This is a genomic window from Pseudoduganella danionis, assembly GCF_009720775.1.
Classification (GTDB): domain Bacteria; phylum Pseudomonadota; class Gammaproteobacteria; order Burkholderiales; family Burkholderiaceae_D; genus Rugamonas; species Rugamonas danionis.
Genome location: NZ_WNKW01000001.1, coordinates 1,837,618 through 1,883,393, shown reverse-complemented (window position 1 = coordinate 1,883,393; position 45,776 = coordinate 1,837,618). Strand labels below are relative to the sequence as shown.

The 45,776-nt window shown below is 61.8% G+C and carries 39 protein-coding genes (1 of these 39 running past the window's edge); 24 read left to right on the top strand and 15 right to left on the bottom strand.

All coding sequences use genetic code 11. The annotated features are described in order from the left end of the window. A partial coding sequence (locus GM655_RS08220) for an IS3 family transposase (protein ID WP_155432611.1) occupies window positions 1-91 on the top strand: 91 nt, incomplete at its 5' end. 102 nt (window positions 92-193) lie between these two features. Here GM655_RS08220 and GM655_RS08215 read toward each other — a convergent pair. Then, entirely contained in the window at window positions 194-652 is a 459-nt protein-coding gene (locus GM655_RS08215) for a CBS domain-containing protein (protein ID WP_155434029.1), read from the bottom strand. A 189-nt stretch (window positions 653-841) separates the two neighbouring features. On the opposite strand from GM655_RS08215, the gene GM655_RS08210 reads away from it, so the two are divergent. Together GM655_RS08210 and GM655_RS08205 are read left to right on the top strand one after the other, a co-directional pair. Then, complete coding sequence (locus GM655_RS08210) at window positions 842-2,152, top strand: O-acetylhomoserine aminocarboxypropyltransferase (protein WP_155434028.1); 1,311 nt, start codon at window positions 842-844, stop codon at window positions 2,150-2,152. A 1-nt stretch (window position 2,153) separates the two neighbouring features. Continuing rightward, the gene (locus GM655_RS08205; RefSeq protein WP_155434027.1) at window positions 2,154-2,951 is read left to right on the top strand and encodes an alpha/beta fold hydrolase; all 798 of its coding nucleotides are present in this window, start codon (window positions 2,154-2,156) and stop codon (window positions 2,949-2,951) included. Window positions 2,952-2,969: 18 nt separating this feature from the next. Here GM655_RS08205 and GM655_RS08200 read toward each other — a convergent pair whose 3' ends face one another. Continuing rightward, the gene (locus GM655_RS08200) at window positions 2,970-4,346 is read right to left on the bottom strand and encodes a YihY family inner membrane protein (protein WP_155434026.1); all 1,377 of its coding nucleotides are present in this window, start codon (window positions 4,344-4,346) and stop codon (window positions 2,970-2,972) included. Between the two features lie 66 nt (window positions 4,347-4,412). Here GM655_RS08200 and wrbA point away from each other — a divergent pair, with 66 nt between their 5' ends. The 15 genes from wrbA to GM655_RS08125 all read left to right on the top strand — a co-directional run bounded on the left by wrbA (window position 4,413) and on the right by GM655_RS08125 (window position 22,140). Then, window positions 4,413-5,024: an NAD(P)H:quinone oxidoreductase gene (gene wrbA, locus GM655_RS08195; protein WP_155434025.1), complete on the top strand. Its 612-nt coding sequence runs from the start codon at window positions 4,413-4,415 to the stop codon at window positions 5,022-5,024. An 11-nt stretch (window positions 5,025-5,035) separates the two neighbouring features. After that, window positions 5,036-5,443: a DUF2069 domain-containing protein gene (locus GM655_RS08190; protein ID WP_155434024.1), complete on the top strand. Its 408-nt coding sequence runs from the start codon at window positions 5,036-5,038 to the stop codon at window positions 5,441-5,443. Beyond that, complete coding sequence (locus tag GM655_RS08185; protein ID WP_155434023.1) at window positions 5,440-6,852, top strand: FAD-binding oxidoreductase; 1,413 nt, start codon at window positions 5,440-5,442, stop codon at window positions 6,850-6,852. The genes GM655_RS08190 and GM655_RS08185 overlap by 4 nt, the downstream gene beginning before the upstream one ends. Continuing rightward, the gene (locus GM655_RS08180; RefSeq protein ID WP_371866739.1) at window positions 6,849-7,313 is read left to right on the top strand and encodes a DUF4124 domain-containing protein; all 465 of its coding nucleotides are present in this window, start codon (window positions 6,849-6,851) and stop codon (window positions 7,311-7,313) included. The genes GM655_RS08185 and GM655_RS08180 overlap by 4 nt, the downstream gene beginning before the upstream one ends. Continuing rightward, the gene (locus GM655_RS08175; protein ID WP_371866738.1) at window positions 7,313-9,922 is read left to right on the top strand and encodes an FtsX-like permease family protein; all 2,610 of its coding nucleotides are present in this window, start codon (window positions 7,313-7,315) and stop codon (window positions 9,920-9,922) included. Before GM655_RS08180 ends, GM655_RS08175 begins: the two co-directional genes overlap by 1 nt. After that, the gene (locus GM655_RS08170; RefSeq protein WP_229632419.1) at window positions 9,922-11,043 is read left to right on the top strand and encodes a lipocalin-like domain-containing protein; all 1,122 of its coding nucleotides are present in this window, start codon (window positions 9,922-9,924) and stop codon (window positions 11,041-11,043) included. Before GM655_RS08175 ends, GM655_RS08170 begins: the two co-directional genes overlap by 1 nt. 142 nt (window positions 11,044-11,185) lie before the next feature. After that, window positions 11,186-13,024, top strand: a complete 1,839-nt coding sequence (locus GM655_RS08165) for an ABC transporter transmembrane domain-containing protein (protein ID WP_155434022.1) — start codon at window positions 11,186-11,188, stop codon at window positions 13,022-13,024. A 30-nt stretch (window positions 13,025-13,054) separates the two neighbouring features. Then, complete coding sequence (locus GM655_RS08160; protein ID WP_371866737.1) at window positions 13,055-14,158, top strand: threonine aldolase family protein; 1,104 nt, start codon at window positions 13,055-13,057, stop codon at window positions 14,156-14,158. Between the two features lie 59 nt (window positions 14,159-14,217). Next, on the top strand, window positions 14,218-15,687 hold the full coding sequence (locus GM655_RS08155; RefSeq protein WP_155434021.1) for a DEAD/DEAH box helicase: 1,470 nt from the start codon (window positions 14,218-14,220) through the stop codon (window positions 15,685-15,687). Window positions 15,688-15,764: 77 nt separating this feature from the next. After that, entirely contained in the window at window positions 15,765-16,736 is a 972-nt protein-coding gene (locus GM655_RS08150; RefSeq protein ID WP_155434020.1) for a thymidylate synthase, read from the top strand. Then, window positions 16,733-17,452 (top strand): alpha/beta fold hydrolase, encoded by a 720-nt coding sequence (locus GM655_RS08145; protein WP_155434019.1) that lies wholly within the window; start codon window positions 16,733-16,735, stop codon window positions 17,450-17,452. The genes GM655_RS08150 and GM655_RS08145 overlap by 4 nt, the downstream gene beginning before the upstream one ends. A gap of 41 nt (window positions 17,453-17,493) precedes the next feature. Continuing rightward, a complete protein-coding gene (locus GM655_RS08140; RefSeq protein WP_155434018.1) occupies window positions 17,494-17,997 on the top strand; it encodes a dihydrofolate reductase in 504 nt (167 codons plus the stop codon). A gap of 17 nt (window positions 17,998-18,014) precedes the next feature. Continuing rightward, window positions 18,015-18,635, top strand: coding sequence for a DUF4337 domain-containing protein (locus GM655_RS08135; protein WP_155434017.1), 621 nt, complete (start codon window positions 18,015-18,017; stop codon window positions 18,633-18,635). Between the two features lie 213 nt (window positions 18,636-18,848). Continuing rightward, on the top strand, window positions 18,849-21,101 hold the full coding sequence (locus tag GM655_RS08130) for an arginine/lysine/ornithine decarboxylase (RefSeq protein WP_155434016.1): 2,253 nt from the start codon (window positions 18,849-18,851) through the stop codon (window positions 21,099-21,101). A gap of 217 nt (window positions 21,102-21,318) precedes the next feature. Beyond that, the gene (locus GM655_RS08125) at window positions 21,319-22,140 is read left to right on the top strand and encodes a hypothetical protein (RefSeq protein ID WP_155434015.1); all 822 of its coding nucleotides are present in this window, start codon (window positions 21,319-21,321) and stop codon (window positions 22,138-22,140) included. Between the two features lie 60 nt (window positions 22,141-22,200). On the opposite strand, the gene GM655_RS08120 is transcribed toward GM655_RS08125, so the two are convergent. The 3 genes from GM655_RS08120 to GM655_RS08110 are packed head-to-tail and all read right to left on the bottom strand — an operon-like array spanning window position 22,201 to window position 24,468. Beyond that, entirely contained in the window at window positions 22,201-23,097 is an 897-nt protein-coding gene (locus GM655_RS08120; RefSeq protein WP_155434014.1) for an intradiol ring-cleavage dioxygenase, read from the bottom strand. A gap of 11 nt (window positions 23,098-23,108) precedes the next feature. Continuing rightward, window positions 23,109-23,819 carry a hypothetical protein gene (locus GM655_RS08115; RefSeq protein ID WP_155434013.1) on the bottom strand — a complete coding sequence of 237 codons (711 nt, stop codon included), beginning with the start codon at window positions 23,817-23,819 and terminating at the stop codon, window positions 23,109-23,111. A 28-nt stretch (window positions 23,820-23,847) separates the two neighbouring features. Then, the gene (locus GM655_RS08110) at window positions 23,848-24,468 is read right to left on the bottom strand and encodes a Spy/CpxP family protein refolding chaperone (RefSeq protein WP_155434012.1); all 621 of its coding nucleotides are present in this window, start codon (window positions 24,466-24,468) and stop codon (window positions 23,848-23,850) included. Window positions 24,469-24,663: 195 nt separating this feature from the next. On the opposite strand from GM655_RS08110, the gene GM655_RS08105 reads away from it, so the two are divergent. Both GM655_RS08105 and GM655_RS08100 read left to right on the top strand, forming a co-directional pair. Continuing rightward, entirely contained in the window at window positions 24,664-25,356 is a 693-nt protein-coding gene (locus tag GM655_RS08105; protein WP_155434011.1) for a response regulator transcription factor, read from the top strand. A 4-nt stretch (window positions 25,357-25,360) separates the two neighbouring features. Continuing rightward, window positions 25,361-26,857, top strand: coding sequence for a sensor histidine kinase (locus GM655_RS08100; protein WP_371866736.1), 1,497 nt, complete (start codon window positions 25,361-25,363; stop codon window positions 26,855-26,857). A gap of 38 nt (window positions 26,858-26,895) precedes the next feature. On the opposite strand, the gene GM655_RS08095 is transcribed toward GM655_RS08100, so the two are convergent. From GM655_RS08095 to GM655_RS08050, 10 genes are all read right to left on the bottom strand, one after another. Continuing rightward, window positions 26,896-27,249, bottom strand: coding sequence for a FlxA-like family protein (locus GM655_RS08095; RefSeq protein WP_155434010.1), 354 nt, complete (start codon window positions 27,247-27,249; stop codon window positions 26,896-26,898). Window positions 27,250-27,343: 94 nt separating this feature from the next. Further along, the gene (dcd, locus tag GM655_RS08090; RefSeq protein WP_155434009.1) at window positions 27,344-27,910 is read right to left on the bottom strand and encodes a dCTP deaminase; all 567 of its coding nucleotides are present in this window, start codon (window positions 27,908-27,910) and stop codon (window positions 27,344-27,346) included. A gap of 55 nt (window positions 27,911-27,965) precedes the next feature. Beyond that, on the bottom strand, window positions 27,966-28,811 hold the full coding sequence (locus tag GM655_RS08085) for an alpha/beta hydrolase (RefSeq protein WP_371866735.1): 846 nt from the start codon (window positions 28,809-28,811) through the stop codon (window positions 27,966-27,968). A 76-nt stretch (window positions 28,812-28,887) separates the two neighbouring features. Beyond that, on the bottom strand, window positions 28,888-31,368 hold the full coding sequence (locus GM655_RS08080; protein WP_155434008.1) for a DNA internalization-related competence protein ComEC/Rec2: 2,481 nt from the start codon (window positions 31,366-31,368) through the stop codon (window positions 28,888-28,890). Between the two features lie 63 nt (window positions 31,369-31,431). After that, complete coding sequence (locus GM655_RS08075) at window positions 31,432-32,238, bottom strand: CsgG/HfaB family protein (RefSeq protein ID WP_155434007.1); 807 nt, start codon at window positions 32,236-32,238, stop codon at window positions 31,432-31,434. Window positions 32,239-32,341: 103 nt separating this feature from the next. Further along, window positions 32,342-33,133 (bottom strand): TatD family hydrolase, encoded by a 792-nt coding sequence (locus tag GM655_RS08070; RefSeq protein WP_155434006.1) that lies wholly within the window; start codon window positions 33,131-33,133, stop codon window positions 32,342-32,344. Window positions 33,134-33,136: 3 nt separating this feature from the next. Then, the gene (gene lolD / locus GM655_RS08065) at window positions 33,137-33,832 is read right to left on the bottom strand and encodes a lipoprotein-releasing ABC transporter ATP-binding protein LolD (RefSeq protein WP_155434005.1); all 696 of its coding nucleotides are present in this window, start codon (window positions 33,830-33,832) and stop codon (window positions 33,137-33,139) included. Then, window positions 33,825-35,090, bottom strand: a complete 1,266-nt coding sequence (locus tag GM655_RS08060; protein WP_155434004.1) for a lipoprotein-releasing ABC transporter permease subunit — start codon at window positions 35,088-35,090, stop codon at window positions 33,825-33,827. Before GM655_RS08060 ends, lolD begins: the two co-directional genes overlap by 8 nt. Window positions 35,091-35,235: 145 nt before the next feature. Further along, a complete protein-coding gene (locus GM655_RS08055; protein WP_196308721.1) occupies window positions 35,236-35,952 on the bottom strand; it encodes an FxDxF family PEP-CTERM protein in 717 nt (238 codons plus the stop codon). A 42-nt stretch (window positions 35,953-35,994) separates the two neighbouring features. Then, the gene (locus GM655_RS08050; protein WP_155434003.1) at window positions 35,995-42,204 is read right to left on the bottom strand and encodes an SdrD B-like domain-containing protein; all 6,210 of its coding nucleotides are present in this window, start codon (window positions 42,202-42,204) and stop codon (window positions 35,995-35,997) included. Between the two features lie 426 nt (window positions 42,205-42,630). Between GM655_RS08050 and GM655_RS08045 the strand changes: the two genes are divergently transcribed. From GM655_RS08045 to GM655_RS08030, 4 genes are all read left to right on the top strand, one after another. Continuing rightward, on the top strand, window positions 42,631-43,539 hold the full coding sequence (locus GM655_RS08045; RefSeq protein ID WP_229632418.1) for a hypothetical protein: 909 nt from the start codon (window positions 42,631-42,633) through the stop codon (window positions 43,537-43,539). A gap of 1 nt (window position 43,540) precedes the next feature. After that, entirely contained in the window at window positions 43,541-45,235 is a 1,695-nt protein-coding gene (gene recJ, locus GM655_RS08040; protein WP_155434001.1) for a single-stranded-DNA-specific exonuclease RecJ, read from the top strand. Between the two features lie 61 nt (window positions 45,236-45,296). Beyond that, window positions 45,297-45,734 carry an MbcA/ParS/Xre antitoxin family protein gene (locus GM655_RS08035; protein WP_155434000.1) on the top strand — a complete coding sequence of 146 codons (438 nt, stop codon included), beginning with the start codon at window positions 45,297-45,299 and terminating at the stop codon, window positions 45,732-45,734. Next, on the top strand, window positions 45,735-45,776 hold the start of the coding sequence (locus GM655_RS08030; RefSeq protein ID WP_371866734.1) for an RES family NAD+ phosphorylase. It continues 633 nt past the right edge of the window; the window shows 42 of its 675 coding nt (coding positions 1-42); its start codon is at window positions 45,735-45,737; the stop codon falls past the right edge of the window. It abuts the gene before it with no gap.

Below are 45,776 nucleotides of genomic sequence, written 5' to 3'. Positions count from 1 at the left end.
GTACATTCACTATTACAATCACGACCGCATCAAACTCAAATTAAAAGGGCTGAGTCCTGTGCAATATAGGACTCAGCCCTTGGCTGCCTAGCAAACTAAACCGTCCAACTATTTGGGGTCAGTTCAATGCATGGCTTTTTCATTTGGTCACCGATCTTGCGACCGGTGCCAGCGTACCGCCTGTTGAAGGCCCTTACTCGGCAGCCTGCTCGGCCGTTTCGCCCGGCCAGTCGCGGATATAGGCTTTCAGCATGCGGTTTTCGAAGCTCTGCGCTTCCAGCACGGCACGCGCCACGTCGTAGAACGAGATCACGCCGAGGATGGTCTTAGCGTTCATCACGGGCAGGTAGCGCGCGTGTTTTTCCAGCATGATACGGCGCACTTCATTGACTTCCGTATCGGGCGTAACGGTGATCGGGTGGTCATCCATGTGCTTGCGCACGGTGCCGCCACCGACGCTGCCGCCATTATCGTGCAGGGCACGCAGCACCTCGCGGAAGGTCAGCATGCCGGCCAGATCACCGAACTCCATGACCACCAGCGAACCGATGTCTTTTTCCGCCATGATGCTGGCTGCTTCGGACAGTTGCTGGTCAGGGTTGATGGTGTAGAGAATACTGCCTTTAACCTGAAGAATTTCCGAGACTTTCATGGGGGCCGTCCTATCGACTGTGGGCTAAGTTAAGCGTTATGGTTATGCGCGCCGTAATGGGAATGTAGCCTATGCCCAGCAAAAAATCCAGCGCTCTGGATAATCAATTCCCAACATTGTTGCAGTGCTGTCGCCATAGCGGAATTCGGGGTAGCATGCGGTCCATACTAACAACTCACACGAGACACCATGAGCGGCCCTCACTACCCCGGCTTTGACACGCTGGCACTGCATGCCGGCGCAGCCCCCGACCCCACCACCGGCGCGCGCGCCACCCCGCTGTACTTCAGTTCCTCATTCGCCTTCAAGGACGCCGAGCATGCTGCCGCGCTGTTCAATATGGAACGGGCCGGCCACGTGTACAGCCGCATTTCCAACCCCACCAATGCGGTGCTGGAAGAGCGCATCGCCGCGCTGGAAGGCGGCGTGGCCGGCATCGCCACAGCCAGTGGTCAGGCCGCCATGCATCTGGGGCTGGCTACCATCGCCGGCGCAGGTTCGCACATCGTCGCTTCGCGCGCCCTGTACGGCGGCTCGCACAACCTGCTGGCCTATACGCTGAAACGCTTCGGCATCGAGACGACCTTCGTCGATCCGCGCGACCTCGACGCCTGGCGCGCCGCCATCCGCCCCAACACCCGCGTGCTGTTCGGCGAAACGCTGGGCAATCCCGGACTTGATGTACTCAACCTTCCTGCCATCGCAGAGCTGGCCCATGAGCACCACCTGCCGCTGATGGTGGACGCCACCTTCACTACGCCGTATCTGCTCAAACCGTTCGATCATGGCGCCGATCTGGTGTTCCATTCTGCTACCAAATTCCTCTGCGGCCACGGCACGGCCATAGGCGGCCTGCTGGTCGATGGCGGCAGTTTCGACTGGCAGGCGGCCCATCAGGCCAGCGGCCGTTTCCCCGAACTGTGCGAACCGTACGAAGGTTTCCACGGCATGGTGTTTGCCGAGGAATCCACGGTGGCGGCGTTTGCGCTGCGCGCGCGGCGCGAAGGCTTGCGCGACTTCGGCGCGGCGATGAGCCCGCACAATGCTTTCGCCATCCTGCAGGGCATAGAAACACTGGGCCCGCGCATGGATCGCCATGTGGCGAATACGCGCAAGGTGGCCGACTTCCTGCTGGCACACGACGCGGTAGAGCAAGTGGTGTATCCCGAGCTGCCCGATCATCCCGACCACGCGCTGGCGCAGCGCCTGCTGCCCAAGGGCTGCGGTGCCGTGCTGACCTTTGATCTCAAGGGCGGTCGTGCCGCAGGCAAGCGCTTCATCGATAGCTTGCAACTGTTCTCCCATCTGGCCAATGTAGGCGATGCCAAATCGCTGGCCATCCATCCCGCCTCGACCACACATTTCCGCGTACCGGCCGAGCAGCTGGCATTAGCCGGCATCAGCGAAGGCACCATGCGCCTGTCCGTCGGGCTGGAAGACGCCGACGATTTGCTGGAAGATCTGGGCCGCGCCCTCAAACTGTCGCAGAAAGGAGGCTGAGATGCTGCTCGACGTACAAGGCCAGTCCGCCTACTGCTACACGGGCGGCAAGCCGCTCGATACCAGCCTGCCGGCCATCGTATTCATACACGGTGCCCAGAACGACCACAGCGTCTGGGCGCTGCAAAGCCGCTATTTTGCCCACCATGGCTATGCCGTGCTGGCAGTCGATCTGCCCGGCCATGGCCGCAGCCGCGGGCCAGCGCTGGCTTCCGTGCCCGCCATGGCACAATGGCTGCTGGCCGTGCTCGATGCAGCAGGCATACAGCAGGCCGCCCTGTGCGGCCACAGCATGGGATCGCTGATCGCGCTGGAAGCCAGCCATCAGGCGCCCACCCGGGTCAGCCGTCTGGCGCTGCTGGGCAGCACCTATCCGATGAAGGTCTCGCCAGCGCTACTGGACACAGCACGCAAGGATGAAGCCAGCGCCATCGACATGGTCAACATCTATTCGCACGCGAGCCTGACGGGGCGTTCAGCCAGCCCCGGCGTCAACACCACAGGCGTGGCGCAGCGCTTGATGCAGCGCATGTCCGCCATCAATCCGCAGCAGCTGTTCTTTACCGACTTCACCGCCTGTAACGAATACGCCAACGGCGAAGCGGCAGCGCAGGCCGTGCAATGCCCTACCCTGCTGCTGTGCGGCGCGCGCGACATGATGACGCCGCCCAAGTCCGCCCGCCTGCTGGCCGCCAGCATGGCCCATGCGAAGATGGTGACGGTGAACAGCGGCCACTCGATGATGAGCGAGCAGCCCGACGCCGTGCTCGATCATCTGTTGACGTTCATGCAGAGCTGAACAGGGCCTCGGCGCGCGTCAGCGGGGATCAATTGGGCCGAAGTGCTCGCCCAGCGTCTTGCCCAGCCCTGCCTCCACGGCCGTTTCCACCACACGCGCCAGCGCGGCGGCATCGCGCGCGGCCTGGATGTCGCGCTCGTCGTCGCTATCGCTGACCACGCCGGCATTGATGGACATGCCGGCGAATACGAACAGGCGGTAGACCTCGGCCAGCGTGAGCTTGTTGACATTGGCCAGCAGCACCCAGTGGTCGCCGCCATCCGTCACCCGCTTGCCCCACTGTACACGGGCCGGCGCGTCGACCTTGACGCGACCCACCCAGCCTTCACCCACCATTTTCTCCAGCAGGTTGTCGACTTCATCGAAGCCCAGGCGGGTGCGGGCGCGGATCGCACCAGCACTCACCAGCGCCGTATCGCCGCACACGGACGCGACGAACAGCACGCGCAGGATGGCCATGGCATCGACAAACTCGCCGCCCGGCTGGGCTTCGTGCCACCAGCGCTCGTATTTCACCACAGGCAGCGCAGCCACCAGCAGCGCACCGAACAGGGTAATCATCCACGACACATACACCCACAGCAGGAACAGCGGCATGGCCGCCAGCGCGCCGTAGATCTTGGAGTAGGCCGGGAACTGGGTAATGAAGATGGCAAAGCCGCGCTTGGCCACCTCGAAAGCCACACCTGCCACCAGTCCGCCCCAGGCGGCATCCTGCCAGTCCACGTCGCGATTCGGCACTGCCATGTACAGCAGCGTGAAGGTGATGGTGGTCAGCGCCAGCGACAGCAAGGCATAAATCAGCGCCCCGATCACAGGGATGTCGCCGATCAGGTCACTGGTGGCCATGAACACATGCGAGGACAGCGTCAGCGACACGCCGATCAGCAAAGGCCCCAGCGTAATCAGCGCCCAGTACACCAGTATGCGCTTGGCCCAGCGCCGCTCGGCACGCACGCGCCAGATGCGGTTGAACACGCGCTCGATCTGGCCCATCATGGCCACCGAAGTCAGGATCAGCGCCACCGCACCCACGGCCGACAGGCGCGTGGCCTTGGAGGCGAACATGGTCAGGTAGTTGAGGATGGTGCTCGATATCGTCTTCGGCATCACGCTCTGGACGAAATACGCTTCCAGCGAGGCACGGAAGGTATTGAACATCGGGAAGGTAGTGAAGATCGCCAGCGCGATGGTCAGCAGCGGCACCAGCGCAAACACGGTGGTGAAAGTCAGGCTGCCGGCCACCTGCGGCACGCTTTCTTCGCGCAGGCGGCGGCGCGCAAACATCACCAGATCGCGCACCTCGGCCCACGACAGCGAGCGCACCGTCGCTATGCCGGATTGGCAACTACGCGACAAATACTGGAAAACCGGACGTATTATTTTTTCAGACATGTATAAAAACCAAAATCCACGGGGAACACGCGTTCCTATCCGCCAAAGCGCCCTATAATACCGCCGATGAACCAAGCTAATCTGATTATTCTCGTATTGTTTTACTCACGCCACGGTGCAACCCGCAAACTGGCCGAGCTGATCGCACAGGGAATCGAAAGTGTACCGGGCTGCGACGCGCGCCTGCGCACGGTTCCTGCCGTTTCCACCGTGGCCGAAGCCACCGAGGCCGACGTACCGGCCGAAGGCGCGCCGTATGTAGAACAGGAAGACCTGCAGGAATGCGCCGGCATCGCCGTCGGCTCGCCTACCCGCTTCGGCAATATGGCTGCTGCCATGAAGTATTTCTGGGACGGCACGGCCACCCAGTGGCTGTCCGGCGCGCTGGCCGGCAAACCGGCTTGCGTGTTCACTTCCACGGGCAGCCTGCACGGCGGGCAGGAGTCCACCCTGCTGTCAATGATGATCCCGCTGTTCCATCATGGCCTGATGGTACTGGGCCTGCCCTATACCAATCCGGAACTGATGACCACTGCCAGCGGCGGCACGCCTTATGGCGCCAGCCACTGGGCCGGTCTCGATGGCAAGAAGTCCTTTACCGACGACGAAAAGAAACTGGCGATAGCACTGGGGCGGCGGCTGGCCGAAACCGCCGTCAAGCTGCGCGCGCCGCAATAAGGAAGCCGATCATGGAAAGCCGACTGCAGAAATTCTTCCATCTGGGTGCCATCGGCAGCCTGATCACGCTGATCATCTGGTGTCTGGCGTGGGAACTGGCGCTGGCGCCCCTCAAACCGGGCGGCTCGTGGCTGGCCCTGAAAGCAGCACCGCTGCTGCTGCCGCTGGTGGGCGTGTGGAAGCGTGATGTGTACACGCTGCAGTGGACTTCGATGATGATCCTGCTGTACTTCACCGAGGGCGTGGTGCGCGGCTGGAGCGATCGCGGCCAGCTTTCCGCATGGCTGGGCTGGGGCGAAGCCATCATCGTGGTGGTCTATTTCGTCTGCGCCATCATGTATGTGCGCCCTTACAAAAAAGCGGCCAAAAAGATGGCCAAGGAACTGCTGGACAAGGTCAAGGAAAACACCGTTCCATGAGCGCTTTTCTACAGCAGTGCCGCCACCTGCTAGGTTCAGACCATGTGCTGGAGACGGCACAGGATATGGCACCCTATCTGAATGACTGGCGTGGCCGGCATACGGGCCGCGCACTGGCTGTACTGCGACCCGCCAGCGTGGAACAGGTCGCGGCACTGGTCCGGGCCTGCGCAGAACATGCGGTACCCATCGTGCCACAGGGGGGCAACACGGGGCTGGTGCTGGGCAGCGTGCCCGATAATTCCGGGCGGGCCGTAGTGCTGTCGCTGGGGCGGCTCAAGCGCATCCGCAAGATCGACGTCGCCAACCGCACCATGACTGTGGATGCGGGCTGCATACTCGCAGAGATACAGCAGGCCGCTGCGGCCGAAGGCTGTTTGTTTCCCCTTTCGCTAGCGTCGGAGGGCAGTTGCACCATAGGCGGCAACCTGTCCAGCAACGCGGGCGGCACAGCCGTTCTACGCTATGGCAACACACGCGAATTGTGTCTAGGCTTGGAAGTGGTGACGCCACAGGGCGACATCTGGGATGGCCTGCGCGGTCTGCGCAAAGATAATACGGGCTACGATCTGCGCGATCTCTACATCGGCGCGGAAGGCACGCTGGGTATCATTACGGGCGCCGTACTCAAGCTGTATCCGCAGCCGCAGGCCAGCATCACGGCGCTGGCGGCCATGGAGTCGCCCGAGCAGGCACTCAAGCTGCTCAAGCTGATGCAGGACTATTGCGGCGCCAGCCTGACGGGCTTCGAGCTGATGTCGCGCATCTGCCTGGCGCTGGTCGCGCAGCAGTTCCCTGCCTTGCCGCAACCGTTCGCCGCTGGCCATGGCCATGGCCAGTATGTGCTGCTGGAACTGTCCAGCAACGAATCGGAACAGCATGCAGTGGCCCTGCTGGAACGGGCCATCGGCGCCGCACTCGATGGCACCATCATCAGCGATGCCGTGGTGGCTACTTCGGTGGCACAGTCGCAGTCGCTATGGCAGTTGCGCGAACACATACCACTGGCGCAAGCCAAGGCTGGCAAGAACATCAAGCACGATATTTCCCTGCCCGTTTCGCGCATCCCAGAATTTATCGCTACCACAGCGCCCCTGCTGGAGCAGGCTTTCCCCGCCTGCCAGCTGGTCTGCTTCGGCCATCTGGGCGATGGCAATCTGCACTTCAATGTGGCGCCGCCCGAAGGCGTAGGCCATGAAGCGTTTCTGGCCAATCAGGCTGCCGTCAACCGTCTGGTGCACGATAGCGTGCAAAGTTTCGGTGGCTCCATCTCGGCCGAACATGGCATAGGCGCACTCAAAAAAGACGATCTGGCCCACTACAAATCGCCGGTGGAACTGGCCCTGATGCGCTCCATCAAAGCAGCCCTGGACCCACAGGGCATTATGAATCCCGGAAAAATTCTGTGAACGGGATCATCATGTATCTGCCCCATCTAGTAGCTTTGCTAGGCTGCCTGTCGGCCTGTGCGGCCTACGCTCAAACGGAATCACCAGCCGTGCACCGCTGCGCACAGGATGGCAAAATCAGCTACACCGACCAGCCCTGCCCGCAAGGGGCGCAAACTACCACGCTGGCCGTTCCGCCAGCACCGCCTGCGGATCCGGCCAGCGCCGCAGATCTGGCACGGCAGGCAGCACTGGCCGAACAGCTACGCCAGCAGCGTGAAAAGCGCGCAGCACGGCAAGAGCGCGAAGACCAGCGCGCCAGCCATGCCGCCCGCCAGTACAGGGAAAAGTGCGCGCGCCTGCAAAGAGCCCAGCGCTGGGCAGCGGAGGATGCCAGCCATGCCCCGGTAGCGCAGCGCGAGGCGGCCCAGCTCAAGGCTAAGCGTGCCGCGCAGACGCTGGCACAGGAGTGTTCCCGTTAATGTCTGCGCACGCCACGCCACATACGACCAGAGCGGAGGCCGACAGCGGCATGCGCTGGCGCCTGTCGTTTGCCCTGCTGCTGGGCGAGTGGCGCGCCCACCCGCTGCGCGCACTGGTGGCCGTAGCGGCCATCGCGGTCGGCATCGCGCTCGGCTTCGCCATCCATCTGATGAATGCGGCGGCCTTTAACGAGTTCTCGTCCGCCATCAAAGGCCTGTCCGGCGTCGCCGACATACAGGTGCGGGCTACCGAACCCCTGTTCGACGAAGCCATTTATCCGCGCATCGCCCAGCACGAAGGTGTCGCGATCGCTTCACCGATACTGGAAATCGAAGCCTCCGTTCCCGGCCACCACAGCGCGCTGAAAATCATCGCCAACGATGCGCTGCGGGCCGGCTTTCTCACGCCCGACCTGATCGGCATAGCGGCCGATGGCGGCATGACAGAAGCGCTGGCCGACGATGCGATTTTTCTATCTCCGGCCGCCGAAATGTGGCTGAAGTCGACCGTGGGCCAGCCGCTGACGCTGCAACTCGGCGTAGACCAACTCTCCCTGCGGGTCGCGGGTAGTCTGCCGCAAGCACGGGCCGGCCAACGCATCGCCGTGATGGATATCGGTGCAGCGCAATGGCGCTTCAACCAGCTAGGCAAGCTGTCACGCATAGACCTGAAGCTACGCTCGGGTGTCGATAGCGCTGCATTCAAAGCACAACTGCAGCAGGAACTCGAACACAGCCAGCCGGGCCGCTTCCGCGTCAGCCAGCCTAACGACGCCGACCAGAATAGCCGCAACGAAGGCATGAGCCGCGCCTATCGGGTCAACCTGACGGTGCTGGCACTGGTGGCCCTGTTCACTGGCGCGTTTCTGGTGTTTTCCACCCAGGCGCTGGCCGTGATCCGTCGGCGCAGCCAGTTTGCGCTGCTGCGCGTACTGGGCATGGAGCGGCGCCATCTGATCGCGCAGATACTGCTGGAAGGGCTAAGCCTGGGGGTAATCGGCGCTGCCTGCGGCGTGGCCGGCGGCTACGGCCTGGCTGCCGCTGCGCTACATTTCATGGGCGGCGACCTGGGGGCCGGACTCTTCTCGGGCGTACAGCCTCAGATACACTTTGCCCCGCTGGCCGCCACCGTCTATTTTGCGCTCGGTGTCGCCGTTGCGATCCTGGGCTGTGCGGCCCCTGCTTTCGATGCGGCCCGCGCCAAGCCGGCCGTCGCCCTCAAGGCAGGAACGGAAGAAGCGGCACTGGCCCAACTATCGCGGCCTTGGCCAGCACTAGCCTGCATCGCGCTGGCGGCCGCCCTGTCACAGGCGCCGCCCGTGTTCGAGTTGCCACTGTTCGGCTACTTGTCGATTGCGCTGCTACTGATAGGCACCATCGCCCTGATGCCCCGATTGGCCGCGCTGACTTTCCGCTACGCCCATCAGCGCTGGGAACGCTCCATAGCCGGCCGCGCGAGCGCACCGGCCATTCTCACGCTAACGCTGGCAAGACTCGCCAACGCATCCAGTCAGGCCGGTATCGCACTGGGCGGCGTACTATCGAGCTTCAGTCTGATGGTCGCCATGGCCATCATGGTAGCCAGCTTCCGTGTATCGCTCGATGACTGGCTACGCCATGTACTGCCGGCAGACCTGTACATCAGCAGCACCAGCGCCGGCAATACGGCCGGATTGCGGCCCCCCGAACAGGCGGCCCTGGCGGCCTTGCCCGGCGTGGAAACAGTAGACTTCCTGCGCGTGACCGCCGTCTCGCTAGATCCGGCCCGCCCCGCCGTGGCGCTGATGGCGCGCCATGTGGATGCGGCGCAGCCGGAGCGCTCGCTGGCCATCATCGGCAGCACCGTCGTTCCGGCTGCGGATGCACCGCCGCCCGTGTGGATCTCCGAAGCCATGGTGGACTTGTACGGCATGCAGCTCGGCCAGCGCATCGAACTGCCGCTGAACGGCCAGCGCCACCCCTTCATTGTGGGCGGCATCTGGCGCGATTATGCCCACCCTACCGGCACGATCCAGATGCGTTTGTCCGACTACCGCAAGCTGACCGGCGATCAGGACGCCAGCAACGCCGCCATCTGGCTGCACGCTGGCACCAAAACTGCCGACACGGAAGCGGCGCTGAAGCGCCTGCCGTTTGCGGCCGCTCTCGACGTCAGCCTGCCCTCGGACATCCGCGCCATGAGCATGACCGTCTTCGACCGCAGCTTTGCCATCACCTATCTGCTGGAAGCGATTGCCATCGTCATCGGTCTGTTCGGCGTGGCAGCCACCTTCTCCGCCCAGACGCTGGCACGCGCACGTGAATTCGGCATGCTGCGCCATGTGGGCCTGACCCGGCACCAGATACTGGCCATCCTCGCCATCGAAGGCGGATCGCTGACGGCGCTGGGCATACTGACCGGTTTCGTGCTGGGCTGGTTCATCAGCCTGATACTGGTGTTCGTGGTCAATCCGCAATCGTTCCACTGGACCATGCAGCTACACCTGCCATGGCCGCTGATGGCCAGCGTCGCAGGCCTGCTGCTGACTGCCGCCGCGCTGACCGCCCTGTTCGCAGGCCGGCAAGCCCTGTCCGGCGGACCGATACGCGCCGTAAGAGAGGACTGGTAATGGCCAGCTTGCTAAACCCACTGATGGCCCGACTGACACGCACGCCCGCATACTGCGCGCTGCTGATCGTCGCGAGCCTCTGCACCACGGCGACGGCAGCCGCACCAGAATTCCTGCCCGTGCTGCCCCTCACCGCAGGCAAGGCCCTGAGCTTCCCCGCCGATACTGGCGCCCACCCCGACTACAAGACCGAATGGTGGTACGCCACCGGCTGGCTCAAGACACCGGATGGCAAGCCACTCGGTTTTCAGGTGACCTTCTTCCGTAGCGCCACTAGCCACGACCGCGCCAACCCCAGCCAGTTCGCACCCAAACAGATCATCATCGGCCATGCCGCGATCGCCGATCCCGCGCGCGGCCAGCTCCTGCACGACCAGCGCAACGGCCGCGAAGGTTTCGGGCTGTCCTACGTCAAAGCAGGCAATACGGATATCAAACTGGATGACTGGAGCATGCAGCGCCAGCCCGACGGCAGCTACCGCGTGCTGCTCAACGCCGCCAGCTTCCAGCTCGATCTGACGCTGGCCCCCACCCAGCCACGCCTGCTGCAGGGCGAGGCGGGCTACTCGCGCAAGGGCAAGGAGCCACTGGCGGCCAGCTATTACTACAGCGAACCGCAATTGCGCACCACGGGCTACCTCACCCGCGCCGGCCAGCGCGTGGCCGTCAGCGGCAGCAGTTGGCTAGACCACGAGTGGTCCAGCCAGGTGCTCAGTGCCGATGCTGCGGGCTGGGACTGGATAGGCGCCAATCTGGCTGATGGCGGCGCCCTGATGGCTTTCCAGATTCGCAACAAGGCCGGTGCTAAACTATGGTCGCACGCGACATGGCGCGACGCATCCGGTAAGATCACACAGTTTTTGCCTGAGCAGGTCAGCTTTGCGCCCGAGCGGCACTGGCGCTCGCCCCGTACAGGAGCGAACTATCCGGTCGCGACGCGCCTCACCACCGGCAGCAGCGTGTGGCAGATTACGCCACTGATGGACGATCAGGAACTGGATTCGCGCCGCTCGACCGGCGCAGTCTACTGGGAGGGTGCCGTGACGCTGGAGCGCGACGGCAAACCGGCCGGACATGCCTACCTGGAGATGACAGGTTATGTGCAGGCGATAAAATTCTGACAAGATCAGGAATAGACCGGTGTCACAAATAAGCGACACTGGCCGAGCAAGAACAGGCAACAAATGTAGGCAACACCAAATCGTAACAATATCGAGACCGTAGCAACGTCTACACCGTAACACTATCAAGAACTAGCAAACGATGACCACTAGCACCACCGCAGCCAGCACCGCCCCCGCCGCCGCCCCCTCCACCGCCCGCGAAGCCAAGAAAGGCAGCCTCGCCACCCTGCGCGGTCTGGCCCCGTTTCTGGCGCCCTACAAGCGCCAGTTCGCCATGGCCGGGGTAGCGCTGGTCGTTGCCGCCGGTTCCACGCTGGCCATACCCGCTGCCTTCAAGCAGATGATCGATCTGGGTTTCGGCGGTGCCGGTGCCAAGAGCATCCAGCACGTCGATCTGGTGTTCCTCGCGCTGTTCGGCCTCGCCACCCTGCTGGCACTGGCCACGGCAGCGCGCTTTTACACGGTTTCGTGGCTGGGCGAACGCGTCACGGCCGATATCCGCAGCGCCGTCTACCAGCATGTGGTGACGCAAAGTCCCGAATTCTTCGAAACCACCCAGACTGGCGAAGTCCTGTCGCGTATCACCACCGACACCACGCTGATACAGGCCGTGGTAGGCACCAGCATCTCCATGGCGCTGCGCAATGTGCTGCTGTTCATCGGCGGTCTGATCATGTTGTTTGTCACCAGCGTCAAGCTGTCGGCCATCATTATCGGCCTGCTGGTACTGACCGTGCTGCCTATCGTGATCTTCGGCCGGCGCGTGCGCAAACTGTCGCGCGATTCGCAGGACCGCATCGCTGACGCCTCGGCCATGGCCGGTGAAATCCTGAATGCCATGCCCACCGTGCAGGCCTTCACCCACGAAAAAATCGAATCGAGCCGCTTCGGCGCCTCGGTAGAAAGCGCGTTCGGCACAGCCATGCGCCGTATCCGCGCACGTGCCTTCCTGACCATGCTGGCCATCGTGCTGGTATTCGGCACCATCGTGTTCGTGCTGTGGCTGGGCGCACACGCCGTGCTGGCCGGTAGCATGACGGGCGGCGATCTGGGCCAGTTCATCCTGTACGCTTCCATCGTGGCCGGTGCCATCGGCGCGCTGTCCGAAGTCATGGGCGAAGCCCAGCGTGCGGCCGGCGCTACCGAGCGCCTGCTGGAGCTGATATCCGTGAAGTCCAAGATCGAATCGCCAGCCCAGCCGCTGGCACTGCCGCCACGCGCTGCTTCCGGCGCCGCCCTGAGCCTGCAGGATGTCGGCTTCAGCTATCCTTCGCGTCCCGATACGGCTGCGCTGCAGCACCTGACGCTGGATATCAAGCCCGGTGAAACCGTGGCAGTCGTAGGCCCTTCCGGTGCCGGCAAGACCACGCTGTTCCAGTTGTTCCTGCGCTTCTACGATCCGCAGTCGGGCAGCATCAAGCTCGATGGCGTCGACATCACCCGCCTCGATCTGCACACACTGCGCGGCGCCATCGGTATCGTGCCGCAGGATACGGTGATCTTCTCGGCCGACGCGATGGAAAATATCCGTTACGGCCGTGCCGACGCCACCGACGAAGAAGTGATCGCCGTCGCCAAGCTGGCCGCAGCGCACGAATTCATCGAACGTCTGCCACAGGGCTACCAGTCCTTCCTCGGCGAGCGCGGTGTGCGCCTGTCCGGTGGCCAGCGTCAGCGTATCGCGATTGCCCGCGCCCTGCTGAAAAACCCGCCGCTGCTGCTGCTGGACGAAGCCACCAGCGCGCTGGACGCCGAATCCGAACGTCTGGTGCAATCGGCGCTGGAAGCGGCCATGGTAGGCCGAACCACCGTCATCATCGCGCACCGTCTGGCCACGGTGCAGCGGGCCGACCGCATCATCGTGATGGAAGACGGCCGCATCGTCGAAACGGGCACCCACAAATCGCTGGTAGAACTGGGCGGTATCTACGCCAATCTGGCAGCGCTGCAGTTCCACCACGTACACGCTGGCCACTGATCGCCCGCCAACAGACCTGAGAGGATAGCCGTGACCGATGCCGAACTGCGTGCCAGTTGCACCACTCACCTGCCCGGTCACCGCCAGCCTACGCCTGCTCAACTGTTTGCCGCCATGGCCGAGTGGAGCGCCGCCAACGACGTGGCCCATGATGTGTATGGCAGCGGCACGCTGATACAGGAACTGGAACAGAAACTGGCTACCCTGCTGGGTTTCGAAGCAGCCCTGTTCTGCATTACCGGCACCATGACGCAGGCCACGGCGCTGCGCGTCGCCTGCGAGGAACGGGGCAGCCCGCTGGTGGCCCTGCATCCCACCTCCCACATCCTGCGCCACGAACGCAGCAACCACAGCCTGTTTGACCACTTCAAGGCGCTGCAGGTGGGCGACCCGCACCGTCCGTGGAGCGTGAGCGAACTGCAGGCCATACCGGACCGGCTGGGCGCCGCCACACTGGAATTGCCGATGCGCGAAATCGGCGGCCAGTGCCAGAGCTGGGAAGAGCTGCAAGCCATCAAGGACCACTGCCACGCACACAATATCCACCTGCATCTGGATGGCGCCCGCCTGTGGGAATGCGCGAGTGCCTATGGCCGCAGCGCTGCAGAAATCGCACAGGGCTTCGATTCCGTGTATGTATCGCTGTACAAGGGAATAGGCGGCATGGGTGGCGCAGTCCTGTTGGGCAAGGCCGGCTTCGTCGCCAAGGCACAGGAATGGTTCCGTCGTCAGGGCGGCAACGTCTATCAGCGCACGCCGTATGTGGTCGCAGCCGCCATGCAGTTCGATCAGCGGCTGGCTGCCATGCCCGAGTATTACGCCCGCACCGTATGGCTGTACGAAATCTTGCGTGATTTCCCGCTGCTGGTGCCAAATCCCGCCTGGCCGCAAGCCAGCATGCTGCATCTGCACCTGCCCGTCAGCCGCGAGCAGGCTACCGACATCCGCAACCGTATCGCAGGCGAGCATGGCATCTGGCTGTTCAATGCGGCCAACCATGCGCCGCTGCCTCAGCACAGCTACGTCGAGCTGTATATCGGCGATAATCTGCTGACACTGCCGGACCAGCGCGTGCGCGACATCCTCGCGCTATGGTCCGCCGAGCTGACGCTGGCCACCGCCCGCGCAGAATAATCGGCTGCTCCGGCGCAGTGCTGTTACACTGCCCGCCTTTCTGATTGAATGACACCACCATGACCTTCCAAGCCCTAGGCCTGATCGACCCCCTACAGCGCACACTGGAATCACTGGGCTACCGCCAGCCCACGCCCGTGCAGAAACAGGCCATACCGGCCGTGCTGGCAGGGCGCGACCTGATGGCGGCAGCGCAGACCGGCACCGGCAAGACGGCCGCCTTTGCCCTGCCCCAGTTGCAGAAACTGCTGCTGGAAGGCGTAACGGCGCCGAAAGCCGTGCGCACGCTGGTGCTGGTGCCTACGCGCGAACTGGCCGAGCAGGTGTACCAGAGCTTCCGCAGCTATGGCGGCAACCTGCCGCTCAAATGTGCTGTGGCCTACGGCGGCGTGCCGATCGAAGGCCAGATCAGCAAGCTGCGCAAGGGGCTGGACGTGCTGGTGGCCACACCGGGCCGTTTGCTGGATCTGCACGATCAGGCAGCCATCAGCTTCGAGCTGCTGACTACACTGGTGCTGGATGAAGCCGACCGCATGCTCGATCTGGGCTTCGAACGTGATCTGGACATTCTGCTGGCCGCCATGCCCAAGCAGCGCCAGACGCTGCTGTTCTCGGCCACCTTCTCCGACGCGATCCGCCAGCTGGCCAGCGGCATGCTGCGCGACCCGGTGACGATACAGGTCAGCGCCAGTAACACCACCACCAAGACGGTGCGCCAGTGGCTGATCCCCACGGACAAGCGCAGCAAGCCGGAACTGCTGCTGCACCTGCTGAAAAAACACCGCTGGGGACAGGTGCTGATCTTCGTGAAGACGCGCAAAGGCGTGGAAGCGCTAATCAAGACCCTGCAGGAGCATGGCTACACGGCCGACGCCATCCATGGCGACAAGACCCAGCCCATGCGCTTGCGCGCACTCGACCGCTTCAAGCAGCGCGAAGTCCAGCTGCTGGTAGCCACCGATGTGGCGGCACGCGGCCTCGATATCGAAGCGCTGCCGCAGGTGGTGAATTTTGATCTGCCCACCGTGGCAGAAGACTACGTGCACCGTATCGGCCGTACTGGCCGCGCGGGCATGGAAGGCGAAGCCGTTTCACTGGTCTGTGCCGATGAAGTGGAGCTGCTCAAAGATATCGAGGGCCTGATCGGTCAGGTGCTGCATCGAGTCGAGGAAGCCGGTTTCGAAGCCGACCACCGCGTGCCGGAAACGGGGTCTAAAGGCGCGGCCCTCGCCGCAGCCAAAAAGGCCGCTGCCGAAGCGCCACGCAAGAAACGACCGTTCACGGGGCCACCGGGCGGACGCGCAGCGGCCAAGCAGGCGCAAACTACCGGCACCGCCACGGCCAAGCCCAGCAGCGCTGGCAAAAGCGGCACTGGCAATGGCGCGGGTTCTAAGGCCGGCGCAGGCCGTGCCGCCAGTGCAGGCACCATCATCGTCACAGGTGGTCGCGGCGCCAAGTCGCTGGCGCGTTCGGCCGGCAAGGCACAGGCGCAAGGCAATCCGCGCCGCGCCAAAGGTGGCGCGCGCTAACCAGCAACGCACTACCAGCGCTGCTAAAATAGCAGGTTTTCCGGCTCGGGCGAGCCGCGTGTTTTTTGGAGCATTGTATGCAGCAATATCAGGAACTGATCCAGACCGTGATCGACACGGGGAGCTGGCAAGACAACCGCACCGGCATCCGTACCCTGAGCGTACCGGGCGCCATGATGCGCTTCGACCTGCAGCAGGGCTTCCCCGCCGTGACCACCAAAAAGCTGGCCTTCAAGTCCATAGTGGGCGAACTGTGCGCCTTCATGCGCGCCTCGCGCAGTGCGGCGGATTTCCGCGCGCTGGGCTGCAAAGTGTGGGATCAGAATGCCAATGAAAACCAGCAGTGGCTGGCCAACCCCTACCGTCTGGGCGAAGATGACCTCGGCCCCGTCTACGGCGTGCAGTGGCGCCAGTGGCCCGGCTTCAAGCTGATCGATGTGGATCAGCCAGCGCAGATCGCCGACGCCCAGAACAACGGCTTCCGCCTGATTTCCCAGTTCGATGATGGCGGCGTGACCAAAGTGCTGCTGCATAAATCCATCGACCAGTTGCGCGAATGTCTGGACACCATCGTCAATAATCCGTCCAGCCGCCGCATCCTGTTCCACGGCTGGAATCCGGCAGTGCTGGACTCTGTTGCGCTGCCGGCCTGCCACCTGCTGTACCAGTTCATCCCGAATCCCACCACGCGCGAACTGAATATGTGTCTGTACGTGCGCAGCAATGACCTCGGCCTCGGTACGCCCTTCAATCTGGCCGAAGGCGCCGCGCTGATGCATCTGGTCGGCCGTCTGACGGGCTACACGCCACGCTGGTTCAGCTACTTCATCGGCGACGCCCACATTTACGAGAACCACATGGAAATGGTGACGGAGCAGCTCACCCGTACGCCTTACCCTGCGCCGCAACTGCGCATCAGCGACCGCGTGCCCGACTTCGCCGTCACCGGCAAGTACCAGCCCGAGTGGCTGGAACTGGTGGAACCTGGCGACTTCACACTGGAAGGCTATCAGCACCACGCGCCGATCACGGCGCCGATGGCAGTATGACGCGACTGGACTTCATTCCCGGCACGCTATGCGATGCCAGAATGTGGTCCCGCGTACTGCCACAACTGGATGGGCAGTACGACTGCCACCATGTACCGCTATACGAGGCCAGCACACGCCAGCAGATGCATGCGCTGATCGCCCAGCACAGCGCAGCGCGCGCCCATCTGGTCGGCTTTTCGCTAGGCGCCTATCTGGCCATGGAGTATGCGCTACAGCATCCGGAGCGTGTACAGTCGCTGATACTGATCGCCAATTCCGCGCGCGGCCTGAGTGCCGGTGAAATCCAGACCCGCCAGCGCATCATCCCTATGCTGGAGCGTACGCCCTACATGGGCATCAGCCGCATCCGCCTGCGCGAGATTCTGCATCCCGATCATCTCGATGATGCCGATACGGTGGCCATCATCCAGCAGATGGCGCTCGATCTGGGCAAGGATGTGCTGCTGGCCCAGTTCACCGCTTCGATGGAGCGGCCCGACCTGATGCAACGGCTGGGCGAACTCCGCTGCCCTGTGCTGCTGATAGGCGCCATGCAGGATCAACTGGTCAACCCTGCTGATCTGATCGAAATGCATACAAATCTGCCTGCCGCGCAACTGTCGCTGCATGAGGGCTCGGGCCACATGCTGCCGCTGGAACTGGCACATGCCGTCAGCCACGATCTGCATCAATTTCACGCGCGACTGGCCGCAACAGCCATGTCCGCGGCCTGAAATTTCGACGATAATATCGCCTCACCTTTGCACTGCACACCATGAGCAAATTAACCATCATCGTCGCCACCGACGCCCAGCGCGGCATCGGCATCAACAACACCCTGCCGTGGAAGCTGCCGGAAGACCTCGCGCACTTCAAGCGCACCACCAGCGGCCACCCCATCATCATGGGCCGCAAGACCTTTGATTCCATCGGCCGCCCTCTGCCCAACCGCCGCAACATCGTCATCACGCGCAACGCTGCGTGGCAGCATGAAGGCGTGGAAGTGGTGACTTCGGTGGAGCAGGCTCTCGCCCTGCTGGACGGTGCCGAAGGCTTTGTGATCGGCGGTGCAGAAATCTATCGCCAGACCCTGCCGCTGGCCAGCCGCTTGATTATCACGGAAATCGCCGCCACCTTCGATTGCGACGCTTTCTTCCCCGAACCGGATGCCAATGTGTGGCAGGAGACGGAACGGGAAAATCACGTTTCCGAAAACACGAAACTGTCATACGCTTTTGTTACACTGCGCCGCAAGGCAGACATTACCAATTCAAATTAATCTAAAGGCAACACGATATGTCCGGTCACGGTTTTCACGTTCATGGCCCGCACGACCACGCGGTAGAACACGCTGCCCATGGCAGCGATGACTTTTCTAACAACATTGCCGTCATGACGGCGATACTGGCCACGGTGGGCGCGCTGTTCGGCTACCTCGGCGGCGCCACCCAGAACGATGCAGCCCTGTTCAAGAACAATGCGGCCATCGACAAGACTCAGGCGGCCAATAGCTGGAACTACTATCAGGCCAAGTCGAGCAAGCAGAATCTGGCCGAGCTGGCCATGACGCTGCCCGGTGTCGACCCGAAGAAATACGAAGCGGAAGTAGCGCGCTACAAGCACGAGAAGGAAGACATCAAGAAGGAAGCGGAGAAGTGGGAAGACTCGTCGAAAGAGTGGAACCACAAGTCCGATGAATCCATGCACCAGCACCACCAGTGGGCGCTGGCCACGACGGCCGAGCAGATCGCCATTTCGCTGGCTGCGATCACCCTGCTGACCCGCAAGAAGTGGATGATGGGGCTGGCCTACGGCGTGGCGGGCGTGGGCATTGCGCTGGGCGCCTTCGCATGGCTGCACGTGGATCCTATCGGCCAGCTGCTGGCCAAGCTCGGTGGCGCTGCTGCAGGCCACTAAGTCTGATCGAATCGCCGTACGGTGGCCGCTGGCCACCGGTTTTAGAGCAGTCCCGCTATTTTTTGCGGATTTACGTGATGTTTTTTCCCGCAGTGGCCCCATTTCTGCGAGAATCCCGTTCTTATTTTTTTGCGCGACCGCCCACCCGCTGTCGCACCCTAGTCCGCCCCTCAACTTTTGCGTCAGGGGCGGCTTGCTTTTTTGGAGACATGTATGAAATTTCGTTTCCCCATCGTCATCATTGACGAGGATTTCCGTTCCGAGAACACGTCCGGCCTAGGCATACGCGCCCTCGCCGATGCGATGGAAAAAGAAGGCATGGAAGTGGTGGGCGTTACCAGCTACGGCGATCTGTCCCAGTTCGCCCAGCAGCAGTCGCGCGCGTCGGCCTTCGTGCTGTCCATCGACGATGAAGAATTTGGTTCCGGCTCGGCCGAAGAAACCGATCACGCGCTGAAATCGCTGCGCGCCTTCGTCGAAGAAATCCGCTACAAGAATGCGGACATTCCTATCTACCTGTACGGTGAAACCCGCACTTCGCGCCACATCCCCAACGATATCCTGCGCGAACTGCACGGCTTCATCCACATGTTCGAAGATACGCCAGAATTCGTGGCGCGCCACATCATCCGCGAAGCCAAGTCCTATCTGGACGGTCTGGCACCGCCGTTCTTCAGCGCGCTGGTGGACTACGCCAACGACGGCTCCTATTCGTGGCACTGCCCCGGCCACTCGGGCGGCGTAGCCTTCCTGAAATCGCCTATCGGCCAGATGTTCCACCAGTTCTTTGGCGAGAACATGCTGCGCGCCGACGTCTGCAACGCGGTAGAAGAACTGGGCCAGCTGCTGGACCATACGGGGCCGGTCGCGAAATCGGAACGCAATGCCGCGCGCATCTTCAATGCTGACCATTGCTATTTCGTCACCAACGGCACCTCCACCTCGAACAAGATGGTATGGCACTCGACGGTCGCGCCGGGCGATATCGTCGTGGTGGACCGTAACTGCCACAAGTCCATCCTGCACTCGATCATCATGTGCGGCGCGATTCCTGTGTTCCTGATGCCTACCCGTAACCATCTGGGCATCATCGGCCCGATCCCGCTGGAAGAGTTCTCGATGGAGAGCATTCAGCGCAAGATCGAAGCCAACCCGTTCGCGCGCGAAGCGCTGAACAAGAAGCCGCGCATCCTGACCATCACCCAGTCCACCTACGACGGTGTGCTGTACAACGTGGAAACCCTGCGCGAACTGCTGGACGGCAAGATCGATACGCTGCACTTCGACGAAGCCTGGCTGCCGCACGCCACCTTCCACGATTTCTACAAAGACATGCACGCCATCGGCAAAGACCGTCCGCGCGCCAAGGAATCGATGATCTTCTCGACCCAGTCTACCCACAAACTGCTGGCCGGCCTGTCGCAGGCATCACAGGTGCTGGTGCGCGAGTCGGAATCCGTCAAGCTCGACCGTGACGCCTTCAACGAAGCCTATCTGATGCACACTTCCACTTCGCCGCAATACTCGATTATTGCTTCGTGCGATGTGGCAGCGGCCATGATGGAAGCGCCGGGCGGCACTTCGCTGGTGGAAGAATCCATCCTCGAAGCGCTGGACTTCCGCCGCGCCATGAAGAAGATCGATCAGGAATGGGGCAAAGACTGGTGGTTCAAGGTCTGGGGTCCGGACGAATTCTCGGAAGACGGCATCGGCTCGCGCGAAGACTGGATCATCCGCGCCGAGGACGACTGGCACGGTTTCGGCAAGCTGGCACCGGGCTTCAACATGCTGGACCCGATCAAGGCCACCATAGTCAATCCTGGCCTGTCGCTGGACGGCCAGTTCGACGAAACGGGTATCCCTGCGTCCATCGTGACCAAGTATCTGGCCGAGCACGGCGTGATCATCGAGAAGTGCGGCCTGTACTCGTTCTTCATCATGTTCACCATCGGCATTACCAAAGGCCGCTGGAACACCCTGCTGACCGCACTGCAGCAGTTCAAGGACGATTACGACAAGAACCAGCCGATGTGGCGCATTCTGCCGGAATTTGCGGCCGCCAATCCGACCTACGAAAAAATGGGCCTGCGCGACCTGTGCCAGCAGATCCACGATTTCTACAAGGCTTACGATGTGGCCCGTCTGACTACCGAGATGTATTTGTCGGACATGATTCCAGCCATGAAGCCTTCGGAAGCATTTGCCAAGATGGCGCACCGCGAAATCGAGCGCGTGGCCATCGACGAACTGGAAGGCCGCATCACGTCCATCCTGCTGACGCCTTACCCACCGGGCATTCCGCTGCTGATTCCGGGCGAGCGCTTCAACAAGACCATCGTCGACTACCTGCGCTTTGCGCGCGACTTCAACGAGCGCTTCCCTGGCTTCGAGACGGACGTGCACGGTCTGGTCAAGCGCGAAGTGGACGGCAAACGCGGCTACTTCGTCGACTGCGTCAAACAGTAATGCACATATCAGCCGGCCTCTAGCTCCATGGCTAGGCCGGCACGGTACGTCCCACGCCGCCCCGCGCAAGCCGGGCGGCATTGTTATTTTTACAGGCTGGAAACTGGCCGTTACAGTTTGAAATAATTTGACCTCTTAGCTTTACATCCCCCCGAATAGACAGCCGAGCGCCCCTCCACTAGCCTAGTGTTTTGTCCATCACAAGAGGAGTTAGGCCATGAGCACACCCGAAGGTTTCAAATTCGTCATCACTAATGGCGCAGTGACCGGCATGTCACGCGTTGATGGTACCCACACATCCACCATGCGCCTGCCCTCCGATGCCACGTTTAGCATCGCCAGCGGCAGCATCACCGAGACGCGCACGGGCACCAAAGCCACCGAGACCATACAGTTCGTGCAGGACGCCAGCGATAGCAGTCTGTACCATATCTTCTCCGATCTGACTGTGTTCAACAACACGACCAGCAGCAATGGCGGCGCCTACACCTTCACCATCAGCGACGGAGTCGTGACGGGCGTACAGCACGTACGTGGCACTAGCTCGCATGCCGAAGCTATCGCCCCGACCAGCCAATATGCCCTGAGTGCCGATGGCAAAATCGTCGAAACCAGCGTGCATGACAATGTCGTCGAGACCATCACCTACGTGGCGGGCAGCACGGCTGGCCAGTATGTGATTGCGTCGGATGCCAAGACGTTTGTGCAGGCCGGTAGCGCCACCACCGTGCTCGATGTGGAAGGCTGCGACCGCGCCAAATTCACCATCGATGCCAGTGGCGCGGTGACACAGGTGCAGCAGGTGCGCGCCGACGGCAGCACCAGCACGCTGACCGTAGGCAGCAACACCACCTACAAGCAACTGGAAGCGGGCTATGTGCTGGAAGTGCAGACGCGCGGCAGCCACACCAGCTACGAGCTATACCATGACGGCAATGGTGATGGCATCTACACGGAAGTGGCTCATGGCAGCGGTAGCACGGTCGATCTGGTGGGCCTCAAGGCCCAGCTGAACGCCACTATCGACGGCTTGCTGTAACACTGCCCCGTCCCACCTGGGCAGGCCGCCGGCATCCACCGGCCGCCTGCCCTTTTCTGCTTAGCTGGCCACCGCCAGCGTCAGCGTGGCCACATAGCCATCTGTTGGGTTGCCCGTGACCGTGGCCATCTGCAGGGAATAACCATCGCTGAAGATATTGTCGGTCGCGTAGCTGATCTGGGCTAGATTGCGTACGCTGGTACTGTAACCCGTCGTTGCGTAGACTTCGTTCAAGGTCGCCATCGGGAAAGTGAATTGCGACGTCTTCAGCCGGTTGGCCGCGCTGGTACTCTTGGCCAATGAAGGATAGACTTCGAAATGCACATGCGGCATACGGCCCGAATAGCAGCCCGGGAAGATGGTCTGGAATGTCAGACTGCCATTGCTATCGGCCGCCTGCACGCCCCGCAGATAGTTCTGCTGCGTGACGCCACTCGAGTACAGCGAATAGTTGCCATCACGGTCGCAGTGCCACAGATAGACGGCGCAGTCAGCCAAGGCTGCGCAACTGCCATTCGCATTCACTACCTGCAGCTTGATCGTGAGGGGCACGCCCGCAGCCGTGCCCGTCATGCCGTTGAAGCTGCTGCGGATGTCACTGCGCACCACGCCCAGTTGAGTCAGCACGTTGACTATGCCACTGCTATTGCTGTTGGTGCCATCACCGGGATAAGGACCGCCCGTTTCTTCCGGTATTACGCTGCAGGCGCCGTTGGTCGGCGTGGTGCTGGTGCCCGGCGTGGTCGTGCTGGTGCCGGTGGTGCTGGTGCCAGTGCTTGTGCTGCTCGTGCTGGAGGCAGCCGTGGTACTGCTACCGCCACCACAGCTTGCCAGTGGCAGAGCGGACGCGCCGGCCAGCAGCCAGCGCAGAGTCTGGCGCCGGTCGCTACCCAGCTTGAGCATGGTGCTCAGGTCTTCCGCCAGACTGTGGCCATGGGCGTTGTCGTTATGCTTCATGGGCATCCTGTTTAAACCGTAGTATTGACCAGATTACCGCTGCTACCGCGGTTCTCCACTTTGCTCGCCAGCGCTTGCAGGAAGGCGGCCAGCTTGCTGCTGGTATCCGAGCTGCTGGTGCTGCTGCTGGTGCTGTCGGTACCGTCGGTGCCATCGCTGCTGACGCTGGTGGTGCTGGCGCTGACACCCAGCTTGTCGAGCAAATTGGCGAAGCTGCTTTCGAGCTCGCTCACCGCATCGCTGCTGTCACTGCTCGCGCTGCTGTCGCTCGAGCCTGAGCTTAGCTTGGAAAGCAGGCTTTGCAGGTCCGATTCCATGCGACCGGGTCCGCCAGCACCGGGACCACCACCCTGGCCTTCGCCACCATAGGGCGGTGCTTCGCCACTACCGCTGCTGCCGCTACTCTGGGCATGCAACGCGCCCATCAGGCTTTGCAGGAAACTGCCCAGTGCATCGGACACGCTGTCGCTACTGGTGCTGGTGCTGCTATCACTGCTAGCGCTGCTGGTGCTGCTGGTGCTACTGCTACTGGAGAAACTGGAATCATCGATGCCGATAGACTTCAGGGCATCGGCAATGGCGGAGGCAAAACCGCCCCCTTCCGGCGGCTTGGGCGGCGGTGCGCCACGGCTCGCTTCGGTGCTGCTGCTGGCACTGCTGCCTACACGGCTAAGGAAACTTAACTGGCTGGTGCTGCTGTTACTCAGGGCATTAATGGACATGGTTCACTCCTAACGTTGTGACAGCGATTCAAGGGCGTGACTGCGGTGGCAAAGGGCGATCGGCCAGCTTCTTACGCTGTTCCGCGCTGAGTACCGCCAGCAATTTCTGTTCGGTGCGCACCTGCTGCAACGCGATGTTGCTCATGGCCGTAGCGGCTTCCTTGGCCAGTGCCACTGCTTTGGCATCGTCGTACTGCTCGGCGTGGCCGAGTGCACGCAGCGCTTCGTTGGCCTTGGCGGCAGCCTTGCCCTGCTCGCGCAGATAGGGCGCTTGTGCATGCAAAATCGCGAACACTTTGTCCTGCTGTGCTTCCGTCAGATCTATGCCGTGCAGGAAGGGAGCACGGTGGCCCGGGCCCATTTCACCCACAGGTGGGTGGCCGCGTTCTGGCCCCATGCCGCCCTGCGGTCCCGGACCTTCGGCGTGGTTGTGGCCGCCATTCGCTGCGCCGCCTGGGCGTGCTTCGCCGCCCTCGGCGCGAACCGGCACCGGCTTCGCGCCCGGGCCGCTTTGCAGCATGTGAGGATGGGCAGGTGCGCCATCCACGTCCAGTTCCGTGGCGCTGGCCAGACCATGGCCGGGCAATAGCGGCAAGGCCAGCAGTCCCGCCAGCAGGAATTGAGTTGCGCTGGCATTCTTAATTTTCATCGTTGCAATCCTCGTCTGGTAGTAAGAGCTACCATTGTCGGCGCGCTGTTTGTTAAGCAACGTTAGCCATAGGTAAATCGATGTAAAGCCAATCAATTGATTTGTGGAAACACTTTGTAAAAGCGGGTAAAACCCCGCCGCTACGCCCGCGCGTACTGCTATGATCGGTCTATTCACACATCATGTTGGGTTGCAATGAAGAGCAAGGTTCTGCTGATCGACGACGACGTCGAACTGGTAAGCATGTTTCAGGAATATCTGGAGCAAGAAGGCTTCGAAGTGAAAACGGTGCACGATGGCGAGGCCGGAACGGCCGAGGCAGGCACCGGCAGCTATGCCATTGCCGTGCTCGACGTGATGATGCCGCGCATGAACGGGCTAGAGACGCTGCGCCGCATCCGCACCCACAGCCAGTTGCCCATCCTGATGCTGACGGCGCGCGGCGACGATACCGACCGCATCGTCGGCCTGGAGCTGGGTGCCGATGATTATGTCACCAAGCCCTGCACCCCACGCGAGCTGACGGCCCGCATACGCGCGATCCTGCGCCGCGCCCAGAGTGCCCCGCTCGACAACGGCATGCCGGCCACACTGACCGTCGGCCAGCTAACCATGTGGCCGGAACAGCGCCGCGCTGCGTGGGCGGGCAACAAGCTGGAACTGACCAGCACGGAATTCAATCTGCTGGAAGTACTGGCCCGTAATGCCGGCAAGCCAGTCAGCAAGAACACCCTGTCGGAACAGGGACTAGGCCGCCCGCTGGCCCGCTTCGACCGTAATATTGACGTGCATCTGAGCAGCCTGCGCCACAAGCTCGGCACCATCGCCGATGGCCGTTCCTGCCTGCAAACGGTGTACCGGCTAGGCTACCAGCTCATCAAGGAATAAGCCTGTGGGCCGCCTGTTCTGGAAATTCTTTGTCTGCATACTGCTGGCCCAGCTGACGGCCACCATAGGCATAGGTGGCGCAGTCTGGCTGCGCAGCCGAGCGCAATCGGAAAACCAGTTGCGCAGTGTTGACACCAGCCCACCCGCTGAAATGGCCATCAATGCAGCGGCCAGCACGCTGGAATTCGGCGGCAGTGCCGCGCTGCGCCGCATGCTGGAAGCCGGTGGGCGCTATCAGGTGTACGCCATCGATGAGCAGAACCACGAACTGCTGGGGCGCGAATTCAGCGCTGCCACCGTGAACGAAGCCCGCGCCATGCTTAAGCGCGATGAACGCCAGCGCGGCCTGCGCCAGCAACGCGGTGCCGATGGCAAACTCTATTTACTGTATCTGCCGGCCCATGGCTTCAATCTGGACCGCCCCATCCTGAAAAGCCTGACCGAGCCCAAGCTGCTGGAATTGCCGGGCCAGCGCCACGGCCCCGAGCCGCACCGCAACGGTGGCGAAGCCCGCGACATCAACGCTGCGGGTGCGGCCCAGCCGGATCAGTCGCGTCCGCCGCCACCACGCGACGGCTTCGACGGTCGTGGCGGCATGCACCGTGGCCCCATGACGCCATGGATACCATTGGCCGCCGCTACGCTGGCCAGCCTGCTGTTCTCGGTCATCCTGGCCTGGTATTTCTCACGCCCTATACGCGCGCTGCGTCAGGCCTTCGATGCGGCTGCCGAGGGCGATCTGGCACCGCGCTTCGGCCGTGGCACGGGTAGCGCCGAACTCAACGATCTGGGGCGCGACTTCGACCGCATGACGGAGCGTTTGCGCACCCTGATCGATGGCCAGACCCGTCTGCTGCATGATGTGTCGCACGAACTGCGCTCGCCGCTGGCGCGGTTGCAGGCCGCGATCGGACTGGCCCACCAGCAGCCGGAAAAGATGGCGGCGTCGATGCAGCGCATCGAACTGGAAAGCGTGCGCATGGATAAACTGGTGGGCGAACTGCTGACCCTGTCGCGGCTGGAAGCGGGCGCCATCCGCACCAGTCAGGAAGAAGTCGGCATGGCCGAACTGCTGGAACAGATTACCGACGATGCGGCGTTTGAAGCCCGCAGCCTGCAGCGCGAAGTACAACTGCATGGCAATACGGACGTGATCGTTTCCGGCCAGGCCGAACTGCTGGCGCGCGCCATCGAAAACGTGGTGCGCAATGCCATCAAGCACAGCCCCGAGCACGGACTGGTCGAGCTACATGCGGACACCCCACAGGGCGGGCGCTGGCTGACCTTGCGCGTACTGGATCGCGGCCCCGGCGTGGCAGAGCAGGACCTCGATACCATCTTCCAGCCCTTCTTCCGCTCCAGTAACGCTGGCGTGGAAGGCCATGGGCTGGGGCTGGCGATTGCCCGCCATGTGGTGGAAGCCCATGGCGGCAAAATAAAAGCCACCAACCGCGACGGTGGTGGCTTGTGTGTGGAACTGCGTTTGCCGCTCAAGCGCTGAGCGGCAGGGGCTGCATCCGCCCCCGCCCTGCGCGACCATCAGGCCGTCGTATCGATCACGCTACCGACCGTGTCATAGCGCTTGTCGCTCGTGCTGGCACTCGTGCTGTTGCTCGCCGAGCTTTGCTGCGAGCTGCTCTGCTGTGACGCCTGCTGGGCCGCCTTCTGTGCCGCAGCGGCCTGCAGCGCGGCGATCTGGGCCTGTATGGCCTGCACCTGCGCTTCGATCAGCTGGGCTTTCTGCTTGCCGGATTCGGACGTGTCCTTGTTGGCCTCGACCAGATCTTTCTGCAAACTTTGCAGCTGCTTCTGTAGCGCGGCAATTGCACTGCTGCTATCCGAACTGCTGCTGGCGGCACTTGCCGATGTACTGAAACCTACTGCGCTAACCATCTTTACCTCCCTAAAACGTTACCATTAATGTAGTTAACGGTCGCGTTTGTGCAGGACATAGCCTGCACAGTGTAAAGATGGGTAAAGCCTGCGCTTAAGCCTTGGGCAGCGTCACGCCGTGCTGGCCCTGATACTTGCCGTTACGGTCTTTGTAGGACACTTCGCAGATTTCATCGCTCTCGAAGAACAACACCTGGGCGCAACCTTCGCCAGCGTAGATCTTGGCAGGCAGCGGGGTGGTGTTCGAAAACTCCAGCGTGACATAGCCTTCCCACTCGGGTTCGAACGGCGTCACGTTGACGATGATGCCGCAACGGGCGTAGGTCGATTTGCCGAGGCAGACGGTCAGCACGCCGCGCGGAATACGGAAGTACTCCATGGTGCGGGCCAGCGCGAACGAGTTCGGCGGAATGATGCAGACATCGCTTTTCACATCCACGAAAGAATTCGAATCGAAGTTCTTCGGATCGACGATGGTGCTGTTGATGTTGGTGAAGACCTTGAATTCATCGGCGCAGCGGATATCGTAGCCATACGACGAAGTGCCGTAGGAAATCACCTTGCGGCCCTCTTCCTGACGTACCTGATCGGGGAAGAAAGGCTCGATCATCCCGTGCTGCTCCGCCATCCGGCGTATCCATTTATCGCTTTTAATCGTCATCGCAAGGCTATCCTTAAGTTCAAGGGCGGCGCAGGCGCGCCGGATGCCCGAGATTTTACGCGAAAGCCCTGCGCTGAGGCAGCTTTTTCCCGCTTTCTTTCCCCGCCTCGGCCAGCAGATTGACGATCATGGCACGGGTTTCCTGCGCCGCCAGCTCGGGCGACTCCATAGGGAACAAATGGCCACCCGGTATGATGCGGAAATGCGGCCCCACCAGCGCCTGCGTGTGGGTGTGGCCGGACTGACTGGTTTCCCACGAATCGGTGCCGCCGATAAAGCCTATCGGCGTGGGGAAAGGCCGCTTCACCAGACGCGACAGATGGTGCGGCAGGCTGGCATAGATACTGGTTTCAACTTCGCGCGTAAAACGCAGCTGCACGCCTTCGGGATGGGGTTTGAGGCCGCTGCTGATGTAGTCGTGCAGCACGCCGGGCGCCCATGCAGCGAAGATATCCTTGCCGGCAAAATGCTGGTAGGCCGCCTCGGCATCCGGCCACACATTGCGTCGGCGGATAGAGTTCTTGGCCGGCGGCACACGGAAGGCATTGCCGCTCAATTTGATCAGACGCCAGAACAGGGCACGCCAGCCGGCCACCACGGGCGCATCGAGCATGACCACGCAACGCACCAGATCGGGCCGCGCACGCGCTACCATCAGGCTCAGCATGCCGCCCAGCGAATGCCCGACCAGAATCACCGGTTCAGTGTAACGGGCGGTCAGTTCGCCGATGTACTCTTCCACCAGCTTGGGCCAGCCATCGCTCACGGGGTAATGGGTGCTGTGGCCGTGCATATCCAGCGCCTGGATGTCGAAATCCTGCTCCAGCGCAGCAAAGTACTGGCGGTACACGCCTGCCGGATAGCTATTGGCATGCGCAAAATGCAGCTTGGGCTTACTCACAAGCAGTCTCCCTATCGTTGTTTTTGAACGATTGTAATGGCAGTCAGGCGCCAGAACTTGGGCAAAAGGCTCTAATTTATCGGCCGTACCAGTAGCGCACGTGGCGCTCACGATAGGCGCTGATCTGCACAGTCGTATCGAAGCTGAGTTCGATCGCGCCGCTCTCGTCGGTGCGCCAGCGCTTGATCTGCTGCGCGCCGTAACGGGCCCAGACAGCGGGATGGGGATGGTGGTAGCGATTGCGGTAACCCAGCTGGAACAGCGCGTGTTCGGGCTGTACAGTCTCTAGAAACTCCAGCGTGGACGAGGTCTTGCTGCCGTGGTGGGGCGCGAGCAACACGCTGGCGCGCAACTGGCTGCCATAACGCTGCACCAGTGCGTGCTCCTGTGCAGCTTCGATATCCGCCACCAACAGCAGGCTACCAGCAGCCGAACTGATTTTCATGCTGCAGGCACGCGCATTCGGTCTGATGCCCTGCGCTGCCAGCTCCGCTGCAGGCGGGTGTAGCATCTCGAAATGCACGCCATCCCAGTCCCACTGCTGGCCGGCCCTGCACGCCATGGACTGTCCGGCCATGCGCAGCAGCGCATGCCCTGAAGGCAGCGAAGACCATAGCGGCACGCTCGGCATGGCCGCGAGGATGGCTTGCGCGCCGCCGGCATGGTCGCTGTCGCTATGGCTGACGATTAGGCCGTCCAGCATGGCGATACCGCGCGCCTGCAAGTAGGGCAGTATGATGCGGCTGCCCGCATTGGCCTCCCGTCCATAGGCGGGGCCCGTGTCATACAGCAGGCGGTGGTTGTGCGTTTCCACCAGCACAGCCATGCCCTGCCCCACATCGAACGCTGTTACCTGCATGGCGCCCGGGCACGGTGCGCGCGCTTGGGCTAGCAGCAGCGGAATCCAACTGGCCAGCCCGAGCCAGCGTAGCGGCCAGCCGCGCGGAGCCAGCAGCCATAAGGTTCCCAGCAAGGCCCAGCAGAACAGCCCCAGCGATGCAGCGGGTGCCTGCCACACTGCCAGCGGCTGCGCTGCGAGCCATGTCAGCAACTGCGCCAGCATGGCGAACAGGACGTGCGCCAGCCACAACAGCAGTGAGCACAACGGTTGTGGCGCCACGCTGCCCAGTAATGCTAATGGCGTGATAATCAGGCTGACGAGCGGTATCGCGAGCGCGTTGGCCACTGGACTGACCAGCGATATCTGCGCAAACAGGAGCAGCGTCAAAGGTAACAAGCCCATCGTCACGGCATACTGCGCATGCGCCGCCTCGGCCAACACGCCGTGGCAACGTGCCAGCAGTGGCCTGCTTACCGGCTGACGCCCACTGCCGGGATCGGGCTGCTGGCCGTGACTGCTGCCTCGCAGCCGTCCGCTTCCTGCGTACAGTAACACCGCTACCGCACCAAACGAGAGCCAGAAGCCTGGCCACAGCACTGCCCACGGATCGAGTAACACCACCAGCAGCAGCGCGCTGCACAGCACGTGACTGAAACGGGCAATGCGCCCGCTCCACAAAGCCAGCGCGACCACCAGCAACATGTACAGCGTGCGCTGGGCGGGAACGCCTGAGCCTGCGAGCATTACATATGACCATGCGACCAGCGCACCGGCTAGTGCCGCCACTTTCTGGGCTGGTAGCACTAAAGGCAGTTGCGCCGCGGTGAAGAAGGAACGGCGCCATAACCAAGCCGCGCACATCGCGGCAAGACCCGCCACCATGGTGACATGCAGACCCGAGATGGAAATCAGGTGGCTGATGCCCGTGCGCGTGAAAACCTGCCAGTCGGGCGCACGGATGCCATGCTGATCGCCCACCACCAGCGCCACGATGACTGGGCTATAGCGCCGTCCCGCCAGTTCGGCTTCGATACGACTGCGCAGCCCACCGCGCGCGACTTCTATCAGGCAGGTAGCGCAGGCAGCGTAGGCATCAAGCAGTCGTGCCTTGCCGGTGTCGCGTACATAACCCGTGGCACGCAGGCCCTGCTCAAGCAGCCACACTTCGTAATCGTAGCCGTACGGGTTGGCATTGCCGTGTGGGCGTTGCAGACGCACCGTCAGCTCCCAGCGCTGGCCCGCGTGCAGCGCGGGCAATGCTGCTGTCCCTTGCTGCGGCTGGTGGTAGCCGCTGTACCAACCTAGCGCTAACCGTGCAGGGATGGCGCCCGCCGTTGGTGACAGCACGCGCTCAACACGGAAATTGAAGCGCAACCCCTGAGTACTCCGACTAGGCAGGCTGTCGATGATGCCCGTCACACGCAGATCGCGCCCCTCGTCCTGCCGATGCAGGTTTTCAGCCAGCGCCAGATAGGCCAGCAACGCAGCCCAAAGGAAGCCGCCGATAGCGCCACAGCATACGGGCGGCAAATGGCGCAGCAACCCCACTGGCCGGCGGCCCCACTGGCCGTAGCGGCGCTGCACACCAAGCCTATCAAGCGGGGCAAGGCCGCAAATACATGCGGCAGCAGCCAGCACGTACGGCCACGTCGGCAAACTGGCCTGCTGCTGCAACAGCAGCACACCACCGACAAAGCTGATGCTGAACAGCCGCATGACTTAGCCCGAAGTGCCTATCGCCCTACCTGCACGCAAGACCGACATTACGCCTAGCGCGAACTAGCGCGGCGCGACATTGCTGGCCTGCACGGCCACATGCTCAGTGATATTCGCTGCTGCCAGCGTCGTGGTGATGAAAGAGCTGGCCCGTACCAGCAGGTCGCGCGCCACTTCCTCCAGCGGCGAGCCGCTGATGCTGGCGTGGTTGCCGCCCAGCGCAACGCCGCCACCCCAGCCCAGTGCGCCTATGCCGAAACCGTTCTTCTCGTTATTCGCCTGAAAAGTGCGCGAGGCGACGACGCGAGCCCGCCGCACGTCCACCACGCGGATATCCATATTCATGTGCACCCGCGATTTCTTGTAATCGATGGAACCGGCGATCAGCCCCAATACGCCCCCCAGACTACTCAAGCCGCCAAGCCCCGTCGAACTCTGCTCGAAGCCCAGTGATGTAATCGAGCCGCTGATCAGATAATCCGCTGCTTCCGCTTCCACCTTCTTGCCGACCAACGCCAGTTCCCGGTTGATTTCATCGATCGTGGCGCGCTCCTGTACATCAAAGCAGCCGGTTTGGGTCAGGGCCGTCGCCAGCATTTCTGTCATGCCTGTACCGACTCCCGTATAGCTGGGCTGGGCCACATTGCCCGCACGCTCCCACCAGCGGTACTGGCGCGGATCGTTCTGCCCTGCCCCGCTCGAGCAATCAGCCGATTTGCATTTGAATTCAGAAAATACTACTTTGGCGGCCGGTTGGCTGCAGCGCGGCACATCGACAACGCGCTCGATCACCTCACTGGTTTGAGCCGCAACAGGCAGGCCAACGCCCAGCAGCATGGCACAGCAGCACAGCGCTATCGCTCTTTTCATGGCGTCGCTCCGGTCAGGATGGCTTTCAGGTCTGCTGATTATGCGCGTGCACGCCGCCGGAAAACCTACCGTGCGCTAGCACTTGCTGCTAGCTTGAACTGCATCAAAGGGGCAGCCGGGGCAGTACCGCCTGCGCGTTGGCCGTGGTGGCCTGCGCCACTTCTGCTAAGGGCAGCCCGCGCAACTGGGCCAGTTCGGCACCGATGCGGGCCAGCTGGTCCGGGCTGTTGCGGCCCGGATGTATCCAGCTCGGTGCAATATCGGGAGCATCCGTCTCGAGCACGATGGCCGACAGCGGCAGCTCCGTGGCCAGACGGCGGATCTGCAAGGCGCGGGTATAGGTCATTGCGCCGCCAAAACCCAGTTTGAAGCCGGCATCGATATAGGCCTGTGCCTGCTGCATGCTGCCATTGAAAGCATGAGCAATGCCGCCGGCGGGCCGGATCTGGCGCACATGCTTGAGCACCACATCCTGCGAACGCCGCACATGCAGCAACACCGGCAGTTCAAACTCGCGCGCGATCTTCAGCTGCTCGCGCAGGAAATGGATCTGCTTCTCGCGCATGGCCAGTTCGGTCAGCATGGGAATAAAGAAATCCAGCCCGATTTCGCCCAGCGCGACAAAACGCGGATCGGCCATGGCGGCTTCGACCTGCCGGCGCAGCACCAGCAGATCATCCTCGCTGGCCTGGGGAACGTAGATGGGATGGATGCCGAGCGCATAGCTGGCATTGCCGGCGCTGGCGGCCAGCGCCGCCACCGTGGCGAAATTGGCCGCCTCGACAGCCGGTATCACGATCATCTGCACACCCTGCTGGAGCGCCAGCACGGCCTGCCCCACGCCATCTCCGGCAAACTCGTGCGCATCCAGATGGCAGTGGGTATCGATCCACATGGGCTAGTCCTGATACGGCTGCAGGCCGCTATCGGTCAGCCGCAGCACGCGGTCGCAGCGGCGCGCCAGTTCCAGATCATGGGTGACGATGACGAAGGCTGTACCCAGCGTGCGCGACAGTTCCAGCATCAGATCGAAGATCTGCTGGGCCGTGGCCTGATCGAGGTTGCCGGTCGGTTCGTCCGCCAGCACGCAGGCTGGCTGGGTGACCAGCGCGCGAGCCAGCGCAACCCGCTGGCGCTCGCCGCCGGACAGCTCGCCCGGCACGTGGGTGACGCGTTTGGCCAGATTCACGCGGGTCAGGATGTCTTGCGCCGCGCTGCTTGCCTGGGCGCGTGGCTGGCGCCGTATCATCAGCGGCATGGCCACATTGTCCAGCGCACTGAACTCCGGCAGCAGGTGGTGAAACTGGTAGACAAAGCCCAGCGCCGCGTTACGCAGCTCGCCCCGTACGCTTTCGCTCAGGCTGGCGAAGTCCTTGCCTTGCAGCGTCACACTGCCGCGGGTCGGCGTATCGAGGCCGCCCAGCAGATGCAGCAGGGTCGATTTGCCGGAACCGGAAGCGCCGACGATGGCCACGCGCTCGCCGCGCCGCACATCGAGGTCGATGCCGTTCAGCACCTGCACCGAATAACTACCCTGCGTGAAGGTCTTGCCCAGATTGCGGCACGACAGTACCAAAGCTTCCTGATTACTCATAACGCAGTGCCTCCGCAGGTTTCACGCGGGCGGCCCACCAGCTCGGGTACAACGTGGCCACAAACGCCAGCAGTACGGCCACGCCACCGATCTTGAACACGTCAGGCCAGCGCAGGTCGGACGGCACGGTGCTGATGTAATAGATATCCTTGGACAAGAACTGCACTCCCAGTAAATGCTCGATAAACGGTACGATCACGTCGATGTTGAGCGCCACCAGCACGCCCAGCCCGACGCCAATGATGGTGCCCAATATGCCCACCAACGCGCCCTGTATCATAAAGATCTTCATGATGGAACGCGGCGTCGCGCCCAACGTGCGCAGGATGGCGATGTCGGCCTGCTTGTCGGTCACCGTCATCACCAGCGTCGACACCAGATTGAACGCTGCCACGGCGATGATCAGCGTCAGGATGATGAACATCATGCGTTTTTCCGTCTGTACGGCAGCAAACCAGTTGGCATTCAGTTTGGACCAGTCGCGCATGATCAAGTCGCCCGACATGCTGTTCTTGAGTTGCTGCGCCACTTGCGGCGCCTGATGCATATCTACCAGCCGCAAACGCAGGCCGGCCGGCGCATCCAGCCGCAGCAACTTTTCCGCATCGGTTAGATGGACAAACGCCAGCGCGGAATCGAATTCGTTATGCCCGGCTTCGAATATGCCGACCACCGTGAAGGTGCGTACGCGCGGCAGCACACCGGCCGGCGTGGGCTGGCCTTGAGCCAGCGCCAGCGTGACCTTTTCGCCCAGATTGACGCGCAAGGCACGCGCCAGTTCGATGCCCAGCACGATGTTGTAGCTACCCGGCTGCAGCGCATTGAAGCTGCCGCGGCGCGTCTGCTTGGCCACGTCCGACACATTCGGCTCCTGCTCCGGCAGCACGCCACGGATGATGGCAGGCCGCAGCACATCGTCACGTACCAGCATGCCCTGGGTTTCGGCGAACGGGGCGGCGCCGATCACGGCGGGATTGCGGCGTGCTTCGGCCGCCGCCGCGTGCCAGTCCGGCATGGCGCCGCGCGCATCGAACACTTCCACGTGGGCCAGCACGGACAGCATGCGGTCCGTGACTTCCTTCTGGAAGCCGTTCATGACGGACAGCACGACGATCAGAGCCGCGACACCGAGGCCGATGCCGGCCATGGATATCAGCGAAATAAACGAGATAAAACTATTGCGCCCGCTGCGCTTGCCAGCGCGCGTGTAGCGCAGGCCGACCAGCCATTCGAAGGGCAAATTCTGCATAAGACTCATGGGCTCCGGTGAAGGTTTGCATAGACGAGCCCGAAGTGTGCCACATATTGGCACCAAAGCGGGAGACAGCTTAATTAAGAACAATAAAAAACCGCGCCGTGCAGGAGTGCTGCGACGGCGCGGCCGGGCTTAGATTCTCAGGGAATTAAGCGAATTTTTCGTTCTTTTGCTTGCGACGGCCAACCAGACCGACCAGGCCCAGCCCCACAGCCATCATGGCCCAGGTATCCGCTTCCGGTACGGCAGTTACTTCGCGTACGCCCAGCAGCTGCTGCGACTCGACACCATTCGCATTGCCTTCAAACGTTACGTAGCTATAGTGATTCACGCCCAGGGTATAGTTGCTCGCACTTACCAGCATGGCAGCAGCCATATCAACAGTAGGGCTCTGACCGGCTGCAAAATACTGCTTGCTATTTGCATCGACATAGCTCAGGTTGTTGTCGTCGTTCTGCAATTCCCACAATGCCAGCTGGAATGCCTTCTGCTTTTCAGCATTGCCGACAGTGCTGGCAAACGAAGATTCGTACAGCTTGCGCACATCGGCCGATGGCGTGAAATTATAGCTTGCAGTGTAGGTAGCGCCCGGCTGTACGTCTACGTCTGGCTGGATGCAGTAAGCAACGTAACGCTGCGTCGCGTTGTTTGCATTAAACATTTCATAAACCTGTACGCCGATATACAGCGACCCCGCGAATTCCACGTCTTTGAAATATTTGCTGCCCGCAGCATTTACTTCGATATTTTCTTCAAGAAGTTTCGTGCTCGAATACACATCCGGCGACGCGTAGCTGGCGGTGGCGAAAGTCAGGGCGGCAGCAGCAACTGCGGCTTGCATTACTTTGTTGAATTGAGTTTTCATAATGTAATCTTAGTTGTCTTTAGAATATTTTATCAAAAAATCTTAAATAAGTGCAGGAATTTGATTTTGGCCAACTAACGTTGTCACAATTTCACCACCAATCAGATCGGCAATCGTCGCCGTGGTAACGCCCGCAGCCTGTGCATCTTCGCGCGCCACGTTGAAGTAGACGTCAGTCATGTCGGCGCTCTGGCCATTGCTCATCACCACGCTGCTGCGTTCCAGATGCACGTTGTTATTGGCATCAACGAACGGCAGTTCCACATAGCTCACCTTGAGGCTGGCCACACCGGCCTGCTCCAGCGACATCAGCTCGCCCGCATCGGTCTTGCCGTTGCTATTGGCGTCCTGCCAGATACGCAGGCTGGCAAACTGGGCATCCTTGGCATCGACCACGCCATCGTGGTTGCTGTCATAGGTTTCCAGCTTGGCGAAGCCCGAACCTTTGGCGGCGCCGCCGAACAGCTCGCTGATATCGTCGATGCTGCCATTGCCATTGCTGTCGATGGCCAGGAAGCCGTCGCTGGCCGACAGCCAGCCGGTCTGAATGGCTTTGCCCGTGCCCAGCAGATCGAAGCTGCCCGTCATCGCTTCACGTGCGATGGTGTGGATACCGTCGCCGTTCAGATCGATCGCGATCGGGGTGATGGTGGCATCCCAGCTCATATCGTTCTTGCCCGAAGTCAGCGTGATGCTGTCGGTGTGGGTCACATTGGCGTAGTCCTTGCCATCGCCTACCACGTCCGAGTCGATCGCATCATTGCTGCCGACGTTCTTCACACCCCACTTCCAGTTGCTCATGTTGTAGGTGCCTTTGTCGGAAGCGAAAGTCACCGTCACATTGGTCTTGTCGAATACCAGATAGTAGGTGCCTGGGTTCAGGTCGGCGAACTTGTAGTTGCCGCTAGCATCGGTCTTGATGGTCGAACCCACCTGCTTGTTGGTGGTCGAATCGAACAGCGAGACGCTGATGCCGCCGATACCCTCTTCGCCGCTATCCTGCACGCCGTTGTGGTTGGCGTCGCGCCAGACCTTGTCACCGATGCTGGCTTTACGGTACACACCGGCGTCCTTGTTGCTGACGTCCTGGCCCGAGGCCAGCGTGATGGTATCCATGCGGCCCGTGCTGCCGCTGACGCTGGTGATGTCCGAATTGGTGGTGCTGGTACCAGCGCCCGTCTTGGTGAAGTAGTAGCCGGTCTTGTTGGTCACTTCCACCTGATACGAGCCTGCTGCCAGACCGGTGAACTGGTACTGGCCGCCGTCGTGGGTGACGGTGGTGGCTTTCAGGACGTTGTTGGCGTCGTACAGTTTCACCGTTACGCCGTCCACGCCTGCTTCACCGGCATCCTGCACGCCGTTGTAGTTGCTGTCTTCCCACACCAGATTGCCGATGCTGGCCGACTTGATCAGGCCCGCTTCGCGGGTCAGATCATTAGTGCCGGAGCTGACGCTGAACTGCGACGTCACGCCATTGGCGCCAGCATCCGAATCAACGCTGTCATTGCTGCCCTGATCCTGCTTGGTGAACATATAGCCGCTCGGTGCATTGAACTTGACCGCATACTTGCCCGGACCCAGATCGGTGAACAGGTAGTTACCGCTAGAGTCGGTCACATCGGTAGCAACTACCACACCTTTTTCGTTCAGCAGCGAAACCGTGACATTGGCTGCGCCCAATTCGGCCGACTGCTTGATACCGTCGCCGTTCGTGTCGTACCAGACTTTGTCGCCGATGCTGGCTTTCTGATACAGGCCCGCATCGAGGTTGCTGACATTCTGGCCGGCCGCCACCGTAACCGTGCCGAGGCTGCCGCTGGCATCGGCGTCACTATCGAGCGCGCGGTCAGTGCCAACGCCGGCCGTGGTCAGGCTATAGCCAGTTGGCGCTTTCACGCTGACCGAATAGGTACCGGCTTCGACCGAGAACTTGTAGTTGCCGTTGACGTCGGTCGTGGTGGTCTTGACCACATTACCGGCAGCATTGCGCAGTTCCACCGTCACACCGGCTTTACCGCTGTCGCTGCCATCGTCCTGCAGACCGTTGCCATTCTTGTCGATCCAGACCTTGTCGCCTATCGTTGCAGCAGCCACCACGCCAGCATCGACCGATTTATCGGTCTGGCCGGACACCAGCGTGACGTTGTGCGACACACCATTGGCCGCCACGTCCGAGTCCAGCGTATCGCTGCTACCCTGATTGGCCTTGGTGAAGCTCATGCCTTCCGGCAAAGAGTTCTTGTCGAACTGCACGGTGTACACGCCCGGCTTCAGCTTGCTGAACATGTAGTTGCCATCGCAATCGGTGGTCACTGCATTGCCTACCTGCTTGCCGTCGGCATCGAGCAGAATCACTTTGACGCCCGCCACGCCGCATTCGTCGTAATCCTGCAGGCCGTTCTTGTTGCTATCGAACCAGACACGGTCGCCTAGGGCCGCAGCTTTGTACAGACCGGCATCGACGGTGTTATTGACTTCGGCCGCAGCCAGCTTGACGACATTGCTCACGCCGGCGCTGCTGAAATCGCTATCTTTCGCATCATCGGTACCTGCATCCTTGCTGGTGAAGCTATAGCCGCTCGGTGCCGTGACGGACACCGTGTAGCTGCCCGGATCGGCGGTAAAGGTGTAATGACCGGCCGCGTCCGTAGCAGTGGTTGCCACCACTTTGCCGCTAGCATCCTTGAGCTGCACAGTTACACCGCACAAGCCGCTTTCGCCGCTGTCCTGCACGCCATTGCCGTTCTTGTCTTCCCAGACGGTGTCGCCCAGCTTGGCCTGGATCGCCATCACGCCAGCGTCCAGATCATTATTGACCTGACCCGAGGCCAGCGTGACCTGGGCGGTTTTGCCCGTCGTGACGTTGGCATCCGAATCCTTGGCGTCGCTGCTGCCCTGATCGGCACTAGTGAAGATGTAGTTGGTCGGCAAGCTGGTCTTGTCGAACTGTACACTGTAAGTGCCCGGCTTCAGGTTGGTGAAGCTGTAGCTGCCATTGGCATCCGTGGTGGCGCTCACGCCGGTCGGATTACCGGCCTGATCCAGCAGGATCACTTTCACGCCGGCCAGACCCAGTTCGCCCGTATCCTGCAGACCGTTGCGGTTGGTATCGAGCCAGACGCGATCGCCCAGCGTCGCACCTTTATACAGGCCGGCGTCGAGGTTGACATTACTCTGGCCCGGAGCCACGCTGATCAGATCACTCTGGCCGCTGGCATCGATGTCGCTGTCCACGCCATCGTTGCTGCCTGCATCCTTGCTGGTAGCGAACATGCCGTCCGGTGCCGTTACCGAGATAGCATATTTGCCCGCATCAACGGTGAAGCTGTACTTGCCGTCGGTACCGGTGCTGGTGGTCTTGACGATATTGCCTGCTTCGTCTTTCAGATCGACCTTGACGCCAACCAGACCGGCCTCGCCCGCATCCTGGATACCATTGCCGTTCTTGTCTTCCCACACCCGGTCGCCGATGGTCGCTTGCAGCGCGACCACACCGGCATCCAGATCATGGTTGGAGCCGCCCGAGGTCAGCGTGACCTGCTGGGTCAAGCCGGTGCTGGCGTCCGCATCAGAATCGAGCGTGCCATCCGTGCCGGCATGGGCGCTGGAAAATGCATAGCCCGTACCCAGGGTGGTCTTGTCAAACTGTACGCTGTAGGTGCCCGGCTTAAGATTGTTGAACAGGTAGTGGCCATCCACATCAGTGGTGCTGCTGGCCACAACTTTGCCTGCGCTGTCGAGCAGCGTCACCTTGACGCCTGCGCGACCGGTTTCATCGGTATCCTGCACGCCGTTACGGTTGGCATCATTCCAGACTACGTCACCCAGCTCAGCGAACTTGTACAGACCCGCATCCATGGTGGTATTGGACTGGCCAGCCGTCAGCGTCACGCTGCCGCTTGTGCCGGCTGCATCGATGTCGCTGTCAGCCGCCGCATTGCTGCCCTGATTTTTAGCCGAGATGCCATAGCCGATAGGTGCCGTGACAGCGATCGAGTATGTGCCAGGATCGACGGTGAAGCTGTACTGGCCGCCATCGTGACTGACGGTGGAAGCAACCGTGTTGCCTAAGCTGTCCTTCAGGTCGACTTGCACGCCATCGATCCCCGTTTCGCCACTGTCCTGCACGCCGTTGCCATTGCTGTCTTCCCACACGCGGTCACCCAATGTGCCCTGCTGTATGGTCAGGCCGGCACGCACGGTCAGGTTGTCGCCAGAAGCCAGCGTTATCTCGCCCGTCTTACCGCTACCCGTATCGGCGTCGGATCCGCCGCCGCCCGGCGCGCCCTGAGCAGCCGACGTGAAGTTATAGCCTACGGGCAAAGTGCTCTTGTCGAACTGCACGCTGTACACGCCCGGCGCCAGACCGTTGAACTGGTAATGGCCGTTGGCATCGGTGACGGCGGAAGCGCCCGCTACCGGATTGCCGTTAGCGTCCAGCAAGGTAACCTTGATGCCGGCTGCGCCCACTTCACCATTGTTCAGACGGCCGTCGCGGTTGCTGTCGATCCATACGACTTCGCTGAGCGACGCCGGGCGGTAGATGCCGGCATCGACATCCCGATTGACTTCGCCGGCACCGACTGTAACGGTCACGTTGCCGCTGCTATTCACATCGCTATCGAGCGCGCCATCACTGCCCTTGCCCGCTGCTGTGAAACTGTAGCCGCTAGGTGGCGCCACCGAGACCGTGTAGGTACCGGGATCAACCGTGAAGCTATATTGGCCGCCATCATGGGTGGTGACGGTGCTTACCACTTTGCCCGAAGCATCCTTGAGACTGACCAAGGCACCGTCGATGCCCTGCTCGCCTGCGTCCTGCTGGCCATTGCCATTCGTGTCTTCCCACACGCGGTCGCCAACGGTGGCCTGACGTACCACGATGCCGGCATCCAGATGTTGAGCGGTATCGCCAGACTTCAGCGTCACCTGTGCGGTGCCGCCAGTGTCGAGATCGGCATCCGAATCCTTGGCGGCGTCGCCGCCCTGGCCCTGGGCCGTGAACAGATAGTCGGTCGGCAGCGTGGTCTTATCGAACTGTACGCTGTAGCTGCCCGGTTTGAGGCCGCTGAACTGGTAGTGGCCATTCGCGTCCGTGGTGGCGGTCACGCCGGTAGGCTGGCCGCTGGCGTCGAGCAGGCTCACTTTGACGCCGGCCACGCCGGTTTCGCCATCATTCTGGATGCCGTCGCGATTCGTGTCGTACCAGACGGTGCTGCCCAGCGATACCGGACGAACCAGACCGGCATCAGCCTTGTTGTTGGTTTCGCCCGGCGTCAGCGTGATGCTGCCAGTATTGCCCTGCGCGTCGATATCGCTGTCCGTCGCATCACTGCCGCCGGCAGCCTTGCTGGTGGCGGCATAGCCGTTCGGCGCCTGCACGGTAACCGAGTACGTGCCGGGATTGACGTCGAATTGGTATTTGCCGCTGGCATCCGTCTTGGTGGAGGCGACCACGTTGCCGCTACCATCCTTGAGTTCGACCACGACATCGCCGAGACCGGCTTCGCCGCTGTCCTGCACGCCGTTGCCATTGGTGTCTTCCCACACGAAGTCGCCGAGATGGGCTTTAGGCACATTAAAGATCAGATGGTTTTCAACCACGCTGGTGTCGGCCGCGCCCGGGCCTACGGTGCCGCCCGTGTCGCGCACATGGAAGCCGACGTCGAAGCTGCCCGCCTGAGTCTGGCTTGGCACGAAGCTCAGATGGCCGGCATCGATATCGGCTACCGTAATTTCCGTGTTGGCCGTCACTTCCACGCCATTCAGCATCAGCTGGCCAGCGCTAGGCAGCGACGTCACGATCACGGATTTGAAACCGTCATGCTCGACCGGATCGACAAAGCCGAAATCCGTGGACGACAGCACTACGGCTGCGCCATTGCTCAGGTCAAACACCTTGTTCCCGGCTACCGGCGCATCATTAACAGGATCAACGTTGACGGTCAGGCCCAGATTGACGGCTGTGCCGCCGGCCTTATCTTCAACCACCAGATCAAGCGTGGTGAACTTACCGAACCAATCCTTCGCCCACTCGCCGGGACGGACATAAACAGTATCTTTGTCGACCATACCGAACAGACCGGTATTCACGGTTGACTTGCTACCATCAGGCAAAGTCACCGTAATCGACGTAATGCTCAATTCCGATGTGCTATTGAATCCGGCCTTCTTCAGCAGGTCGCGGATCTCGAACGTATTTTGTGTATCTTCAAATACATTGATGCTGGTCTTAACAAGTTGAACACTCATGCCAGTACCTCTGCTTTATCGCCGCTGAAAGTGGAATTCGTCATTTTTTTTAGTCTTAAAAAGTTGTTCTTGGATTAATTGAACAGGCCGGAAAGACTGTTGACGGGGCTGGGTCAGCAGTGGTCGGCTTGATTTACTTCAGGCAGAGACTGGATCAGAGTCATGCCTAAAAAACATTTGTATTGTCGAGATTATAGCAAAATTTATCCAAGTGCAATGATTTTTTCCCAAGAAAAAATTCTCTCTAGTATTCAATTATTCCAATTAGCAACATTCCCTGGCCGCCCCGTGTTAGCCTACAATGACGGAATGAACCAGCTTACTGTTGCACTACCTTTTGCTCTGCCGCCCGCCGAACTTGCTGGCGACCTCATACGTGTCCTTGAAACGCCTGCGCTAGCCACGTTGTTGTCTCGCCACAAACGTTTGCATTCAAGCATTTATGACAGCACCAACCGTGCCCTGCCCCATGAAGACTGGCTGGCACGGCTAGCTACCGGCACGACAGACGGCGTGGCGCTAGCCACCAGCGCCATGCAAGGCCACGGACTGCAGGAGGCCGCGCAGCAAGGCCATTGGTTTATGGTCCAACCCAGCCATTTACAACTGGCCCGTACCCATCTACTGCTGGCAGACCAGCGCAACATCAGCCTGAGCGAAGCGGAAGCACGCGCCCTGTTCGACGCCGCGCGCCCCAGCTTCGAGCAGCAAGGCGGCACACTGGTATATGCCACCCCGCAGCTGTGGTTCTGGCGTGCCGACGACTGGGCCAGCCTCGACACCGCCACACCGGATGCGGCCGTGACGCAGAATGTCAGCGAATGGATGCCGGAAGGCGAACTGGCACGCGCCGGCCGCCGCCTGCAGAATGAAGTGCAGATGGCATGGCACGAACACCCCGTCAATCAGGCGCGCGAAGCCCGTGGCGCCGCCGTCATCAATGCCTGCTGGATCTGGGGCGGTGCTGCTGCGCGCGCGCATGCCGCACCTGCACTGGCAGTGGCGGGCGGCCCCGACTGGCTGCAAGGCCTGACAGATCACACTTGGCGCAGCGCCAACGCCGAGCAACTACTGGCCGCGCCGCGCCCACTGATCGTGCCCGACCTGATCGGACCGGCGCAGGCCGGTGAATGGTCCGTCTGGCTGGAACGCATGCAAGCCATAGACCAGACCTGGCTGGCGCCTCTGCTGCAGGGGCTGCGCAGCGGCCAGATCGGCCAGTTGACGCTGCTGTTGAGCGATCGCGAACGTACGCTGCAAGCTGATTGCAGCCGTCTGGCGCTGCGCACTTTCTGGCGCAAATGCAACCTGAACCATTTATCGAAGCAAGGCTGACATGACCCGTATCGCCACCCGCCCCTGTCCGCTGCGCGCGGCCGAAATGCTGCGCCAGGGCGGCATCCATCCGGTACTGGCGCGGCTGTATGCGGCACGCGGCCTGACCGATCCGCAGGAGCTGTCCAGCGAGCTGGCCGCCATGACGCCACCGGGCGCGCTGCTGCACATCGATGCGGCCGCAGGCTTTCTGGCCGATGCCATCGCCCGCAGCGCACGCATGGTCATCGTGGCCGATTACGATTGCGATGGTGCCACCGCCTGCGCCGTGGCCTTGCGCGGCCTGCGCAGCATGGGTGCGAACATCGATTTCATCGTGCCCAACCGCTTTGAATACGGCTACGGCTTGACGCCCGAAATCGTGGCGCTGACGGCGGCAGAAAGGCAGCCGGACATCATCATCACGGTCGATAACGGCATCGCCAGCATCAGCGGCGTGGCCGAAGCCAACCGGCGTGGCATCGCCGTGGTGGTCACCGACCACCACTTGCCGGGCGACGAACTGCCGGCCGCGCAAGTGATCGTCAACCCCAATCAGCCCGGCTGCGGCTTCCCCAGCAAGCATATCGCCGGCGTGGGCGTGGTGTTCTACGTGCTACTGGCCTTGCGCGCCGAACTGCGCCGCCGTGGCGTGTTCGACGCCCAGACCCAGCCCAAGCTCGATCACCTGCTGGACCTCGTTGCACTGGGCACGGTGGCCGACGTGGTGCGGCTAGACAGCAATAACCGCATCCTCGTGGCGCAAGGCCTGAAGCGCATGCGCGCCGGCCGCATGCACGCCGGCGTGGCGGCCCTGTTCCGCGTGGCGGGACGTAACCCGCGCAACGCCAATCCGTTTGATCTGGGCTTTGCGCTGGGACCACGCCTGAATGCAGCGGGGCGGCTGGAAGATATGTCGCTCGGTATCGAATGCCTGATTACGGATGACGAAAACCGCGCCTGGGAACTGGCCCAGCAGCTCAACGACATCAACCTCAAGCGGCGCGAAATCGAAGCGGAAATGCAGGATACTGCGCTGCTCCATCTGGACAGCTTTGAGCCCGCCCACAGCAGCACCATCTGCGTCTTCGATCCGGAATGGCATCAGGGCGTGATCGGCATCGTCGCCTCGCGCCTGAAAGAGAAGTTCTTCCGCCCCACCATCACCTTCGCCCCGGGCGGCGATGGCTGGCTCAAGGGTTCGGGCCGTTCCATCCCCGGCTTCCACCTGCGCGATGCACTCGATCTGGTGTCGAAAAAAGCCCCGTCGCTGATCGACAAATTCGGCGGCCACGCCATGGCTGCCGGCCTGACGCTGCGCGCCGACGCTTTCGAGGCCTTTGCCGCCGCTTTTGAAGAAGTGGGCCGCGCATGGCTGAGCAGCCAGCAACTGGAACGCGTGGTCGAAACGGATGGCCCGCTGGAAGACGCCTATTTCAGCACCGACTTCATCGCGCTGATGGATGGGCAGGTATGGGGTCAGGGCTTCGCGCCGCCCGTGTTCTGCGACGATTTCCGCGTGGTCAGCCAGCGCATCCTCAAGGAACGCCACCTGAAACTGCTGCTGGAAAAGAATGGCGCGCGCTACGATGCCATCTGGTTCGGTCACACGGATGCACTGGGCGAGCGGGCCAAAGTGGCATTCCGGCTCGATGCCAACGAATACAACGGCGTAACAAAAGTGCAATTACTGGTCGAACACGCGGAAGCAGCCTGACACGCCACCGTTTGACCACCCTCCGGAAAAGGAGTATAAATACTCCAAAGACGGAGGAATCATGAATCTGACTTACGCCTACCCACGCAGCCGCTTCGAACCCACCATCCTGGTCGACCTGAATGCCAAGGCCGAACGGGAGCGCCTGAGCAAAGCCGCTCTGAAGGGCTTTTTCAAACTGGTGGCAGCCTGGAAACTGCGTGATGAAGACGCGCGCGAGCTGCTGGGCGGCATTTCCAACAGCGCCTACTACGAGTGGAAGAAGAAACCCGAGCGCACGCTGGAAGTCGATTGCATCACGCGCATTTCCTATCTGCTGGGCATCTACAAGGCCTTGCACATCCTTTACGGCGACCAACTGGCCGACGAGTGGATCAGCCTGCCCAACACCAATCTGCTGTTCGGCGGCCGCACGCCGCTGAACTATCTGCTCAGCGGCGGCCTGCCTGCCATGCAGATCGTGCGGCAGTTGCTCGATGCGCGGCGCGGAGGCCTGTAAGTGCTGCCGCTGACGAGTTTGCGCCAGTTCGACACCTGCCGG

Coding starts and splice junctions, on each gene's coding strand:
- GM655_RS08155 (WP_155434021.1), top strand. CDS start 14,218: ATGACCTTCCAAGCCCTAGGCCTGATCGACCCCCTACAGCGCACACTG.
- GM655_RS08200 (WP_155434026.1), bottom strand. CDS start 4,346: ATGTCTGAAAAAATAATACGTCCGGTTTTCCAGTATTTGTCGCGTAGT.
- GM655_RS08115 (WP_155434013.1), bottom strand. CDS start 23,819: ATGTCCATTAATGCCCTGAGTAACAGCAGCACCAGCCAGTTAAGTTTC.
- dcd (WP_155434009.1), bottom strand. CDS start 27,910: ATGACGATTAAAAGCGATAAATGGATACGCCGGATGGCGGAGCAGCAC.
- GM655_RS08035 (WP_155434000.1), top strand. CDS start 45,297: ATGAATCTGACTTACGCCTACCCACGCAGCCGCTTCGAACCCACCATC.
- GM655_RS08095 (WP_155434010.1), bottom strand. CDS start 27,249: ATGGTTAGCGCAGTAGGTTTCAGTACATCGGCAAGTGCCGCCAGCAGC.
- GM655_RS08150 (WP_155434020.1), top strand. CDS start 15,765: ATGCAGCAATATCAGGAACTGATCCAGACCGTGATCGACACGGGGAGC.
- GM655_RS08050 (WP_155434003.1), bottom strand. CDS start 42,204: ATGAGTGTTCAACTTGTTAAGACCAGCATCAATGTATTTGAAGATACA.
- GM655_RS08120 (WP_155434014.1), bottom strand. CDS start 23,097: ATGAAGCATAACGACAACGCCCATGGCCACAGTCTGGCGGAAGACCTG.
- recJ (WP_155434001.1), top strand. CDS start 43,541: ATGACCCGTATCGCCACCCGCCCCTGTCCGCTGCGCGCGGCCGAAATG.
- GM655_RS08110 (WP_155434012.1), bottom strand. CDS start 24,468: ATGAAAATTAAGAATGCCAGCGCAACTCAATTCCTGCTGGCGGGACTG.
- GM655_RS08125 (WP_155434015.1), top strand. CDS start 21,319: ATGAGCACACCCGAAGGTTTCAAATTCGTCATCACTAATGGCGCAGTG.
- GM655_RS08105 (WP_155434011.1), top strand. CDS start 24,664: ATGAAGAGCAAGGTTCTGCTGATCGACGACGACGTCGAACTGGTAAGC.
- GM655_RS08075 (WP_155434007.1), bottom strand. CDS start 32,238: ATGAAAAGAGCGATAGCGCTGTGCTGCTGTGCCATGCTGCTGGGCGTT.
- GM655_RS08140 (WP_155434018.1), top strand. CDS start 17,494: ATGAGCAAATTAACCATCATCGTCGCCACCGACGCCCAGCGCGGCATC.
- lolD (WP_155434005.1), bottom strand. CDS start 33,832: ATGAGTAATCAGGAAGCTTTGGTACTGTCGTGCCGCAATCTGGGCAAG.
- GM655_RS08170 (WP_229632419.1), top strand. CDS start 9,922: ATGGCCAGCTTGCTAAACCCACTGATGGCCCGACTGACACGCACGCCC.
- GM655_RS08145 (WP_155434019.1), top strand. CDS start 16,733: ATGACGCGACTGGACTTCATTCCCGGCACGCTATGCGATGCCAGAATG.
- GM655_RS08185 (WP_155434023.1), top strand. CDS start 5,440: ATGAGCGCTTTTCTACAGCAGTGCCGCCACCTGCTAGGTTCAGACCAT.
- GM655_RS08210 (WP_155434028.1), top strand. CDS start 842: ATGAGCGGCCCTCACTACCCCGGCTTTGACACGCTGGCACTGCATGCC.
- GM655_RS08080 (WP_155434008.1), bottom strand. CDS start 31,368: ATGCGGCTGTTCAGCATCAGCTTTGTCGGTGGTGTGCTGCTGTTGCAG.
- GM655_RS08190 (WP_155434024.1), top strand. CDS start 5,036: ATGGAAAGCCGACTGCAGAAATTCTTCCATCTGGGTGCCATCGGCAGC.
- GM655_RS08130 (WP_155434016.1), top strand. CDS start 18,849: ATGAAATTTCGTTTCCCCATCGTCATCATTGACGAGGATTTCCGTTCC.
- GM655_RS08070 (WP_155434006.1), bottom strand. CDS start 33,133: ATGTGGATCGATACCCACTGCCATCTGGATGCGCACGAGTTTGCCGGA.
- wrbA (WP_155434025.1), top strand. CDS start 4,413: ATGAACCAAGCTAATCTGATTATTCTCGTATTGTTTTACTCACGCCAC.
- GM655_RS08060 (WP_155434004.1), bottom strand. CDS start 35,090: ATGAGTCTTATGCAGAATTTGCCCTTCGAATGGCTGGTCGGCCTGCGC.
- GM655_RS08205 (WP_155434027.1), top strand. CDS start 2,154: ATGCTGCTCGACGTACAAGGCCAGTCCGCCTACTGCTACACGGGCGGC.
- GM655_RS08215 (WP_155434029.1), bottom strand. CDS start 652: ATGAAAGTCTCGGAAATTCTTCAGGTTAAAGGCAGTATTCTCTACACC.
- GM655_RS08135 (WP_155434017.1), top strand. CDS start 18,015: ATGTCCGGTCACGGTTTTCACGTTCATGGCCCGCACGACCACGCGGTA.
- GM655_RS08165 (WP_155434022.1), top strand. CDS start 11,186: ATGACCACTAGCACCACCGCAGCCAGCACCGCCCCCGCCGCCGCCCCC.
- GM655_RS08055 (WP_196308721.1), bottom strand. CDS start 35,952: ATGAAAACTCAATTCAACAAAGTAATGCAAGCCGCAGTTGCTGCTGCC.
- GM655_RS08175 (WP_371866738.1), top strand. CDS start 7,313: ATGTCTGCGCACGCCACGCCACATACGACCAGAGCGGAGGCCGACAGC.